At 72.1% G+C, this 54,773-nt stretch carries 59 protein-coding genes and 1 tRNA gene; 29 read left to right on the top strand and 31 right to left on the bottom strand.

Annotated features, from left to right (window positions below):
- Positions 1-837 (bottom strand): DMT family transporter (locus ABT369_RS14395; protein ID WP_350612210.1); only part of this gene is annotated, 837 nt, incomplete at its 3' end.
- Positions 838-919: 82 nt separating this feature from the next.
- On the opposite strand from ABT369_RS14395, the gene ABT369_RS14390 reads away from it, so the two are divergent.
- The 3 genes from ABT369_RS14390 to ABT369_RS14380 all read left to right on the top strand — a co-directional run bounded on the left by ABT369_RS14390 (position 920) and on the right by ABT369_RS14380 (position 3,356).
- On the top strand, positions 920-1,612 hold the full coding sequence (locus ABT369_RS14390; protein ID WP_350612209.1) for an HAD family hydrolase: 693 nt from the start codon (positions 920-922) through the stop codon (positions 1,610-1,612).
- A gap of 46 nt (positions 1,613-1,658) precedes the next feature.
- The gene (gene amrA / locus ABT369_RS14385; protein ID WP_350612208.1) at positions 1,659-2,249 is read left to right on the top strand and encodes an AmmeMemoRadiSam system protein A; all 591 of its coding nucleotides are present in this window, start codon (positions 1,659-1,661) and stop codon (positions 2,247-2,249) included.
- 621 nt (positions 2,250-2,870) lie between these two features.
- Positions 2,871-3,356: a hypothetical protein gene (locus tag ABT369_RS14380; protein WP_350612207.1), complete on the top strand. Its 486-nt coding sequence runs from the start codon at positions 2,871-2,873 to the stop codon at positions 3,354-3,356.
- Between the two features lie 112 nt (positions 3,357-3,468).
- Here the strand turns inward: ABT369_RS14380 and ABT369_RS14375 are convergent, their stop codons facing one another.
- The gene (locus ABT369_RS14375; RefSeq protein WP_350612206.1) at positions 3,469-4,314 is read right to left on the bottom strand and encodes an SDR family NAD(P)-dependent oxidoreductase; all 846 of its coding nucleotides are present in this window, start codon (positions 4,312-4,314) and stop codon (positions 3,469-3,471) included.
- Between the two features lie 52 nt (positions 4,315-4,366).
- Between ABT369_RS14375 and ABT369_RS14370 the strand changes: the two genes are divergently transcribed.
- The 5 genes from ABT369_RS14370 (at position 4,367) to ABT369_RS14350 (ending at position 8,353) form a co-directional block, all read left to right on the top strand.
- Positions 4,367-5,320 carry an HpcH/HpaI aldolase/citrate lyase family protein gene (locus ABT369_RS14370; protein WP_350612205.1) on the top strand — a complete coding sequence of 318 codons (954 nt, stop codon included), beginning with the start codon at positions 4,367-4,369 and terminating at the stop codon, positions 5,318-5,320.
- 53 nt (positions 5,321-5,373) lie between these two features.
- Entirely contained in the window at positions 5,374-6,285 is a 912-nt protein-coding gene (locus tag ABT369_RS14365) for an SDR family NAD(P)-dependent oxidoreductase (protein WP_350612204.1), read from the top strand.
- A 57-nt stretch (positions 6,286-6,342) separates the two neighbouring features.
- Positions 6,343-7,053, top strand: a complete 711-nt coding sequence (locus tag ABT369_RS14360; RefSeq protein ID WP_350612203.1) for a hypothetical protein — start codon at positions 6,343-6,345, stop codon at positions 7,051-7,053.
- A 43-nt stretch (positions 7,054-7,096) separates the two neighbouring features.
- Positions 7,097-7,798: a hypothetical protein gene (locus tag ABT369_RS14355; protein ID WP_350612202.1), complete on the top strand. Its 702-nt coding sequence runs from the start codon at positions 7,097-7,099 to the stop codon at positions 7,796-7,798.
- A gap of 126 nt (positions 7,799-7,924) precedes the next feature.
- A complete protein-coding gene (locus ABT369_RS14350; RefSeq protein WP_350612201.1) occupies positions 7,925-8,353 on the top strand; it encodes a CoA-binding protein in 429 nt (142 codons plus the stop codon).
- On the opposite strand, the gene ABT369_RS14345 is transcribed toward ABT369_RS14350, so the two are convergent.
- The gene (locus ABT369_RS14345; protein ID WP_350612200.1) at positions 8,316-9,521 is read right to left on the bottom strand and encodes an acyl-CoA dehydrogenase family protein; all 1,206 of its coding nucleotides are present in this window, start codon (positions 9,519-9,521) and stop codon (positions 8,316-8,318) included. The two genes, ABT369_RS14350 and ABT369_RS14345, sit on opposite strands and share 38 nt — an antisense overlap.
- A gap of 89 nt (positions 9,522-9,610) precedes the next feature.
- Here ABT369_RS14345 and ABT369_RS14340 point away from each other — a divergent pair, with 89 nt between their 5' ends.
- Positions 9,611-9,811 carry a DUF4190 domain-containing protein gene (locus ABT369_RS14340; RefSeq protein WP_350612199.1) on the top strand — a complete coding sequence of 67 codons (201 nt, stop codon included), beginning with the start codon at positions 9,611-9,613 and terminating at the stop codon, positions 9,809-9,811.
- Here ABT369_RS14340 and ABT369_RS14335 read toward each other — a convergent pair.
- From ABT369_RS14335 to ABT369_RS14325, 3 genes are read right to left on the bottom strand one after another with little or no spacing between them, the layout of a single operon-like run.
- Positions 9,808-10,584: an LLM class flavin-dependent oxidoreductase gene (locus ABT369_RS14335; protein WP_350612198.1), complete on the bottom strand. Its 777-nt coding sequence runs from the start codon at positions 10,582-10,584 to the stop codon at positions 9,808-9,810. The genes ABT369_RS14340 and ABT369_RS14335 overlap by 4 nt on opposite strands.
- 6 nt (positions 10,585-10,590) lie before the next feature.
- Entirely contained in the window at positions 10,591-11,394 is an 804-nt protein-coding gene (locus tag ABT369_RS14330) for a RecB family exonuclease (RefSeq protein ID WP_502891747.1), read from the bottom strand.
- Between the two features lie 26 nt (positions 11,395-11,420).
- On the bottom strand, positions 11,421-12,038 hold the full coding sequence (locus ABT369_RS14325; protein WP_350612196.1) for a MarC family protein: 618 nt from the start codon (positions 12,036-12,038) through the stop codon (positions 11,421-11,423).
- 113 nt (positions 12,039-12,151) lie between these two features.
- Here ABT369_RS14325 and ABT369_RS14320 point away from each other — a divergent pair, with 113 nt between their 5' ends.
- Positions 12,152-13,396 (top strand): glycoside hydrolase family 18 protein, encoded by a 1,245-nt coding sequence (locus tag ABT369_RS14320; protein WP_350612195.1) that lies wholly within the window; start codon positions 12,152-12,154, stop codon positions 13,394-13,396.
- Here ABT369_RS14320 and ABT369_RS14315 read toward each other — a convergent pair whose 3' ends face one another.
- The 11 genes from ABT369_RS14315 to ABT369_RS14265 form a co-directional block, all read right to left on the bottom strand.
- Positions 13,397-14,164, bottom strand: a complete 768-nt coding sequence (locus ABT369_RS14315; protein WP_350612194.1) for a TetR/AcrR family transcriptional regulator — start codon at positions 14,162-14,164, stop codon at positions 13,397-13,399.
- The gene (locus ABT369_RS14310; RefSeq protein WP_350612193.1) at positions 14,161-15,009 is read right to left on the bottom strand and encodes a PHP domain-containing protein; all 849 of its coding nucleotides are present in this window, start codon (positions 15,007-15,009) and stop codon (positions 14,161-14,163) included. Before ABT369_RS14310 ends, ABT369_RS14315 begins: the two co-directional genes overlap by 4 nt.
- A gap of 20 nt (positions 15,010-15,029) precedes the next feature.
- Entirely contained in the window at positions 15,030-16,238 is a 1,209-nt protein-coding gene (locus ABT369_RS14305; protein ID WP_350612192.1) for a hypothetical protein, read from the bottom strand.
- Positions 16,239-16,260: 22 nt separating this feature from the next.
- Positions 16,261-16,923: a SigE family RNA polymerase sigma factor gene (locus ABT369_RS14300; protein WP_350612191.1), complete on the bottom strand. Its 663-nt coding sequence runs from the start codon at positions 16,921-16,923 to the stop codon at positions 16,261-16,263.
- Positions 16,924-17,019: 96 nt separating this feature from the next.
- Positions 17,020-17,985 carry a PH domain-containing protein gene (locus ABT369_RS14295; protein ID WP_350612190.1) on the bottom strand — a complete coding sequence of 322 codons (966 nt, stop codon included), beginning with the start codon at positions 17,983-17,985 and terminating at the stop codon, positions 17,020-17,022.
- 9 nt (positions 17,986-17,994) lie between these two features.
- The gene (locus tag ABT369_RS14290; protein ID WP_203853873.1) at positions 17,995-18,153 is read right to left on the bottom strand and encodes a hypothetical protein; all 159 of its coding nucleotides are present in this window, start codon (positions 18,151-18,153) and stop codon (positions 17,995-17,997) included.
- Between the two features lie 131 nt (positions 18,154-18,284).
- Positions 18,285-18,965, bottom strand: coding sequence for a DUF6758 family protein (locus ABT369_RS14285; RefSeq protein ID WP_350612189.1), 681 nt, complete (start codon positions 18,963-18,965; stop codon positions 18,285-18,287).
- Between the two features lie 19 nt (positions 18,966-18,984).
- A complete protein-coding gene (locus ABT369_RS14280) occupies positions 18,985-19,608 on the bottom strand; it encodes a TrmH family RNA methyltransferase (RefSeq protein ID WP_350612188.1) in 624 nt (207 codons plus the stop codon).
- Between the two features lie 109 nt (positions 19,609-19,717).
- Positions 19,718-20,218 carry a hypothetical protein gene (locus tag ABT369_RS14275; RefSeq protein ID WP_350612187.1) on the bottom strand — a complete coding sequence of 167 codons (501 nt, stop codon included), beginning with the start codon at positions 20,216-20,218 and terminating at the stop codon, positions 19,718-19,720.
- A gap of 138 nt (positions 20,219-20,356) precedes the next feature.
- Complete coding sequence (locus ABT369_RS14270; RefSeq protein WP_350612186.1) at positions 20,357-21,115, bottom strand: DUF695 domain-containing protein; 759 nt, start codon at positions 21,113-21,115, stop codon at positions 20,357-20,359.
- A 37-nt stretch (positions 21,116-21,152) separates the two neighbouring features.
- On the bottom strand, positions 21,153-21,680 hold the full coding sequence (locus ABT369_RS14265; protein WP_350612185.1) for a MaoC family dehydratase: 528 nt from the start codon (positions 21,678-21,680) through the stop codon (positions 21,153-21,155).
- A gap of 254 nt (positions 21,681-21,934) precedes the next feature.
- Between ABT369_RS14265 and ABT369_RS14260 the strand changes: the two genes are divergently transcribed.
- Together ABT369_RS14260 and ABT369_RS14255 are read left to right on the top strand one after the other, a co-directional pair.
- Complete coding sequence (locus ABT369_RS14260; protein ID WP_350612184.1) at positions 21,935-22,369, top strand: hypothetical protein; 435 nt, start codon at positions 21,935-21,937, stop codon at positions 22,367-22,369.
- Positions 22,366-23,223 carry an HTTM domain-containing protein gene (locus tag ABT369_RS14255; protein WP_350612183.1) on the top strand — a complete coding sequence of 286 codons (858 nt, stop codon included), beginning with the start codon at positions 22,366-22,368 and terminating at the stop codon, positions 23,221-23,223. The genes ABT369_RS14260 and ABT369_RS14255 overlap by 4 nt, the downstream gene beginning before the upstream one ends.
- Before the next feature lie 15 nt (positions 23,224-23,238).
- Here the strand turns inward: ABT369_RS14255 and ABT369_RS14250 are convergent, their stop codons facing one another.
- Positions 23,239-25,218, bottom strand: coding sequence for an intein-containing Rv2578c family radical SAM protein (locus ABT369_RS14250; RefSeq protein WP_350612182.1), 1,980 nt, complete (start codon positions 25,216-25,218; stop codon positions 23,239-23,241).
- A gap of 62 nt (positions 25,219-25,280) precedes the next feature.
- Positions 25,281-25,685 carry a thioredoxin gene (trxA, locus tag ABT369_RS14245; protein WP_350612181.1) on the bottom strand — a complete coding sequence of 135 codons (405 nt, stop codon included), beginning with the start codon at positions 25,683-25,685 and terminating at the stop codon, positions 25,281-25,283.
- Between the two features lie 100 nt (positions 25,686-25,785).
- Between trxA and ABT369_RS14240 the strand changes: the two genes are divergently transcribed.
- Complete coding sequence (locus ABT369_RS14240; RefSeq protein ID WP_350612180.1) at positions 25,786-26,184, top strand: thiol-disulfide oxidoreductase DCC family protein; 399 nt, start codon at positions 25,786-25,788, stop codon at positions 26,182-26,184.
- Here the strand turns inward: ABT369_RS14240 and ABT369_RS14235 are convergent.
- Entirely contained in the window at positions 26,181-26,756 is a 576-nt protein-coding gene (locus tag ABT369_RS14235) for a TetR family transcriptional regulator (protein ID WP_350612179.1), read from the bottom strand. The two genes, ABT369_RS14240 and ABT369_RS14235, sit on opposite strands and share 4 nt — an antisense overlap.
- An 84-nt stretch (positions 26,757-26,840) precedes the next feature.
- Between ABT369_RS14235 and ABT369_RS14230 the strand changes: the two genes are divergently transcribed.
- Positions 26,841-27,740, top strand: a complete 900-nt coding sequence (locus ABT369_RS14230) for an oxidoreductase (protein ID WP_350612178.1) — start codon at positions 26,841-26,843, stop codon at positions 27,738-27,740.
- 82 nt (positions 27,741-27,822) lie between these two features.
- Positions 27,823-30,639, top strand: coding sequence for a glycoside hydrolase family 9 protein (locus ABT369_RS14225; RefSeq protein WP_502891746.1), 2,817 nt, complete (start codon positions 27,823-27,825; stop codon positions 30,637-30,639).
- On the opposite strand, the gene ABT369_RS14220 is transcribed toward ABT369_RS14225, so the two are convergent.
- The 3 genes from ABT369_RS14220 to ABT369_RS14210 form a co-directional block, all read right to left on the bottom strand.
- Positions 30,620-32,521, bottom strand: coding sequence for a hypothetical protein (locus ABT369_RS14220; RefSeq protein WP_350612177.1), 1,902 nt, complete (start codon positions 32,519-32,521; stop codon positions 30,620-30,622). The two genes, ABT369_RS14225 and ABT369_RS14220, sit on opposite strands and share 20 nt — an antisense overlap.
- Positions 32,522-32,650: 129 nt before the next feature.
- The gene (locus tag ABT369_RS14215) at positions 32,651-33,466 is read right to left on the bottom strand and encodes an oxygenase MpaB family protein (protein ID WP_350612176.1); all 816 of its coding nucleotides are present in this window, start codon (positions 33,464-33,466) and stop codon (positions 32,651-32,653) included.
- Positions 33,463-33,897: a Fur family transcriptional regulator gene (locus ABT369_RS14210; RefSeq protein ID WP_350612175.1), complete on the bottom strand. Its 435-nt coding sequence runs from the start codon at positions 33,895-33,897 to the stop codon at positions 33,463-33,465. The genes ABT369_RS14215 and ABT369_RS14210 overlap by 4 nt, the downstream gene beginning before the upstream one ends.
- A gap of 114 nt (positions 33,898-34,011) precedes the next feature.
- On the opposite strand from ABT369_RS14210, the gene ABT369_RS14205 reads away from it, so the two are divergent.
- The gene (locus ABT369_RS14205; RefSeq protein ID WP_350612174.1) at positions 34,012-34,494 is read left to right on the top strand and encodes a DUF2231 domain-containing protein; all 483 of its coding nucleotides are present in this window, start codon (positions 34,012-34,014) and stop codon (positions 34,492-34,494) included.
- Between the two features lie 10 nt (positions 34,495-34,504).
- Here ABT369_RS14205 and ABT369_RS14200 read toward each other — a convergent pair whose 3' ends face one another.
- Positions 34,505-34,807, bottom strand: coding sequence for a translation initiation factor 2 (locus tag ABT369_RS14200; RefSeq protein WP_350612173.1), 303 nt, complete (start codon positions 34,805-34,807; stop codon positions 34,505-34,507).
- Positions 34,808-34,869: 62 nt separating this feature from the next.
- Positions 34,870-35,016: a hypothetical protein gene (locus tag ABT369_RS14195; protein WP_350612172.1), complete on the bottom strand. Its 147-nt coding sequence runs from the start codon at positions 35,014-35,016 to the stop codon at positions 34,870-34,872.
- Positions 35,017-35,101: 85 nt separating this feature from the next.
- Here ABT369_RS14195 and ABT369_RS14190 point away from each other — a divergent pair, with 85 nt between their 5' ends.
- The gene (locus tag ABT369_RS14190; protein ID WP_350612476.1) at positions 35,102-35,284 is read left to right on the top strand and encodes a hypothetical protein; all 183 of its coding nucleotides are present in this window, start codon (positions 35,102-35,104) and stop codon (positions 35,282-35,284) included.
- Between the two features lie 55 nt (positions 35,285-35,339).
- Here the strand turns inward: ABT369_RS14190 and ABT369_RS14185 are convergent, their stop codons facing one another.
- Together ABT369_RS14185 and ABT369_RS14180 are read right to left on the bottom strand one after the other, a co-directional pair.
- Positions 35,340-35,678 carry an FmdB family zinc ribbon protein gene (locus tag ABT369_RS14185; protein ID WP_350612171.1) on the bottom strand — a complete coding sequence of 113 codons (339 nt, stop codon included), beginning with the start codon at positions 35,676-35,678 and terminating at the stop codon, positions 35,340-35,342.
- Between the two features lie 3 nt (positions 35,679-35,681).
- Positions 35,682-36,347: a 5-formyltetrahydrofolate cyclo-ligase gene (locus tag ABT369_RS14180; protein ID WP_350612170.1), complete on the bottom strand. Its 666-nt coding sequence runs from the start codon at positions 36,345-36,347 to the stop codon at positions 35,682-35,684.
- 6 nt (positions 36,348-36,353) lie between these two features.
- Here ABT369_RS14180 and ABT369_RS14175 point away from each other — a divergent pair, with 6 nt between their 5' ends.
- From ABT369_RS14175 to ABT369_RS14120, 12 genes are all read left to right on the top strand, one after another.
- Positions 36,354-38,423, top strand: coding sequence for a GGDEF domain-containing protein (locus ABT369_RS14175; protein ID WP_350612169.1), 2,070 nt, complete (start codon positions 36,354-36,356; stop codon positions 38,421-38,423).
- 9 nt (positions 38,424-38,432) lie between these two features.
- A complete protein-coding gene (locus ABT369_RS14170) occupies positions 38,433-39,365 on the top strand; it encodes a UTP--glucose-1-phosphate uridylyltransferase (RefSeq protein ID WP_350612168.1) in 933 nt (310 codons plus the stop codon).
- Positions 39,362-40,648, top strand: coding sequence for a molybdopterin molybdotransferase MoeA (locus tag ABT369_RS14165; RefSeq protein WP_350612167.1), 1,287 nt, complete (start codon positions 39,362-39,364; stop codon positions 40,646-40,648). Before ABT369_RS14170 ends, ABT369_RS14165 begins: the two co-directional genes overlap by 4 nt.
- Positions 40,645-41,262, top strand: coding sequence for a GNAT family N-acetyltransferase (locus tag ABT369_RS14160; protein ID WP_350612166.1), 618 nt, complete (start codon positions 40,645-40,647; stop codon positions 41,260-41,262). The genes ABT369_RS14165 and ABT369_RS14160 overlap by 4 nt, the downstream gene beginning before the upstream one ends.
- A 182-nt stretch (positions 41,263-41,444) precedes the next feature.
- Positions 41,445-42,116 carry a divisome protein SepX/GlpR gene (gene sepX / locus ABT369_RS14155; RefSeq protein WP_350612165.1) on the top strand — a complete coding sequence of 224 codons (672 nt, stop codon included), beginning with the start codon at positions 41,445-41,447 and terminating at the stop codon, positions 42,114-42,116.
- Between the two features lie 66 nt (positions 42,117-42,182).
- Positions 42,183-42,259, top strand: a tRNA-Ala gene (locus ABT369_RS14150).
- Positions 42,260-42,582: 323 nt separating this feature from the next.
- Complete coding sequence (locus ABT369_RS14145; protein ID WP_350612164.1) at positions 42,583-43,161, top strand: SMI1/KNR4 family protein; 579 nt, start codon at positions 42,583-42,585, stop codon at positions 43,159-43,161.
- A 147-nt stretch (positions 43,162-43,308) separates the two neighbouring features.
- Positions 43,309-44,007: a glycosyltransferase family 2 protein gene (locus ABT369_RS14140; RefSeq protein ID WP_350612163.1), complete on the top strand. Its 699-nt coding sequence runs from the start codon at positions 43,309-43,311 to the stop codon at positions 44,005-44,007.
- 213 nt (positions 44,008-44,220) lie between these two features.
- Positions 44,221-46,392: a S8 family serine peptidase gene (locus ABT369_RS14135; RefSeq protein WP_350612162.1), complete on the top strand. Its 2,172-nt coding sequence runs from the start codon at positions 44,221-44,223 to the stop codon at positions 46,390-46,392.
- Between the two features lie 77 nt (positions 46,393-46,469).
- Positions 46,470-47,513, top strand: a complete 1,044-nt coding sequence (locus ABT369_RS14130) for a Clp protease N-terminal domain-containing protein (protein WP_350612161.1) — start codon at positions 46,470-46,472, stop codon at positions 47,511-47,513.
- A gap of 55 nt (positions 47,514-47,568) precedes the next feature.
- Positions 47,569-48,387, top strand: coding sequence for a metallophosphoesterase family protein (locus tag ABT369_RS14125; protein WP_350612160.1), 819 nt, complete (start codon positions 47,569-47,571; stop codon positions 48,385-48,387).
- An 87-nt stretch (positions 48,388-48,474) separates the two neighbouring features.
- Positions 48,475-50,574 carry a carboxypeptidase regulatory-like domain-containing protein gene (locus tag ABT369_RS14120; RefSeq protein WP_350612159.1) on the top strand — a complete coding sequence of 700 codons (2,100 nt, stop codon included), beginning with the start codon at positions 48,475-48,477 and terminating at the stop codon, positions 50,572-50,574.
- A 55-nt stretch (positions 50,575-50,629) separates the two neighbouring features.
- Here the strand turns inward: ABT369_RS14120 and ABT369_RS14115 are convergent, their stop codons facing one another.
- Genes ABT369_RS14115 through ABT369_RS14100 form a run of 4 tightly spaced genes read right to left on the bottom strand, consistent with a single transcriptional unit; the run spans position 50,630 to position 54,519 of the window.
- On the bottom strand, positions 50,630-52,048 hold the full coding sequence (locus ABT369_RS14115) for a S28 family serine protease (RefSeq protein WP_350612158.1): 1,419 nt from the start codon (positions 52,046-52,048) through the stop codon (positions 50,630-50,632).
- A 58-nt stretch (positions 52,049-52,106) separates the two neighbouring features.
- Positions 52,107-53,261, bottom strand: coding sequence for an N-methyl-L-tryptophan oxidase (solA, locus tag ABT369_RS14110; protein ID WP_350612157.1), 1,155 nt, complete (start codon positions 53,259-53,261; stop codon positions 52,107-52,109).
- The gene (locus tag ABT369_RS14105; protein ID WP_350612156.1) at positions 53,261-54,193 is read right to left on the bottom strand and encodes a hypothetical protein; all 933 of its coding nucleotides are present in this window, start codon (positions 54,191-54,193) and stop codon (positions 53,261-53,263) included. Before ABT369_RS14105 ends, solA begins: the two co-directional genes overlap by 1 nt.
- The gene (locus ABT369_RS14100) at positions 54,190-54,519 is read right to left on the bottom strand and encodes a PadR family transcriptional regulator (protein WP_350612433.1); all 330 of its coding nucleotides are present in this window, start codon (positions 54,517-54,519) and stop codon (positions 54,190-54,192) included. Before ABT369_RS14100 ends, ABT369_RS14105 begins: the two co-directional genes overlap by 4 nt.
- Between the last annotated feature and the right edge of the window lie 254 nt (positions 54,520-54,773).

The following is a 54,773-nucleotide window of genomic DNA, read 5'->3' as shown; positions in this document are numbered from 1 at the left end:
CACGGCGACGCCCGCCAGCAGCAGCGCGATGCCCGGCAGCGTTCGTGCGGCCGGCAGTTGCCCGAGCAGCACCCACGCGATGACCAGCGCGCCCGGCACCTCCAGCAGGAGCAGGACCGCGACCGTCGTGGCGCTGACCCGGTGCAGCGCATAGTTGATCAGGGTGTGGCCGAGCAGCTGGGGCCCGATCGTCATGCCGGCGATCGCCAGCCAGGTGCTCCAGGTGTACCCCCACAGCCCTGCCCCCGTCGCAAGGCACACGACGACGATGAGCGCCGCGCAGATGCTGTAGCAGATCGACGCGTACACGCTCATCGTCAGGCTGGCCCGCGCGCGCTCGCCGAGCAGCGTGTACCCGGCCGAGGCCATCCCGCCGGCCAGCGCCAGCGCGTCGCCCAGCAGCGCCCGCCCCGACAGGTCCGGGTCGGCGCCGGTGGCCAGCGCGACGCCCGCGACCGCGATCCCGATGCCGGTCCAGGTGCTGCCCGGCACCCGCACGCCCCGGACCGCCGCGACCAGCGCCGTCCAGACCGGGGTGGTCGAGACCAGCGCGACCGACATCGCCACGCTGGTCAGCTTGGCGCTCGGCACCCAGGTGCCGAAGTGCACGGCCAGGAACACCCCGGACAGCACGGTGACGCCCAGCGCCCGCCGGTCGGGCCGGGCACCCCCGTGCCGCAGGGCCACCGGCGCCAGCGCCGCGGCGCCCAGCGCGTTGCGCCAGAACGCGATGGCGAGCGCGGGAGCGGCCGCGAATGCGATCATGGGCGCCGAGGCCGACACCGCCACGATCGCGACGACGAGAGCGACGACAGTGGAAAGACCGACCTTGCGCATGGTGCGAATTGTCGTTGATCCGACACGACACGCCCGGGGGGACCAGGTACACCGTTCGGAGGATGCAAGGGGGAACCGATCGGTGATTCAGGCTGTCTGTTTCGACTACTACAACACATGCACCAGCGCGGTCCGTCGGGGTGGGGGGCACCGCCGCACCGCCGAGGTGCTCGGCGTCGACCCGGCCGAGTGGCTGTCCGTGCTCGACCGGACCTACGACGAGCGGGCCCGGGGCGGCTACGGCAGCCACCTCGCGGGCCTGCGCCGCCTGTGCACCGAGCTCGGCGTGGAGCCGACGACCGCCCAGTTACGCGAGGCGGCGGAGCTGCGGCTGGCCACCGTGCAGGCCGACGCCCCGCTGCGCCCGGAGACCCTCGGGGTCCTGGACGCACTGCGGGCGGCCGGCGTGCGCATCGCGATCGTGAGCGACTGCTGGTTCGAGCTCCCGCTCGTGCTGCCGCGCACGCCGCTGGCCGACGTGATCGACGCCGCCGTGTACTCCTGCCAGGTCGGGCACACCAAGCCCCACGCCGCGATGTACGCCACCGCCTGCGCCCAGCTCGACGTGGACCCGGCCCGCTGCCTGTACGTCGGCGACGGCGGCAGCCGCGAGCTCACGGGCGCGGCGCGCTTCGGCCTGACCGCGATCCAGCTGCGCGCGCCGGACCTGGGCGCCCACCTGACCTTCCACGCCGAGCCCGACTGGCGCGGCCCGATGGTGACGAGCCTCGAGGCCGTCCCGGAGCTCGTGGGCGCTCGCGAGCTGGTCGCCTGACGCCCTTCGTCCCCCGTTCGGTGGAGGCCGGGCCTATCCTGGGGGCGTGACCGTGACGGCGACGTTGTCGCTGACGGATGGCCGGTACCTCGCCCGCCTGGCGGCGGACGCGGTGCACGCGCGGCTCACGGGCTCGCCGCTGGCCGCGACGATTCCGCTGGACAGCCCCCTCCGGCGCGACGGTGCGTCCTTTGTGACCCTGGAGCGGGCTGGGGCGCTGCGGGGGTGTGTGGGCAGCCTGGAGCCGGTCCAGCCGCTGCACCGAGATGTCGTGCGCAACGCCGTGCAGGCGATGCGCGATCCGCGGCTGCCTCCGGTGACCGCCGAGGACTGGCCTGGGCTGGACGTGAAGGTGTCGGTGCTCGGCCGGCCGGAGCCGATTGCCGCGGAGTCCCGGTCGGGGCTGCTGGCGGTTCTGCGGCCGGGCGAGGACGGGCTGATTCTGCGGGATGGCACGCGGCGGGCGACGTTCTTGCCGGCGGTGTGGGCCAAGCTGCCGGATGTTGAGCAGTTCGTGGATGCGTTGCTGCGCAAGGGCGGGTGGGCGGCGGGGGAGTGGCCGGCGCAGGTCGAGGCCCTGCGCTACACATCGACCGAGTACCGCGACGCGGCGCCACGACCGCAAATTTCCGCATAAATCGCCCTTTTTCCGAATTTCGGCGGTTTCGTCCGACGGGTCCGCCCGCGGCTCGCAGTGCCGGTTCGGCGGCGCGCCACGACCGCCAAGCGGCTCGCAGGGCAGGGCGGGCGTCGCTTTTGTCCGACGATGCGCGGGTTTGTCCGACGATGCGCGGGCGGCTCGCGGCGCAGGGCGGGCGGCGCGCCACGGCTGTCGTGCGGCACGAGGCCCAGCGCGCAGCGCAGGCGGCGCAGGGCGGTCAGTCGCAGGTCAGGCAGCTCGAGCAGTGCGGACGCAAAGTCGGGTGCCACGGGGCGCGGGTCCGGCAGCGCGGCAAGTCGGCACAAAACGGGCGCGGACAGCGGCCCCGGCGGGCACGTGCGGCGACCAAGGCGGGCGCGGCGACTCCAGGCAACGGCGACCAAGGCGGGCGCGGCGACTCCAGGCAACGGCGGCCAAGGCGGGCGCGGAGCGGCGGCCAAGGCGACGAAAGCCCGGCGGCGCAAGATCCCCGCCCCCGACCCGCTCGGCAGCTCCCCGCGACGCGCGAAAGCCAACGCCCCGCCGACAGCCCCAGCAGCCCGGACCGACACCAACGCCAGCGGCCCCATCACCCCCAATCGTGATTGGATGTGAAACATGGACGCACTGGTCGAGGAGGCGGCAAAGAAAGCCGCAGTAGCCTGGATCGCCGTCGCCGGCCGCCCCCCAACCCTCGCCTGGTGCGCCTGGCTGGGTGGCGCCCTGCTCGTAGTAACCGGCGAGGGCGAGCAGGCGATCCCCGGCCTGTCCGAGTCCGCAACCGCCGACGTCAGCCTCCGCGGCGATCACGGCGGCCGAATCGTCACCTTCCCCGCCGACGTCACCCGCATCGCCCCGTCCGACGAGGCGTGGACCGAACTCGTCCCCCAACTCGCCGGCAAGCGCCTCAACAGCTCCGGCGCCGCCGACGACCTCGTCCGAGCGTGGGCCGAGCGCTGCGTCGTCAACCGTCTCGCCCCGGCCGGAGCCTCCGCGGGCATGCCCGACGACTCCCAGGCCGCCCCGCCGCGCCCGACTCCCGCCACCCGCATCCCCCGCCGCCCGTTCCGCCTGCACAAAGTCCGCGGCGCACGGGGCCGTTGAGCTGCGAGAAGGAACCCGGTCGCGCCCTCCTTTTTCAAACCTCAGTTTACCCACCGCCACCTAATCGATCACGCTCCGACAAGATCGAAAACGGCGCTGAGTAACCAATGCATCACCCCAGACCGACGGCCCGCAGGCTCTCCTCCCACAGGCGGGCCGCCAGCGCGGGACTGTCGGTGTCGCGGGAGGGGCGGATCAGCTTGCGATCCATGTAGTACCCGCCCGACGTCAGCTGCGAGGCCGGAGTCGCGGCCAGCCACACCAGCGTGTCCGCCCCGCGCTCCGGGCTGCGCGCGAACGGGGCCAGCCTCGCCGCCATGTTCACGCCGATCGAGGAGCCGAAGCGGCTGCGCACGAAGCCCGGGTGGTACGACGCCGACATGATGTCCGGCCAGCGGCGGGACGCCTCGGCGGCGAAGAGGATGTTCGCCTGCTTCGCGGAGCCGTACTGCCGCCACAACCCCCGCTTCCGGGCGCCGCGCAGGTCGGCGGGGTCGAGGGCGCCCATCGCGTGCGCGCCCGAGGCGGTGTTGATGATCCGGCCCCCGCGGAGCTGTTCTCGCAGGAGACTACTGAGCAGGAACGCCGCGAGGTGGTTGGTCTGCAGGGTCGCCTCGAAGCCGTCGGGGGTGATCTGGTGGCCGCGCACGACGCCGCCCGCGTTGTTGGCCAGCACGTCGATGCGCTGGTAGCGCTGGCGCAGGTGGTCGACGAGCACGTGGACGTCGTCGAGTCTGGCGAAGTCGCTGCGGTACGCGGGGGCCGTCCGGCCTCCGCCCGCCTGGGAGACCGCGGCGGCCGCGGCCTCGAGCCGGGCGGGGTTGCGCCCGACGAGCACGGTGTTCGCGCCGCGCCTGGCCATGTCGATCGCGGCGGCCAGGCCGATGCCGGAGCTGGCCCCGGTGATGACCACCGTACGGCCGGTGAGATCTCCCACAGGGGAGTTCTGTGTACTCACGCATCGAGGTTACCGTTTGGTAGCCGCCTGAACCTTGACTAAGGAGCCGTCGATGGCCGCCCTGGGACGCCCGCGCCGCTCGTGCCTCGCCGTGCCCGGCTCCAGCGTGAAGATGCTGGCCAAGGCCCAAGGGCTGCCGGCCGACCAGGTGTTCCTCGATCTCGAGGACGCCGTCGCGCCGCTGGCCAAGCCCGAGGCGCGCAAGAACATCGTGGCGGCCCTCAACGACGGCGACTGGGCGGGCAAGACGCGCGTCGTGCGGGTCAACGACCTGACGACGCCGTGGACGTACCGCGACGTCATCGAGGTCGTCGAGGGCGCCGGCGAGAATCTCGACGCCATCATGCTGCCCAAGGTGCAGAGCGCCGGTCAGATCGAATGGCTCGACCTGACGCTGACCCAGATCGAGAAGACCCTGGGGCTCGAGCCGAACACGATCGGCATCGAGGCGCAGATCGAGAACGCCGCCGGGCTGGTCAACGTCGACGCCATCGCCGCGGCCAGCACGCGCCTGGAGACCATCATCTTCGGCCCGGCCGACTTCATGGCCTCGATCAACATGAAATCGCTGGTCGTGGGCGGGCTCATCCCCGGCTACCCGGGCGACCCGTACCACTACATCCTCATGCGCATCCTGATGGCCGCCCGCATGCACGACCTGCAGGCCATCGACGGCCCGTTCCTGCAGATCCGCGACGTCGACGCGTTCCGCGAGGTCGCCGGGCGCAGCGCCGCGCTGGGCTTCGACGGCAAGTGGGTCCTGCACCCGGGGCAGATCGAGGCGGCCAACGAGGTGTACTCGCCCGCCCAGGACGACTACGACCACGCCGAGATGATCCTCGACGCGTACGACTACTACACCTCCGAGGAGGGCGGCCGCCTCGGCGCCGTCATGCTCGGCGACGAGATGATCGACGAGGCCTCCCGCAAGATGGCCCTGGTCATCGCGGCCAAGGGGCGCGCCGCAGGGATGAAACGCGGCACCGTCTTCACCCCGCCGAACTGAGAAAACGCGCGTCGCATTGCCCGGTGGCGCGTCCGGCAGGCAGGATTTGCCGTATGGCACCCGACCTACGTTCCAGCGGCCCCGCCGGCAAGAGCGGCCGGCGCGACGCGAGCCGGCCGTCCTCCGCGCGCCGCACCCTGCGAGCCGTACCGTCCAGCGGTCCCGACCTCGCCGGCGACACCGCCGAGGAGGAGACCCCGGCCGCGATCGACCGGCTCGACGGACGGGTCGCCCTGGTCACCGGCGCGGGCAGCCCGGACGGCATCGGCTACGCCACGGCCCGCCGGCTCAAGCAGATGGGCGCCGCCGTCGCGATCGTCTCCACCACCCGGCGCATCCACGACCGGGCCAGCGAGCTCGGCGTGATCGGCTTCGTCGCCGACCTGACCGTCGAGGCCGAGGTCGGCGCGCTCGCCGACGCCGTGCTCGACCAGCTCGGCGCGGTCGACATCCTCGTCAACAACGCCGGCCTGGCCAGCAAGGCCAGCCCCGAGGTGCTGCGCCCGGTCGCCCAGCTGACCTACGAGGAGTGGCGGGCCGAGATCGACCGCAACCTCACCACCGCGTTCCTGGTCAGCCGGGCCTTCGTCGGCGGCATGGCCGAGCACGGCTGGGGCCGCATCGTGAACCTCGCCGCGACCGCCGGGCCGGTGAACGCGCTGCCGGCCGAGGCCGGGTACGCCGCGGCCAAGGCCGGCGTCGTCGGGCTGACCCGCGCCCTGGCCATGGAGCTCGTCGCCGACGGGATCACGGTCAACGCCGTCGCCCCCGGCATCATCCACACCGGCGCGTCCACCCTCGTCGAGCTCAAGCAGGGCTTCGGCACGCCGATGGGGCGCCCCGGCACGCCGGAGGAGGTCGCGGCCACGATCGCCTTCCTGTGCTCGCCCGGCGCGTCGTACATCACCGGCCAGATGCTCGTCATCGACGGCGGCAACAGCGTGCGTGAGGCGCAGTACCGCTGACGCCGACACAGACCCGTCATCAGCGAATGCCCAGGTTCGCTGGCTATGTTTGGCCGTATGGGGGCTCGTCCGGCTGACTACGTGGTGCTGCTGACGCCGCCGGCCACTGTCGGGGCGGCGTGCGAGGTCGTGCTGCTGTCCGGCGAGCCCGAGGCGTTCCTGCCGCTGATCCTCGTGCTCCAGCCGCTGACCGTGCTCGGCATCGTGGTGGGGCTCGTCCAGCTCACCCGCAGCACCCGTGGGCCGTCGACCTTCAAGCTGACGGTGTACCGCGGGGAGCCGGCCTTCGCCGCGCTGCCCGCGTTCCGCCGCCAGTGCCTGTTCAACGGCCTGCTGAGCGCCGCCCTGCTGCTGATGGCGCTCAACGGGATGCGGGTCGCCGGCCGGATCGTGCCCACGATGGCCTGGGCGATCCTGGTCGTCAACGGCTGCACCGTCCTCCTGCTGCTGTTCCGCATGATCCGCAGCGGGCCGCTCCTGCTCACCCGGGGTGGGATCGCGGTCGACGGCGGCCGCAGCTTCGTGCCCTGGGCGGCGCTCGGGCCGGGGCCGGAGCACCAGCTGTGGACGGTCACCCGCCCGGAGCTCATCGAGGGCGCCCGCGTGAAGCGCTTCCAGCCGGGCCAGGACGTGCCGCTCGACGTGTCGCTGTGGTTCCTGTTCCGGGCGATCCACACCTACGTCGAGCATCCGCAGCAGCGCCCCGAGATCGGCACCCCGGAGGAGCTCGTCCGCCTGCGCGGCACCCTCGCCCGCCAGGCCACCTGATCGCCCGACGCGGCCCGCCCCGGCCGTTCCTAGCCTGGAATTCATGCGCTGGGCCTGGGTCGTCGCACCGTCGGTGCTGGTGGGGGCCGCCGGCGCCCTCGTGCACGCGTTCGTGCCCGGCGGGTACGTCGTCTTCGGCCTCATCGCCGTCACGCTCATCGGGCTCGACCAGCTGCTCACCGACGTGCGCCGCCGCGAGGAGCCCGAGGCCCGCCCCGGCTGGGAGTTCTTCGCACCGCGGGGGCTCGTCGCGGCCCGGGCCGGGCGCGCGTTCGCCCTCGCCGTGACGCTCATGATCGCGGCCCTGCTGCTCACCGGCGACCCGCTGGGGTGGGCGGTCGCCGCGGCCCTCGCCGCGCCGCCCGCCCTCGTCGGCGTCCAGCTGTCGGTGCGCCTGGCCGTGGGCGCCTCCGTGCTGCGGCTGAGCCCGGACGGGGTGGAAGTGCGGGGGCGGCGGTACCCCTGGGAGCGCATCGAAGCCGTCGAGCTCAACGGCGACCGCGCCAATCCGCGGCTCGACCTGCTCGTCGCGGGCCGCCGCCACCCGGTCACCCTGCGCCCGTCCGGCGTCGACGCGAGCCTGCTGTTCCTGACCGACCTGCTCGGCTACTACCAGTCCCACGCGCGCGTCCGCGGCGCGATCGGCGACCCGGTCGAGGCCGGACGCGTCCACGGCCTGCTGCTCGGCGCCCGCCTCGCCGCCGGCCTGCACGGCGGCCCCCGCCCGATCCTCGCCGCCGGCTGAGCCGGCGCGGTGCCCGGGACGCACCCGAGGCGCACGGCGCGGGCGCGGGGCGCGGGCCGAGTCGTGCGGTGCGAGTCGAGTCGCGTGGCGCGGGCCGGGGCGGTGGCGGCGCGCTAGGTTGGGGGCATGCGCAGCGCTGAACAGATCCTGCGCGAGGCCCGGACGATCGCGGTCGTGGGCGCCTCCCGGGATCGCTCGAAGACGGCTCACGCGGTGCCCCTGCAGATCCAGCTGCACGGCTGGCGGATCGTGCCCGTGAACCCGTTCGCGGACCAGATCTTCGGGGAGCGCGCCTACCGCCGGCTCGCCGACATCCCGTTCCCGGTCGACCTGGTCAACGTGTTCCGCCCGTCGGCCGACGCGACCCAGGTCGTAAAGGACGCGCTCGCCATCGGCGCACCCGCGATCTGGCTGCAGCAGGACATCTACAGCCCCGCGGGCCGCGCCCTGGCCGAGGCCGCGGGCGTCGACTTCCTCGAGAACACCTGCATCGCGGTCGTCCGCGCGGTGCACGCGCTCAGCGCACCCCGTAGTCCCGCAGCAGACCCCGGCTGATGATGGTCTTCTGAATCTCCGAGGTGCCCTCGCCGATGAGCAGGAAGGGCGCCTCGCGCATGAGGCGTTCGATCTCGTACTCCTTGGAGTACCCGTAGCCGCCGTGGATGCGGAACGCCTCCTGGACGACCTCCGCGCAGTGCTCGCTGGCCAGCAGCTTGGCCATGCCCGCCTCGACGTCGTTGCGCTGCCCGGCGTCCTTGAGCCGGGCGGCCCCGACCATGAGCGCGTGCGACGCCTCGATCTTCGTGGCCATCTCGGCCAGCTTGAACGCGATCGCCTGGTGCTTGACCAGCGGCTGGCCGAACGTGTGCCGCTGTTGGGCGTAGGCGATCGCGAGCTCGAACGCCCGGATGGAGATGCCGCAGGCCCGCGCGGCCACGTTGACCCGTCCGACCTCGATGCCGTCCATCATCTGGTAGAAGCCGCGGCCGGCCTTGTCCGCGCCGCCGAGCACCGCCGAGCCGGGCACCCGGACGCCGTCGAGCACCATCTCGGTGGTCTCGACGCCCTTGTACCCCATCTTCTCGATCTTCCCGGGGATGTTCAGCCCGGGCAGGCGCTCGCTGAGCCCGAACCCGGGCTCCTTCTCCAGCAGGAACGTCGTCATGTTCCCGTAGACGGACTCGGCCCCGAGCTCGGTCTTCACGAGCGTGGCGACGATGGAGGACTGCGCCCCGTTGGTGAGCCACATCTTCTGCCCGTCGAGCACCCAGTCGTCCCCGTCGGCGACGGCCTTGGAGCGGATCGCGGCCACGTCGGACCCGGTGCCCGGCTCGGACATCGAGAACGCCCCGCGCACCTCGCCGGTCGCCATCCTCGGCAGCAGCCGCTGCTTCTGCTCGTCGGAGCCGTGCTGGGCGACGAGGTAGGCCACGATGAAGTGCGTGTTCACGATCCCGGACACGGACATCCACCCGCGGGAGAGCTCCTCGACCACGAGCGCGTAGGTGAGCAGCGACTCGCCGAGGCCGCCGTATTCCTCGGCGATGGTGAGCCCGAACAGCCCCATCTCCCGCATGCCGGCCACGATGTCGTCCGGGTAGACGTCGTCGTGCTCGAGCTGCTGCGCGTGCGGGATGATCTCCTTGTCGACGAACGCCCGCACGGTCTCGAGCATCGACTGCTGCACATCGCTGAGCCCGGGCGTCCGAGCGAGACGAGCCATTGCGGACCTCCGTTGGTGGGCTCCTGCCCATGAAGTTACCGGCGGGTATCCGGCTATCCGTGGCCCGGACCCTGTGAAATGGTTCTCAGGTGCGAGTCAACGGCCTGGCGGTAGCCGCCCTGATCTGCGCCGTCCTGCTACCCCCGTTCGGCATCTTGATGGGCCACATCGCGTGGTCCCAGTGCCGGCGCGAGCAACGCCCGGGCGCCGGCCTGGCCCTGGCGGCGATGATCACCGGCTACGTGGTCCTGCTCATCGTGTGCGGCCTGCCCATCATCTATTTCATCTAGCGGTCCGCCACGCGGCGCATGAGCTCCGGGAGCGACCCCCGCCGCCCGTGGATGTGCTCGAGCCAGACCGTGACCCCCGCGTCGGCATACTCGGCGAGGATCGGATCGGCCGGCCCGGCGGACCGCCCGGTGAGCATCACGTCGAACGGCGACGCCCGCTGGCCCCGGATGTATGCGACGGACTCGGCGATGGCGGCGGGCGAAACGCTCATCCCCGTCTCGTCGTCCCCGGCGGCGAGCCATCCGTCCCACCGGGCGGCCCGCCGCAGCGCCGCCGTGCTGTCCCCGCCGACGAGGATCGGCGGCCGGGGCCGCTGCACCGGCGGCGGCGCGAGGCTGACCCCGGAGACGCTCTGCCCGCCGAGCAGCCCGCCGACGATCGACAGCCCGGAGTCGAGCAGCCGGGCCCGCTCCTTGAGGTCGGCCGACTCGCCGAAGGCCGTGAACTCGGCATCGACGCCCCCGAGGCCCACCCCGAGCACGACCCGCCCGCGGCTGAGCCGATCGAGGGTCGCGACGGAGCTGGCCACTATGGCCGGCCGCCGCCGGGGCAGGGGAGTGACCGCGGTCCCGATCCGGATGGCCGAGGTGGCCTGCGCGACGGCGGCGAGCGTCACCCAGGGATCAGCGGACGGCACGCCCCAGGCGAAGGCGAGGTGGTCCCAGACGAACAGGTATTCCCAGCCGGCGGCCTCGGCGGCAACGGCCACGTCGACCACCAGCGACGGCTCCGCGAAGTCCCCGAGCGTGCAGACGCAGATCCCGAAGCGCATGGGCCGTCACCCCGTCACCGCGGTCCAGGGGTCCTTGGGCGGGGACGAGGATCCCTCCGGGCAGACCTTGCGGTAGTCGCACCACGAGCACTGCGGGCCCGTGCGCGGGGCGAAGTCCGAGTCGGCCAGGATGTCCGCGGCCGTGGCCTCGGCGCGGCGCAGGTGCCGTTCCAGCGACGCATCCGTGTGCTCGAATGCCGCCACCGTCCCGGTCGGCAGGTGGTGCAGCTCGACCCGGCGGCAGGCCTTGCGGAACACCCGGGCGGTCGCGATCGCATACAGCGCCAGCGCCCGGGACCCGCGCGCGTCGTCCTCCGAGACCCCGCCCCGCCCGGTCTTGTAGTCGACGATCACGAGCTCGTCGCCGCGCTGGTCGATCCGGTCCACGCGCCCTGACAGTGCCAGGGTCTCGGTGCGGGCCGCGACCGTCCGCTCCACCCCCACGGGATCCTCGGCCGGGTCGAGCGACTCCACATAGGACTCGAGCCAGCCCAGCGCCCGCCGGTAGACCTCCCGCTCCTGCGCGTCGTCCTGGTAGCCCTCGCGGACCCAGGTCGCCTTCAGCAGGCCCGGCAGCGCCTCCGGCACCCGGCGCCCGGGCTCCAGCGCATACCAGTTCTTGAGGGCCGTGTGCACCGATGCGCCGAGGGAGTTGTGCGCCCACGGCGGCCCCTTCTGCGGGGCGGGGCGGTCGACGTAGGTGAACCGGTAGCGGCGCGGGCAGTCCTCGTAGCTGCCGAGTTTGCTGGGCGTGCAGGTGAACAGGCGCGGCGGCGGTGCGAACAATCCCAACTGCTCCACACCGAGCATCCTGCCATCGGGGTACGACAAAAACGTCAGTGCGGTGCGTGCAGATAGGTGGTCACGAACGCCCCGATGGCGTCGGCCAGCAGCTGCACGGCGATCGCGGCCACCAGCAGACCGGCGATCCGGGTGACGACCTCGATGCCGCTCGGTCGCAGGATGCGCACGAGCACGCCGGAGAAGCGCAGCACGAGGTACACCACCAGCATCACGGCGATGATGCCCACCGCGATGGCCGAGTAGCCCGCGAAGGAGTGGGCCCGCCGCACGAACAGCATCGTGGCGACGATCGCGCCCGGCCCGGCCAGCAGCGGCGTGCCCAGCGGCACGAGGGCCACGTTCGACGTCACCTCGTGCCGCGGGTCGTCGGTCTTGCCGGTGAGCAGCTCCAGCGCCACGAGCAGCAGGAGCAGGCCGCCGGCGCCCTGCAGCGCGGGCAGGTCGATGTGCAGGTAGCCGAGGATCTGCCGGCCCAGCACCGCGAAGGCGACGATGACGCCGAGCGCGAGCAGCACCGCCTGGAGCGCCGCGCGGTGCCGGGCGCGGCGTTCGAGCTGGCCGGTGAGGGCGAGGAAGATCGGCACGGCGCCCGGGGGATCGAGGATCACGAGCAGCGTCACGAACACTTCGCCGAAGAGCTTCACATCCACGACCGGATTGTCGTAGCAGGCCCGTATCGAGCGGATACCAGGGTCTTGACGTCATCGAATGCCGCCCCTACGTTGCCAGAGAACAGCAAACTTTCCTTACAGATGGAGGGTCCATGGGCAAACGCAGGCTCCTGGCGGGGGTCGCGGCCGCGCTGGCGGTGACGTCGCTGGCCCTCGCGCCCGCGACGGCGGCCGACGCCCACGGTGCCGCGCACCAGGACGAGTACAAGCGGGTCGGGTACTTCATCCAGTGGGGCATCTACGGCCGCTCGTACTTCGTCAAGAACCTCGAGACCAGCGGGCAGGCCTCGCGCCTGACCCACATCAACTACGCGTTCGGCGGCGTCAACGCGGCCGGCAAGTGCGAGTCCGTCGACCCGTGGGCCGACTACCAGCGCCCGGTGTCCGCGGCGGAGAGCGTCGACGGCAAGGCCGACGAGGCCGGCCAGCCGCTCGCCGGCAACTTCAACCAGCTCCGCAAGCTCAAGGCCATGCACCCCGGCCTCAAGGTCCTCATGTCGCTGGGCGGCTGGACCCTGTCGGCGAACTTCTCCGACGCCGCGCTGACCGACGCGTCGCGCCAGGCGCTGGTGAAGTCCTGCATCGACACGTTCATGTCGACCGGCGTGTTCGACGGCTTCGACCTCGACTGGGAGTGGCCCGGCTCCGAGGGCAACCCGGGCAACGTGATCCGGCCCGAGGACAAGCAGAACTTCACCAAGCTCGTCGCGGAGTTCCGCAAGCAGCTGGGCAAGAAGGCGACGCTGACGGCGTTCCTGCCGGCCTCCCCGGCGAAGATCGACGCCGGCTTCGAGGCGAACAAGATCTTCAAGTACCTCGACTTCGGCTCGGTCCAGGGCTACGACTACCACGGCACCTGGGAGACCACCACCAACCAGCAGTCCGCGCTCTTCGTGCCGCGCAACGCGCCCACGACGCCGGACTTCAGCGGGTCGACGTCGCTCAAGGCGTGGACCGACCGCGGCGCGCCCAAGAAGCAGCTCGTGCTCGGCGTGCCGTACTACGGCCAGGGCTGGACCGGCGTCACGAACGCCAAGAACGGCCTGTTCCAGACGGCGACCGGACCGGCGCCGGGCACGTGGGCGGCGGGCAACGAGGACTACAAGGTCCTCGCGACGCTGCCGCAGCAGGGCTACAAGGTCTACCACGACCTGCTGTCCGGCCACGCGTGGCTGTTCAACGGCACGACGTTCTGGACCTTCGACGACCCGATCGTCGTGGCCCAGAAGGGTCTGTACGTCCGCCTCGCCGGCTACGGCGGCGCGATGATCTGGTCGCTCGACGGTGACGACGCCAACGGCACGCTCACCAAGGCCATCTACACGACCCTGCGCTGATCAAGGGGTGCTCGGCGGCATGAACCGTGCGATGCCGTCGAGCACCCGCTGCAGGCCGAACGTGAACGCGCGAACGGGGTCGCCGGCGCCGTACTCCTCCCCGGCCGCCTGCCCCACGCGCGCCGCGGTCGGGAAGCGGGCCGGGTCGAGGACCTCGGAGAGCAGCGGCGCCCACGCCTCCCACCACTCCGTGTCGCTGCGGCCGGTGCGCTGCTCGGCCTGATCGGCCAGCACCGCGGCCCGCGCCGCGCCGGTGACGTAGTCGAGCACCAGGCTCAGCAGCTGGTCGGTGTCCACATCGGACACTCCGGTGCCCTCGAAGGCGCGCAGTTCGAAGTCGTACTTCGCGATGCTGTTCGGCCCCAGGACCGGCCGGCTCGTCGCCACCTGCAGCAGCCAGGGATGGCGGCGGTAGAGCTCCCAGTTGGTGCGGGCCACCTCGGTGAGCCGCTCGCGCCAGCCCCCGGCCGCGTGGGCCTCCCGGACCGCCTCGCCGCTGACCGCGTCCACCATCACGTCGAGCAGCTCGGCCTTGCTGGGCACGTACGTGTACAGCGACATCGCGGTCACCCCGAGCCGCTGCGCCACCCGGCGCATCGACACCGCGGCCAGCCCCTCGGCGTCGGCGAGCGCCACGGCGACGGCGACAATCCCCGGCACGGTGAACTTGGGCCGCGGGCCGCGCCGGGCCGCCGCGGCCGGCAGCCGCCCCCACAGCAGGTCGATGCTGCGCCGCGGGTCGCCGGTGCCGCTGTACTCCGTCGTCACCCCACCACGCCGCTTCCCCGCCCGGCCGCGACGATGCGCTCCAGCACCTCGGGCGCCGTGGTGCGGGCGCCGAGCCGGACGGTCTTGTGGGTGCCGTGGTAGTCACTGCTGCCGGTGGTGACCAGGCCCAGCCGCTCGGCGAGCGCGTGCATCTCGGCCTGCTCCAGCGGGCTGTGGTCGGTGTGGTCGGCCTCCAGGCCGAAGAGCCCGGCGGCGGCCAGCTCGACGATGAGCGAGTCGGGCACGATCGGCCCGCGCACGCTGGCCCGCGGGTGCGCGAAGACCGGCACCCCGCCCGCGCCCAGGATCAGCCGCAGGCCCTCGAAGACGTCGATGTCGTCCTTCGGGATGCGGTAGCGGGCCCCGAGCCACTCCGGCTGGAAGGCCTCGGTGACGCTGCCGACCAGGCCGCGGCGCATGAGGGCCTGGGCCAGGTGCGGGCGGCCGACGGTGCCGCCGCCGGCGTAGTCGCGCACCTCGTCCCAGGTGACGTCGATGCCGTCGGCGCGCAGCAGGTGGGTCATCCGCTCGGCGCGGGTCTCGCGGGCGGCCCGCACCCGGGAGAGCTCGGCGGTCAGGGGCGCGTCGGTGGGGTCGAAGAGGTAGGCGAGCATGTGCAGGCCGATCGGCCTCGCGCCGCCGTGCCAGCGCAGCGACAGCTCGGCCCCGGGCACCAGGGTGAGGCCGCCGGGGCGGGCCGCGAAGGCCTCGGCCCAGCCGCCGGTGGTGTCGTGGTCGGTGAGCCCGAGGACGTCCAGCCCCGCCGCGGCCGCCTCCCCGACCAGCTCGGCCGGGGTCGACGTGCCGTCGCTGGCGGTGGAGTGGGCGTGGAGATCGATTCGCACGCCCCCCAGTTTATGAACCTTTACTGCGCCGCGAGCGGTTCGATGAGCACGACCCCGTCGCTCTCCTGGTCCAGCTGGTCGACCTGTTCCGCCTGGCCGGTGGGGTCGAGCTTCAGGAACTTCTTGCTGTTGTCGACCACGAAGGTCTTGGCGTTGAGCCACATGGTCTTGGTGGTGACGGCGAGATTCCACAGCTTGGCCTTGAAGCCGGGGTTGAACACCGCGGTCAGGTCCAGGATCGCGACCTGCTTCAGGCCCACGACCGGATAGGCGAGCCAGCGGCCGTCGGGGGAGATGCGCGCGCCGACCGGTGCCGCGACCGGCAGGCCGCAGGCCTTCTTCATGATCTTGAACGGCTGGTCGAACTGGAGCTGGGCCAGGCACATCGCGGTGTCCGCGGCGCCGGCCGGCTTGAGCTCGGCGTAGACGCCGTTGTTGTCCTGGGTGCCGCCGAAGACCCGCACCACGGTGTTGTCCCAGGTCGGGCTGTACTTGCGCTCGGTGTGCCAGACGTCGAAGCCCTTGTCGTCGTTGCTGACGACCAGGTTGGTGCCGACGAAGGTGACCGGCTCGGTGTTCTGCGGCACGTCGGCGGAGGGGCCCTGGGTGATCGTCTTGGTGTTCTGGTCGCTGCGTGTGCCGACGTTCATCTTGCCCTTGGACGCCCAGGCCACGGTGCTGCCGTCCTTGGCCACCGCGATGTTGGTGGCGTCGTCGACCAGCACCTGCTGCCGCTCGTCGTCGTCCTGCAGGACGAGCTGCTTGTCGCCGTCGGGCTGGGTGTTGACCACCAGGTAGCCGTCCTTGGCCTGGTAGGCCGCGGTGACGGTGCTCTTGGCGGGCAGCTGCAGCCGGACCCGGGTGGCCGCCTCGGCGCTCGGGCCGATGGCGGTGACCTCGCGCATGTCCGACGAGGTGACCGGGGCGGTCGGGGTGCCGGCGGTCGACGGGCGCTGGGTGGGGCTCTCCTGGGCGAGCGGCCCGGGCGGCTGCGGCGAGCCACCGGGCGCGCCGGCGGTCAGCGTGTGCAGCATCGCGACGGAGGCCACGGCGAACGCGACGATCCCGGTCAGCCCGGTCACCGCGGCGCGCCGCCGCCGGCGGACCCGCGCGGCGCCCTGGATGGCGGCGTCGGCGAACCCGTCCAGCGACGCCAGCGACCCCGGCGGGGGGCTGCCCGCCTTGGCCGCGAACGTATCGCGGAGCTCGTCTTCCAGCATGCTCGTCACGTCTCCAAACCCAACCGCATGGTCAGACTTGCACCGGTTCTTCGACCACGGTGTCCGCTGGTAGAAGCGCGTCAGCCTCGGCGAAAGGTTGTGCGGCCTCGCCGACCTCCTCAATTTCCGGCGCGATCGGCGCCGCGGGCGGGGCGGTGGGGGGCCGGGCGGGCTGGCTTCTCGTGGCGGGGCGCACACCCTCCGCGCTGAGCTTCTCGCGCAGCGTGGCCAGGGCGCGGGAGGTCTGGCTCTTGACGGTGCCGACGGAGACGCCGAGCAGGCGGGCGGTCTCGGCCTCGGACTGGTCCTCGTAGTAGCGCAGGACGAGCACGGCCCGCTGCCGGTTGGGCAGGTTGCGCACGTGCCGCCACATGGCGTCGCGCTCGAGGCTCTCCTCGAGCTGGTCGGCCGCGGCGCCCTCGGGCAGGATCTCGGTCGGCCGCTCGCCGTGCCAGCGCCGCCGCCACCAGCTCGTCGCGGTGTTCACGAGGACCCGCCGCGCGTAGGGCTCGACGGCCTCGATGTGCCCGAGGCGCTTCCAGGCGAGGAAGGTCTTGGTCAGCGCGATCTGCAGCAGATCCTCGGCCGTGGCCCAGTCCCCGGCCAGCAGATAGGCCGTGCGCAGCAGCGCCTTGGAACGGAGCCCGACGAAATCACGGAAGTCTTCCTCGCGGAACCCTGCGTCGTCCGGCACCGGCCGCCCCCTCCACCCTCCGCGCCCACGTACGAAGACGCCATGAGGGGGCTCCGGGGTTGCACGAACGCGTAGATTTACAGGAATCTCTCAGGTTCAGGTGCCGTCGTCCTCGCCGGTGACCGCACGGCCCAGGCGGGCCTCGACGGCCTCGGGCTCGTACATTTCCTCGACAATGCGCAGGTAGAGCTCATTCGGGTTGGGCAGGTTGCGGATATTGCGCAGCGCCTGATCCTGACCCGCGGACTCGAGCTCGAAATGTCCGTAGCCGAACATGCGGCCGGTCAATGACTGCACGTATTTCATGTCCGTGACCCGCTGCAGCGGCATCATGGCCACATTGCGCGTGAAAATGCCCGACACGACCATCACTCGCTTGTTCGTGAGGATGAATCGGTCGTACCACCAGTCGGCGACCTTCCACGCGCACCACAGCACCACCAGCGCCCAGATCACCACGACGGCGGTCCGCAGCTGCTCCTGGTTGTGCTTGGTGAGCCAGCCGGCGATGTAGCCCATCGCGATCGTCGCGAAGATCGCGATCAGGCCCTCCTTCGCGAGCTGGATCCAGTGCCGCTTCCATTCCCCGCGGAACTTCTCGGTCGGGAACAGATAGCGGGCCGCGTGCCGGCTGGCCTCGTCCTCCAGGGGCGCCATGCGGCTGCCGGGCGGCACCGACGGCACCGAGTCGCCGCCCTGGAGCCGGGCGAACTCGTCCTGCGAGAACGACGGCGGGGCGCCACTGTACTGCGGGGCCGCCGCGCCGCGCGCGTGCGCGCCGTCGGTCATCGAATCCGCATACGGGTCGGAGCTGAAGTCGTCGCCGTCGGTGGTGTAGTCCCCGTGCACCGGCTCCGCGCCGCCGTGCGCCGCCTCGTAGTCCCGCGCGGCCTCGTAATCGGAGGTCGGCGAGTATTCGATCGGCGGATCGTCGGACGAGGTGTAGTCGGCCCGCGACTCCGGGCGTGAGCCCGGCCGCGCACGGGGGATCGGCTCGGTGTCCCGGTCCTGGAACCGCCGGGAGTTCGGATCGTCCTCGGGAGGCTCAGCGCCGGTCGACATGGCCGGCCTTTAGGCGACGAGACTGGAGAAGAAGTCGCCGAATCCCGTGGCGATGTCCATGATGCCGCCGCCGATGGACTTGAACACCTCGGCAGCCGACTGTGGCCGATATGCCACGAAGAAGATGAGGAAGGCAATGCTTCCCCAGGTGAGGACCTTCTTGACCATCGCCGTCAATCCCTCCCCGCAACGTCGCGCACCGACGCCCCGGCCAAACTCAGCGTATCAGCTGCGCGGCTCAGGGTGCAGATGCGCCGCGCCGAGCGTCGGGCTCGGAGCTTGATCCTAGTCGCGGGTGTCTACGCCTTGCCGTGAAGATAAGGCGACGGCGCGCCGTAAACGAGGTGGGTTGGCACATCGTCGGCGAGATCGTGCAGGTCGAGCTCCTCTTCGAGCAGATAGCCGGCCGCGGCGGGCCAGGTGATGACGTAGATCCACATGCCGGCCGCCTCGCCGACGTACGCGCATCGATCCTCGGGTGCCTTCGCCATCCACAGCGGGGTCGGCCAGCCGGCGGCCCGGACCTTCGCGTGTGCGGTGGTGGTGGCGATGTCCCCGTCGAAGAACGGGCCCGGATCGGTGCCCGGGATGCCGGCGAAACGGGTGCCGAGCCCGATGCCCGGCTCCTCGGCGATGATCACGCAGTCGGCCGGCCCGTGCTCGACCGGCCCCGGGCCGCTGCAGGCCAGCGCGGTCGCCCGGACCCCCGAGCGCTCGTCGCCGACCCACCCGAGCCCGGTGACCGTCCAGCCGGTCGGCAGCGGCCACGGGCACCACAGCGGGGTCGGCCGCTTGTCCCCGGCCCGCGCCGCGGCGGCGATCAGTTTCGCCTTGGCCGCGTCCGCGATCTCGGGGCCGATGTGGTGCGCGACGTGCAACGGCAGCACAGCGCCGTCGGTGTCGCAGCGCCACTCGGAGTGCATGAGATCCGGCGGTCGCACCGGACCACCACAGCGGGGACAGCTGACTGCGACGCCCATATACCCACCGTAAGGCCGTTCAGGGGTTTGTGGCCCCGTACTGGCGGATCCAGGTATGCATGGCGATACCGCTGGCGACTCCGGCGTTGATGGAGCGCGTCGAACCGTACTGCGCGATCGAGTACACCGCGCCGCATGCCTCACGGGCAGGTTCCGACAGGCCAGGGCCCTCCTGGCCGAAGAGCAGCACGCACCGCTCGGGCAGCTCGGCCCGCTCCAGCGGCCGGGCGCCGGGCAGGTTGTCGATCCCGATCAGGGGCAGATGCTCACCCTGGGCCCAGGCTAGGAACGTCTCGACGTCGGGGTGGTGGCGCACGTGCTGGTAGCGGTCGGTGACCATCGCGCCGCGCCGGTTCCACCGCCGCCGCCCGACGATGTGCACCTCGGCGGCCAGGAACGCGTTGGCGTTGCGCACCACCGTGCCGATGTTGAGGTCGTGCTGCCAGTTCTCGACCGCGACGTGGAACGGGTGGCGGTGGGTGTCGAGGTCGGCGACGATCGCGTCGAGGCGCCAGTAGCGGTAGCGGTCCACGACGTTGCGCCGGTCGCCCTCCGCCAGCAGCTCGGGGTCGTAGTGGGGCTCGGCCGGCCACGGCCCGCTCCAGGGGCCCACGCCGACCGCGAGCTCGATCTCGGGTTCCATGGTGCGGCGACGGTACCTTGCGGCGCCCGCCCGGTGGAGGCCGGTCGGGTGAGAAGGGTTGACCAGCCCACCCGACCGGCGTTCGCGGCGCGCCGGGGTGCTGCCCGCCTCAGCGGTGCAGGGCGCGCGCCAGCTCGCGGGCGATCCCGTTGACGAAGCGGCGCTCCGCCAGCTGGATCTCCACCCCGCCGATCCGGATCCGCCCGGCCTGCCAGGCGGTCCGCCCGACGCTGGCGGCGATGTCCATGAGCCACTCGCCGTAGGCGAGGGCGATGTCGGGCCCGAGGCGCTCGGCCAGCAGCCGCATCGCGAACCCGCAGTCGGCGAGAACGGCGGCGGTGCCCAGCGAGGGGCCGTCGATGTCGTTGTCGGTGAGCTGCTCGGCGAAGATGGCGGCCACCACCCCGCGCACGAGCAGCGCGCGGGACCGCTGCCCCGCGGCGATGGCCTCGACCCCGGCGACGGCGTCCACCTGCTCGTCGCCGGCGCAGGCCGCGACGAGCACGGTGCGGGGCAGCCGGACGAGCAGGTCCCACTCCTGCCGCCGCAGCGGCAGGTCGACCCCGGCGGCAGGACGACCGGACGGGCCGGGTGCGGGCTTGCTCGGCATGGCAACCTCCCTCGCCGAGCGTATGCCGAAAGATCCGCTGATTGCGGCGATTTGCCCGGGCGGATCGGTCGCGTCCGGCCGGAACCGCACCTCACGCCGAGACGGGAACGTCGCGATGGGAGGACTGCGACGGCAGGATCAGGCCTGCACCATGCAGCCCCAGCCGTCGTAGATGCCGTCGTGGCTCTCGACGATGCCGCGGACCTTCCACGTCACCTCGTGCAGGGCCGGGGGCTCGACGGAGTCGCGGCGGATCGCCTGCAGGACGAAGTCGCCCTCGTCGCCGCGCTCCACCGTGACCGCGAAGCCGTCCTCGCGCAGCTCCTGGGCCGAGGCCTCGGCGCGGTCCGGGTCGGGGAAGTAGGCCAGGAACTCCACCGCCCGCGGGGCGCTGAGCCGGTCGCCGTGCGCCTCGAGCTCCTGCACCACCTGGTTGTCGTCCATGATGTTGCGCTGCCACGCGTCCGGGGTCAGCTCCTCGCGGACCCGGGTCCAGCCGGGGTCGGACGCGATCGTGATCTCGGGGGCGACGCCGGCGATCGCGGGCAGCGGCGGCGGGGAGCCGTCCGCGGGCAGATATCCGGTGATGCGCCCGTGGTTGTCCGACAGCACACGGCCCACGAGGGCGCCGCCGGCGGAGCGCAGGACCTGGCGCACGGCGCCGTCGAGCTCGTGGATGGCGGCCAGCTCCTCGGCGGCCGGCATGCCGCTGGCGCCGTCACCGGTGTAGACGAAGTCGACGTCGAAGCGCCGCGGGTACCGGGCGACCGGGGCGGCCTCGACCGCGCCGAGATCGATGTTGTACATCGCGAGCCGGCCGCCCACCTCGCCTGGGTAGACCGCCCAGCGCTCCTCCCATGCCGGTTCCCGCCCCAGCAGCCTGCGGAGCAACCCCACGCCGTCCTCCTTGACGCTTGCCTGGTCCGACTTGCCGTTACGACTTCGGCTCCGGGAAGCTGGGCGCCTCCGGCCCCGCGTGCGACCGCTTCGGCACCATCACCCGGCGCCGGAAGACGCAGACGAGCGTGCCGTCCTGCTTGTATCCCCGGGTCTCCACGGTTACGACGCCGCGGTCGTCCTTCGACTCCGACTCGCGCTTGTCCAGCACGACCGTCTCGCCGTAGATCGTGTCGCCGTGGAAGGTCGGCGCGGTGTGCCGCAGCGACTCGACCTCCAGGTTGGCGATGGCCTTGCCGGACACGTCGGGGACGGACATGCCCAGCAGGATGGAGTAGACGTAGTTGCCGACCACCACGTTGCGCCCGAACTGCGTCGAGGTCTCCGCGTAGTGGGCGTCGAGGTGCAGCGGGTGGTGGTTCATCGTCAGCAGGCAGAACAGGTGGTCGTCGGACTCCGTGACCGTCTTGCCCGGCCAGTGCCGGTAGACCGCGCCGACGTCGAACTCCTCGAAGTACCGGCCGAACTGCATCGTCGCCCCCTCTGTCAGGTGTCTGGGCAGCATGCCGGGCCGGATCGGGCACTCGATAGAGGGAAGCAGGCAACTGTGACAAAACGCAGCAAGCGGCGGGGCTCTGCCTGGCGCCCGCCGCCCACGCTTCGTGGTGAGTATCTTGGTCTGCCATCGACCCCGATCGCAACGCTCCGTATAGAGACGCGCGTCACAGTCTCGCGGAATCGTACGAGTTCACTACGCGTTGTGACCGCCGTTGCGCTACGCAGCGTGATGTGTTCACCGTGCGGTAAAGTCCCGAGCCGATGGAACGGTTGAACGCGCGGGGGCGCGTGCTGCGGATCGTGGCGACGCTGTTCTTCGGCGCCCTGACCCTGGCGGGCACGTTCTGGGGCGACGACACGGCGTTCCCGTTCGCGCCGTTCCAGATGTTCGCCATCGCCGACAAGCCCAACGAGCCGGTGCTCGTGCTGCGCACCGACGGCATCGACGTCACCGGCCGCAGGCTCGAGCTCGACGAGCGCAACGCCGGGGTGCGCCGGGCCGAGATCGAGGCGCAGATCGAGCGTTTCAAGGCCGATCCGTCCCTGCTGTCCTCGATCCGGGAGTCGTACTCCGCGCGCAACCCCGGCAAGCCCCCGCTCGCCGAGGTCGACATCGTCGAGGTGCAGCATCATTTGCACAACGCCCAGCCGACGGGGGAGATCACCGAGGTCGTGCTGGCGAGGTACCGGCCGTGACGCGCTGGCTGTTCGCACCCGTGCCCAAGGCGCGGATCGCCGCCTTCCGCACCCTGGTGTACCTGTTCATCCCGCTGGACGTGGTGTTCTTCAGCGCCTGGATCAAGTCGCACGGCAACCTGCCCGGCAATCTCTACCAGCCGCTGATCGTCGGCCGGCTGCTGCACCTGCCCGCGCCGACCCACCTGCTCGTCGACGCGGTCTACTACGCGCTCATCCCGCTCTCGCTGCTCGCGGCGACCGGGCGCGCCCCCCGCCTGCTCGGCTGGGCGGTGTTCGCGCTCTACCTCGAGTGGATGTTCATCGCGATGAGCTACGGCAAGATCGACCACGATCGGTACTCGATCCTGGTCGCCCTCGCCGCGCTGCCCACCGCCGGCAAGGCCCGCCACGGCGACCGGACCCCGTCCGAGGCGGGCGGCTTCGCGCTGCGGGTCACCCAGATCGCGGTCGTCGCCACGTACTTCCTCTCCTCGATCGCCAAGCTGCGCTTCGGCGGCCTGGAGTGGCTGACCGGCGCGACGCTGACCCGGGCGTTCATCCGGCGCGGCACGCTGCTGGCCCAGTGGCTGCTGAAGATTCCCGGCTTCACCACGGTGTCGCAGTTCGGGATCGTGGGCTTCGAGCTGCTCAGCCCGATCGTGTTCTTCGTGAAGCCGAAGTGGCGCTACGCGATCGTGGCCGGCTTCTACCTGTTCCACCTGATGACGGTCAGCCTGATCACGATCTCGTTCATCCCGCACCAGATCGCCATGGCGGGCTTCCTGCCGCTGGAGAAGGTCACCCCGATCGCGTGGTGGCGGCGATGGCGCAACCGCACCGAGGAGCCTTCGGAGCCGGTCGTCGCGGCCTAGCGCGTCCGGAGAGCCCTACAGCAGCGTCAGCTGCTCGGGCTTGTGATCGGGGTCTGGCACGGGCGTCGGGCCGGTCGAGTCCGTCCGGGTCGTGCCGATCCCGCCCGTGCGCATCCCGTGCCGGCGGGCCGCGAGCCGGACCCGGGCCGCCACCTCGCGCTGGTACGACTGCGGCGCATACGACCCGTCCCCGAACAGCTCCCGATATCGCGGCCCCAGCTCCGGGTGCTCGCGCAGCAGCCAGGCGCGATACCACTCGCGCGCGCCGGGGCGCAGGTGCAGGGCCAGCGGGACGATGCTCGCCGCGCCCGCCGCGGACAGGGCTGCCACCGTCGCGTCGATCGACTCCTGGGTGTCGGTCAGGCCGGGCAGGATCGGGGCCATGAGGACGCCCACCTCGAAGCCGCTGTCGGACAGCCGCCGGATGGCGTCCAGCCGGCGGCGCGGGCTCGGGGTGCCCGGCTCGACCGCGCGCCAGTGAGCCTCGTCGACGAAGCCGACCGACATGGACAGGCTGACCGAGGTGACCGTGGCCGCCTCGCGCAGCAGGTCGAGGTCGCGGGTGATCAGGGTGCCCTTGGTGAGGATCGAGAACGGGTTCGCGTGGTCGCGCAGGGCGGCCAGGATGTCGCGCATGAGGCGGTAGCGCCCCTCGGCGCGCTGGTAGACGTCGACGTTGGTGCCCATCGCGACGGGGGCGCGCGACCAGGAACGGGCCGACAGCTCGCGGCGCAACACCTCGCCCGCGTTGACCTTGACCACGATCTGCGAGTCGAAGTCGTGGCCGGCGTCGAGGTCGAGATAGGTGTGCGTGTGCCGGGCGAAGCAGTTGTGGCTCACGACCCCGTTGGCGATGAAGTCGCCGGTGCCGGTCGTGATGTCGAACATCGGCACGTCCACGCCCAGCGCCTCGACCGTGGCCACGCGCAGGGAGTCGTCGCCGCGCACCTGCTCGCCGGCCGGGGCGCCGACCGCCCGGGCCGGGCCGAAGCGCAGGCCGAAGCGGACCCGCTCGCGGGGCCCGCCGAGCACGCGGACGCCCTCGAACGGATCGTCGGCGGCGACGGCGAACCCGGCCCGCTCCAGGCACTCGGCGAGCCAGTCGACGACGACCTTGTCGACCACGTCGAAGCGGGGCAGGCCGCCGGCGAGGGAGCCGGTCGCGTCGAACAGTCCGGCGACGAACCCGAGGCGCCACGCGGGCTCGGGCTCGTCCGGCCAGCCCAGCACGGCGCTGGCGTCGCGCACGCTCGCCCCCGCGAACTCCCGCGAGTCGTTGGTCAGCGCGTGCAGCCCCCCGCAGGCCGCCGCGTAGTCGTGCGCGCGCCGCAGCACCCCGGGCGGCACCGGCGAGGCGTGGCCGTCGCCGTTGACGAAGCCGCAGAGGTAGCCGCGCCGGTAGGCGGGCTCGTCCACCGGCGGGGCGGGCGGCAGCGCGCCGAACCCGGCGAGCCGGTTGGCGGTGGTCAGGTGGGGCCGGCGGCTGCGCCCGTGGCGGGCCCCGGTCACGTGCTTCCAGCCGCGGTCGGTGAGGAAGCGGTGCTCGCCCGAGGCCACCAGCGCGGTGCCGTCGGCGAGGGTGACCCGGTGCGCCGGCTTGACGGTCTGCCAGTGCGCGAGGACGCGGGTCGTCGTGTAGCGCCGCAGCCGCCCGTCGCGCACCGTGCCGACGATCTCGTCGCCGACCTTCAGCTGCGCCAGCGGCCGGCTGGTGCCGTCGGCCATGAGGATCGCGGTGTCGCCGGTCAGGCAGTAGACGCAGGCGTGCGAGCACCCGCGATAGGGGTTGATGGTCCACTGGAACGGCACCCGGGACGCGCCCGGCACCTTGTTGATCAGGGACTTGGCCTGGACCTCGTAGAACGTGATGCCGCGGAACTCCGGTGTGTCGAAGGTCCGGGCGACGGCCCCGGGCAGCGCGAGCGGTAGTGCTCGCGGCCGCCCGGGGTCTCCGGTGCCAGGACCGCCAGTCGCCTTGAGGTTGTCCCATCGCACGAGTTCATTCGAACACGCGTTCTAACGGGATGCAAGGCGATTGGACGGCCTACTACTGGGCGTCACGCCTTGGTGACGGAGTCGCTCTCCTCGGCGGACTGCTGGGCCGCCTGAGCCTCGGCGACCTTGGCCTTGACCTCGGTCATGTCGAGGTCGCGAGCCTGCTGGATCAGCGACTCGAGGGCCTGCTGGGGCAGGGCACCGGGCTCGGAGTACAGCGCCACGCCGTCCCGCACGATCATCAGTGTGGGAATCGAGCGGATGTTGAACTCCGCGGCGAGCACCTGCTCGGCCTCGGTGTCCACCTTGCCGAAGGTGATGTCGGGGTTGAGCTCGGACACGCGCTCGTACACCGGCGCGAAATTGCGACACGGCCCGCACCAGGAAGCCCAGAAGTCGACGAGCGTGATGCCCTCTGCGCCGATCTTCTCGGCGAAGTTCTCCGCGGTCAGCTCTACGGTTGCCATGCTGCTTCAGCTCCGATCCCTCAGGGCGTCTCGGGTATGCACCGTCATAACCAGCTACCCCTTACCGGCATTCCCAACCGATCCGAGGGATGATGGTCACGTGGCTGCGACCGACCGCCCGGTCTTCGTGTTCGACGGTGACTGTGCCTTTTGTTCATCATGCGCCCGCTTCATCGAGCGGCGCATCAGGCCCGCCGCGGACGTGCTCGCCTGGCAGTTCGCGGACCTCGCCGAGCTGGGCCTGACCGAGGAGCAGGTGAGTTCGGCCGTCTGCTATGTGGCCCCCGGACGGGTGACCGCGGGCCCGGTCGCCATCGCCGACCTGCTGCGCCGGGCCGGGTTCGGCTGGCGTGCGGCGGGGGCGGTGCTGGGGCTGCGCCCGATCACGGCGCTGGCCTGGCCGGTCTACCGCTGGGTCGCCCGCAACCGCCACCGCATGCCCGGCGGCACCGCCGCCTGCGCCCTCCCGCCGGACCACCCCGCGCGAGCGAAAGCCTAGGAGCCCGGGAAGGCGAGGGCGAAGCACTCCTCGACCAGGGCGTTCAAGTCCTCACCGGGGTTGAGGGCCCAGCGCGTCAGCGCCGTGTCGAAGGCCGCGAACGCCACCGCGACCAGGACCGACGGGCGGAGGTCGGCCGACGGGTCGACGGCCATGCGGCGGGCCAGCTCGGCGGTCAGGGTCTGCTTCCAGGCGGTCTGGCGCTCCAGGTAGCGGCCCAGCAGCGCCGGCGTCTCCACCGTCACGCGGGCCAGGCGGCTCGACTTCTCCGGGTGCTCCCAGAACTTGTCGGTGAAGACGCGCAACGCCTGGCGGACCGCCTCGGCCGGCGGCTCCGACGCCGGGCGGGAATGCAGGGCCTCGCTCAGCTTGCGGCCCAGGTCGCTCAGGAACTCGATGATGACGTCTTCCTTGGACTGGAAGTAGCGGAAGAACGTCCGGCGCGACACGCCCGCGGCCGCGGCCATCTGGTCGATCGTCGTCTCCTCGAAGCCGTGGAAGGCCACCAGCTTCAGGGCGGCCTCGGCCAGCTCGTCCCGGACGAGCTGGCGCTTGCGTTCCACGAGGCTCACCCGATCATCGTACGACCCCGTGGGCAACTTTGGCATCCAGAGGCCTAGTTGACACTGAGTGCCGCCGGTGGCATCTTGGGACTCATGCGGTGGACCGAAGAGCAGGTGCCGGCGCTGGCCGGTAAGACGTTTCTGGTGACCGGGGCCAACAGTGGGCTGGGATTCGAGACCACCAAGGTGCTGGCGCGCAAGGGTGCGCACGTGATCATGGCCGTCCGCGACCTCGGCAAGGGGGAGGCGGCGCGGCGGCGGATTCAGGGGAGCACCGAGCTCAGGCGCCTCGACCTCGCCGACCTCGACAGCGTGCGGGCCCTGTCGAAGGCGCTGCACGACGAGCGGGGCACGATCGACGTGCTCGTCAACAACGCCGGGGTGATGATGCCGCCGCGGCGGCTCAGCGCGCAGGGCCACGAGCTGCAGTTCGCGGCCAACCACCTCGGGCACTTCGCGCTCACGCTGCTCGTGCTCGACCTGGTCACCGAGCGGGTGGTGACGGTGAGCTCCGGGCTGCATCGGGGCGGGCGCATCCACTACGAGGACCTCGACGGCGCCCGGGAGTACAACCGGCAGGCTTTCTACAGCCAGTCCAAGTTCGCCAACGTGCTCTTCGCGCTGGAGCTCGACCGGCGGCTGCGGTCGGCCGGCGACGCGCGGCGCAGCCTGCTGGCCCACCCCGGATACTCGGCGACGAACCTCCAGCTCAGCGGGCCGACCGGGGCGCTGCGCGGGTTCATGCGCATGGGCAACGCGATGTTCGCCATGCCGGCGGCGCAGGGCGCGCTGAACATCCTGTACGCGGCGACCGAGCCCGCGGCCGAGAGCGGGCAGTTCATCGGGCCGGACCGGTGGCGCGAGATGCGCGGCTGGCCCAGCGTCGTGCGGCCCGACCCGAAGGCCACCGACGCGGCCGACGCGCGGCGGCTGTGGGAGCTGTCGCAGCAGCTCACGGACGTGCAACTTTCAGGTGCTGACCTGCGCCGATAGCGCGAATACGCAGGTTTCCTTTCCGGATGGCGGGCGCCGCTGGGTTCAATCCCAGCACGCCAGTCGCCAGGGAGGAAGATCGATGCGACAGAGGAAGAAGTGGCTGAGCGCGCTCGCGGCCGTGGGCATGGCCGCGGCCGCCGCGCTCGGGGTCGCCATACAGCAGCCGTCCGCACACGCCGCCGGGTCGTACAACTACGCCGAGGCGCTGCAGAAGTCGATCTGGTTCTACGAGGCCCAGCAGTCCGGGCCGAAGCCGTCGTGGAACCGCGTGAACTGGCGCGGCAACTCCGCGATGAACGACGGCTCCGACGTCGGGCTCAACCTCACCGGCGGCTGGTTCGACGCCGGCGACCACGTGAAGTTCGGCTTCCCGATGGCGTTCTCGACCACGATGCTGGCCTGGGGCGCGGTCGAGTACCGCGACGCCTACGCCCGCTCGGGCCAGCTGACGAACCTGGTCAACAACCTGAAGTTCGTCAACGACTACTTCATCAAGGCGCACCCGAGCGCCAACGTCCTCTATGGACAGATCGGCAGCGGCAACCCCGACCACGCCTGGTGGGGGCCGGCCGAGGTGATGCCGATGGCGCGCCCGGCGTACAAGATCGACGCGACCTGCGGCGGCTCCGACCTGGCCGGTGAGACCGCCGCCGCGATGGCCGCCTCCTCGATCGTGATCCGCCCGACCGACCCCACCTACGCGGACACCCTGGTCACGCACGCGAAGCAGCTGTACACCTTCGCCGACACGGTCCGCAAGAAGTACTCGGACTGCATCACCGACGCCGCGAGCTACTACAACTCGTGGAGCGGCTACAACGACGAGCTCGTGTGGGGCGCGATCTGGCTGTACCGCGCCACGAACGACGCGAGCTACCTCGCCAAGGCCGAGAGCGGCTACGACAACCTGAGCAACGAGAACCAGACCACCACGAAGTCGTACCGCTGGACGATCGCCTGGGACGACAAGTCGTACGGCTGCTACGTCCTGCTGGCGAAGCTCACCGGCAAGCAGAAGTACATCGACGACGCCAACCGCTGGCTGGACTACTGGACCGTGGGCGTCAACGGCGCCAAGGTGCCGACGTCCCCCGGCGGCGAGGCGGTCCTCGACAGCTGGGGGTCGCTGCGGTACGCCGCCAACACCTCCTTCGTCGCGTTCGTCTACAGCGACTACCTCACGGACGCGACCCGCAAGGCGCGCTACCACGACTTCGGCGCCCGCCAGATCAACTACATCCTCGGCGACAACCCGCGCAGCTCTAGCTACATGATCGGCTTCGGGGCCAACCCGCCGAAGAACCCGCACCACCGCACCGCGCACGGCTCCTGGAGCGACAACATCAACGAGCCCGCGCAGTCCCGCCACACGCTCTACGGCGCGCTGGTCGGCGGCCCGACGTCGCCGAACGACGCCTACACCGACAGCCGCAACGACTACACGATGAACGAGGTCGCCACCGACTACAACGCCGGGTTCACCAGCGCCCTGGCCCGCATGTACAGCGAGTACGGCGGCACCGCGCTCGCGAACTTCCCGGTCGCGGAGACCCCGGACGGGCCCGAGATGTACATCGAGTCCTCCATCAACACCCCGGGCACGAACTTCACCGAGGTCAAGGCGCTGGTCTACAACAAGTCGGCGTGGCCGGCCCGGGCCCTGACCCAGGGCTCCTTCCGCTACTACTTCACCCTCGACGGCGCCACCACGCCGAGCCAGATCTCGCTGACGAGCGCCTACAATCAGTGCTCGGCGCCGACCGGCCCGACGCTGGTCAGCGGCAGCACGTACTACGTGACCGTGAGCTGCACCGGGCAGAACATCGCCCCGGCCGGGCAGTCCGCGTGGCGGCGTGAGGTGCAGTTCCGCATCACGAGCGCCGGCTCCTGGGACCCGTCGAACGACTGGTCGCTGCCGGCCGGCAGCACCCAGGCCGCGAACAGCCGCATGACGCTGTTCGACGGCACCACGAAGGTCTGGGGCGACGCGCCCGGCTCGGGCCCCGCCGACACCACGCCGCCGAGCGCGCCGGGCAAGCCGTCGTTCACGAACGTCACCGCGACCGGGGCCACCGCGACCTGGGCCGCGTCCACGGACAACGTGGGGGTGGCGAGCTACGGCGTGTACAACGGCAGCACCCTCGTGGGGACCAGCGCCACGACGTCGCTGGCGATCACCGGGCTGACCCCGTCGACCGCGTACTCGTTCACCGTCGTCGCGCTCGACGCGGCCGGCAACGCCTCGAGCGCCTCGCCGGCCGGGACGGTCACGACCTCGGCCCAGACCGGGGACGTCACCCCGCCGACCAAGCCCGGCACGCCGGTGGCCTCGGGCATCACCGCCTCAGGGGTGACGCTCACCTGGGCGGCGTCCACGGACGCGGTCGGCGTCACCGGGTACGACGTGCTGCGTCTCGGCGGCACGGCCGGCCCGGTGGTCGTGGCCACCACGACCGGTACGACCGCCAACGTCACCGGACTCAGCGCGAGCACCGCGTATCAGTTCGCGGTGCGGGCCAAGGACGCGGCCGGGAACCTCTCCACCACGTCCGACCCGGTGTCGGTGACCACGACCGGCGGCTCGACGGGCAAGTCCTGCTCGGCCACGTACAAGGTCACCAACCAGTGGGGCGACGGCTTCAACGGCGAGGTGACGGTGACGAACACCGGCTCCACGGCGCTGGCGGGCTGGACGGTCTCGTTCACGTTCCCGGGCAACCAGAAGATCAGCAACGGCTGGTCGGGCGTGTGGACCCAGTCGGGCACGGCGGTCACCGTGGCCAACGCCGACTGGAACGGCGCCCTCGCCCCCGCGGCCTCGGTCGCGCCGGGCTTCGGGGCGAGCTACTCGGGGACGAACTCGGCCCCGGCCACGCTCACCTGCACGGCGCGCTGAGCCGATAGATCACGATGTCGCCGGCGGACCAGGCGTAGGAGGCCTGGTCCGCCAGGCGCGGCGACTCCCGGCCCTGCGCGCGGTCGACGAGGATCCAGCCGACCCGCTGGTCGCGCAGCCAGCGCAGCCGGGCCGGGGTCGGCTCGTAGATGGCCAGGTCGTTCGCCCGCAGGCGGGCCGGGTCCCAGTAGTCCAGGGCCGGGCCGACGCCGTGGCGGGCGGCCTGGATGGCGTTCGACTCGGGGGAGTAGCCCCAGCTGCCCAGCAGGACCCGGCGCTCGGAGTAGGCCGAGATCCAGTAGGCCAGGCTCTGGCGGCCCTGCTCGCCGGAGCCGACGCGATGCACGTTCGTGGCGATGTACTCGTCCGGTGCGCTGTGCGCGCGCAGCCAGCGGGCGCCGGCGGCCTGGTCGGGGGTGACGCGCACGTGATAGGCGGTGCCGAGGTTGGCGTGGTGCACGGCGTCGTAGGGCAGCCCGGCGGCGCCCGCGAAGAGCACGACGACCAGCGCGGCGGGCTTCGAGCGCGTGGCCGCCGCGACGAGGAGCGTCAGCGCGGCGAACGCGTAGACGGGGACCACCGGGTCGGCGGGCGGCATCGTCGCGGTCCAGGCCGCGGCCGCCACCCCGGCGGCCCCGAGCAGGCCGGCGAGCGGGACCCGGCGCACTCCGGCCGCGGACAGGATCGCGCCGAACGGGAAGCCGGCGATCGCGAAGAAGTGCTGGCCCCAGGAGTTGTGCCAGATCAGCACGGTCGCGGCGAAGCCCGCCAGCGCGGCGCCGGCCAGGAAGCGCTCGACGGGGCCCCACGGGCGCGGCACGAACAGCGCCCCGGCCAGGCGGAATCCCATCGCGATGGCGTAGGCGCCCAGGCCGGCCGCGATCACCACCGGGCGGCCGCGCGCGAAGTCGGCCATGATGCCGAAGGGGGCCCAGGTCAGGCCGCCGCCCTCGGATCCGTACAAGAGCAGCACGGCGAGCCCGGTCACCCCCGCGAGGACCAGGAACGGCCGCCACGCCCGGCGCGGGCCCGCGCAGACGAGCCCGGCCAGCGCGACGGGCAGCACCGTCGACTTCGCGCCCGCGACGCCGGCCGCCAGCACGGTGAGCAGCAGCCAGGTGCGCGTCGTGTGCTCGCGCCGCAGGATCCGCACGAGCACGGCGATCAAGGGCATGGACAGCGCCGAGGCGTACAGCACGGAGCGGCTCGACCAGGAGTAGTACGCGGTGATCGTGCCGAAGAACGCGGGCGCCCGGGCGGGCAGGACAGCCTCGCCCACGGTGTACATCAGGGCCGCCGCGATCGGACCGGCCCACGCGCGCCCGGTGACCCGCCAGGCGGCCACGGCGAGCAGGACGACCGCGAGCACGGCCAGCGCCGGCAGGTCGAGCCGGAACCACAGCACCGGCAGGTCGACGCCGGTCAGGCGGCCCGCGGCGGCGAGGTGCGCGTAGGCGAACCAGTGGTACGGCAGGGGCTCGGCGCCGAGCTCGGGGACGGCGAGCGGGAAGTGGTGGCGCAGGTCGGCGGCGACCGCGAGCAGGTTGAGCTGGTCGATCATGTAGTCGGCCGGGCGGCCGGTCGGCACCGGGGGGTTCACGCGCAGGAAGGCCCAGGTGAGGTACGCCACGAAGCCCATCGCCACCGCGGCGACCGACCAGGACCAGCCCCTCGTCGGCCGGTGCGGGTATTCGGGGGTGCGCAGGTGGCGGCGCAGGAGGATGACCGTCAGGATCGGCCAGGCCCACCAGATCGGGCGGGCGGCCGTCTCGGCGATGAGCCCGACGGCCGTGCCGAACGACAGGTCCTCGACCAGGCTGTGCGCGTCGCGGCGCAGTACCCGGTAGATCAGCGTGCCGGGGAGGACCACGGCGGCGCCCACGTAAGCGAAATACCATGCGATATCGTAAATGTCGGTTTTGAGGGCTATCAGGACCGCGGTCACGGCGGCGGCTACGGTGAGCGCCGGGAGCCAGCGGGTCACGCCCGGTTGAACGGTGCGGACCCGGGTTCAGTTGCGCGCTTTGAGCCGCTCCATCGCGCGCTTGCGAGCCGGGGACTCGATCCACTCGATCGGCACCGCGCGCAGCAGGCGGCCCGCGATCCGGGCGTTGACCGAGGTCACCAGGTCGGTCGCGGGCAGGCCCGGCAGCCCGTAGAGCCGGCGCGCCCAGGCCGGCAGCAGGCCGATCGCCAGCGCCGACACGCTGAACGCCGCCCCGCGCACCGGGGTCAGGCCGAGCCCCCACGGCAGCGGCGGCACGGTGAGGAAGATGCCGGTCGCGGCCGAGTCCGCGGTCAGCTCCAGCTCGGGCCGCATCGAGGCGTAGTAGGCCTCGACGGCCGCCACCGAGTCGGGGACCGTCGCCGGGTCGAGGCCGACCAGCGCCGCGGTGCGGGTCTGCTCGCGGAAGTACTCGTCGGACTCCTCCGGGGAGAGCCGCAGCCCGCCGCGCAGGACCGCGCTCAGGAACGACTCGACCTCGGTGACGTGCACCCATCGCAGCAGCTCGGGCTCGTCGACGCGGAAGCGCTCGCCGGTGCGCCGGTCGACAGCGGTCATCCGGGCGTGCAGCGCGCGGACGCGGCGGCCGGCGCGCTCGGCCTCCTCGGTGGTGCCGTAGATCACGGTGGTCACGTAGGTCGAGGTGCGGGCCAGGCGGCCCCAGGGGTCCTGGCGGTACCGGCTGTTCTGCTCGACCCCGGCGACCGCGCGCGGGTGCAGGGCCTGCAGGTAGAGGCTGCGCAGCCCGCCCACGGTGACCATCGGCTCCCGGTGCACACGCCACGTGACCGAGTCGGGACCGAAGAGGCCGTGGTCGGTCACTGCGCCATTTCTTCGGCCCGCTTGAGCTGGCACGCCGGGCACAGCCCCCAGAATGTGACCTCGGCCTCATCCAGCACGAAGCCGTGGGCCTGCGACGGGGTCAGGCAGGGCGCCTCGCCGACCGCGCAGTCCACGTCGGCGATCTCGCCGCAGCCGCGGCACACCACGTGGTGGTGGTTGTCGCCGACCCGCGACTCGTATCGCGCCGGGCTCCCGGCCGGCTCGATCCGGCGGGCCAGCCCGGCCCGGGACAGCGCGCTGAGCACGTCATACACCGCCTGGGTCGAGACCGTGTCCAGGCGCGAGCGCACCCGGGCCGCGATCTGCTCGACGTCGAGATGGCCGCGGGACTGCTCGAGGACCTCCAGCACGGCCAGCCGGGGTCGCGTCACTCGCAGACCCCGGGCGCGCAGCAGATCTTCACCCGACACACTTCCATGAGACCACGCAGCCTGGAACCGTTCAAATGTTTCCGGACTCTTGAACCCCGGAACTCGCCCGCGGGTACGCCCCCGCGGGGAGGATCCGTATCTGAAGGAGGCTTCGTGTTCGATCGTGTAGCCGGTATTCCGGCCCACCCGCTGTTCATCCACGCGGCGGTCGTGCTGGTGCCGCTGCTGGCGCTGGTCGCGGTCCTCTACGGGGTGTGGCCCGCGAGTCGCCGGCACATCCGCTGGCCGCTCGTGGCGTTCGCGATCCTGGCTCCGGGCTCGGTGTTCTTCGCCAAGGAGTCCGGGGAGTCGTTCAGCGCCAACAAGGCGTTCCAGTCGCCGCAGATGCGGGCGGCGATCGAGAGCCACGAGGAGTACGCGGACACGCTGTTCTGGGTGATCCTCGGGCTGGCGGTGGTGGCCTTGGTCATGGCGTTCATGATCCCGGCGACCCGGGACGGCTCGGCGAGGATCAAGGCCCCGGCCGCGGCGCACTACGCCGCCGCCGGCCTGTCGGTGGTGCTGGCCGTCGCCGCGGCGTTCTACGTGTACAAGACCGGCGACTCCGGCGCCAAGATGGTCTGGGACGGCTTCTAGAACAGCGCTTCTAGAACAGGGCGCGGCCGCAGAGGATCAGGAGCACGACCACCAGCACGGCCCCGGCGAAGATGCCCATGCCCTTCGTCAGGATCGTGGCCGCCTGCTCCTCGCGGTCGAGGTGCTCGCCGTCCTGGGACGGCAGCGTGCGCGGCGGGGCGGGCGGCTCGACCACGGGCGGGCGCCAGCCGTGCGGCGGCGGGGTGGTGCGCGGGGCGCCGGTGTAGGGGACGCTCTGGGGCCCGGGCGGCGCGGGAGGGGGCGCGGCCTCGGTGCCCTCGGCGGGGCGTCGCCAGTACGCGTCGTCGCTCACGCGTCGACAGTACCCATCACCGGGGTGAGCCGGTCGGTTCACCCCGGTGACGGGCGCCGGGGTCAGTCGTTGCCGAGTTCGCGCAGTTCGGCCAGGGACATCGGGCGGGTCGCGTCCGGGTCCGGCTGGTCCGTGTGCTGCTGCAGGCGAAGCGTGTCCTGCTCGTCGGCGGGGAGGTCGGCGACGGGCTCGGGGGTGGGTTGTGTCATGCCGCGAGTGTGACCTGTGCACCCCGAAGGCGACTGTCGTCATTCGGCCACTTTCCGGCAAACTCGCGGGAGTAGTCTCGCTGCCGTGGCTGGTACGAACGGGTGGGCGCCCACCGATGAGCAGCGCGAAGTGAGCTTCGAGGACTTCGCCGACGAACTGGTCGTGCTCCCGGATCACACGACCGACGACACCGACTCGGGCTGGGGCGAGCGCGCGGCGACGAACGACGACCGCCTGCTCTCCGACCGCCCGCCGCACTGGGACTAAGGACACGCGAGAACGCCCGGCCCGCTCGCGGACCGGGCGTTTCTGCCGCCGGAGATCAGGACGAAGCGGACGAGCTGCCGGAAGAAGACGACGACGTCGTGCTGCCGGCCGGCTTCGACTCGGTCTTGGTCTCCGTCTTCGTGGTCGTCGACTCGCTCTTCGTCTCGCTCTTGGAAGACTCGGTCTTCGTGGACGACGAGGACGAGGACTTGCCCGAGTTGCGGGAGTCGGTGCGGTAGAAGCCCGAGCCCTTGAACACCACGCCCACCGCCGAGAACTGCTTGCGCAACCGGCCCTGGCACTGCGGGCACTCGGTCAGCGGCTCGTCGGTGAACGACTGCACAGCTTCGAGCTGGTGGCCGCACACCGTGCAGGCGTACTGGTAGGTAGGCACCGCTCAGCCTCCATCATTGGCACTCTGATACTTCGAGTGCCAATGATGCGGTATCGCACACCCCTTCGTCCAATGGACGTGCGCGGGGTCATAACCCAGCAACGCTCCGCAGACGTGCTGGTCATGCGGTTCGGCCGGGAGCCGCGGCCGCCATTCGCCGGGGTAGAGCAGCACGAGCGCGGGCGCCCCGGCCCGGTGCAGGGCCCGATCGTAGGAGCCGCCGCCCTGGCCGAGCCGGATGCCGTCCTCGGCCACGGCCAGCCCCGGCAGCAGCAGCAGGTCCGCCCGGCCGATCCCGTCCGGGCCCAGCCGCGGGCCGGTCGGCTCGCGCATGCCGCGGCGGCCCTCGATCAGGGTTCCGTCGTACGGCGCCCAGTCCAGGTCGCCGTCGTCGAGCAGGACGGGCAGCAGGAGTCGCTCGGCCACCCGGGCCAGGGCGGCAACCAGCTCCGGGCCACCCGGCTCGAACGCCATCGGCACGTAGGCGGCCACGGTCCGGGCGCCTGCCTCCGGTACCAGATCAAGCACGGCGGCCACCAGGGAGCGGTCCGCGTTCGCCCGATCGGCGGCCGGCATGGCCCGGCGGACGGACCGGATGTGCGCTCTGAGCTCGGTTTTGGGGGACACCCCAGGCAGCACCACTCGATTCCTCCCGATCTGTGACAGCATCGCATCATGACGCTGCGGGCGCGCCTCACCGCCGCCTTTCTCGCGGTCGTCCTGGGCCCGGTGCTCCTCGGCGCCGTGTTCGTCGGCATCGCCGTGGCCACCGTCAGCGACCAGCGTGCCTCCGAGCGGCTCGGCGCCGGCGCCGACAACCTGCGGGCCGCCCTCGCCGTCACCTGCCAGCGGCTGCGGCTCGCGGCCGAGACCGCGGCGCTGCTCGGCGACCGCCCGGACGCGGCCCAGACCGCCGTCGGACGCGGCCTGGCCCGCACGGTCGAGGTGACCGGCCCCGACGGCGGCGTGCTCGCGAGCGCGGGCGACCTGCCGCCCCGGCCCTGGGCCGACTGCGCGGCGCCGACCGGCAACGCGTTCGCCGCGCTCGCCGCCTCCGTCGACGTGCTCGACGTGAACGGCCGGCGGGCCGGGCGGGCGTACGCCGTCGAGCCCGTCGACTCCACCCTGCTGGGCTGGCTCGCCTCGGCCAGCGGGGTGCGCGTCAGCTCGCTGGCCCCCGGGCCGGCCCCCACCGCCGAGGACGCCGCCATCGCCGAGCTCGCGCGCGGGCTGGTGCCGGGCGCGACCGGCACCACCGACGGCGGCCGGCTCGTGCGCCGGCTCGACCCGCAGCCGGGCCAGCCGCTCACCCTGGCCGTGAGCGTCCCCGCCCCGGACGTGCAGGGCCTCTACGCGGTGCTCGTCGCCGTCGTCGTCTGCGCGGGCCTGGTCGCGATCAGCGTCGCCTGGTGGCTGGCCCGCTCGACCACGCAGCCGCTCACCGAGCTCGCCCAGGCCGTCGAGCGGGTCGCGGACGGCGACCTCGGCGCCCGGGTGCCCGTGCGCAGCCAGGACGAGGTGGGGCGGCTCGGGCAGACGTTCAACCGCATGACGCGGGAGATGCAGGGATACGTCCAGGCCCTCACCGCCAGCCGCGACCAGCTCCGCGGCCAGCTCGGCGTGCTCGGCGACACCCTCGCCGGCACGCACGACCTCGAGCGCATCCTCCAGGTGATCCTGCAGACCGCGACGGCCGCGACCGGCGCGCAGGCCGGGGTCGTGCTCATGGCCGACCCGGCCGGCGTCGAGCTGCGGGGCCAGGTCGCCGAGGGCCTGACCGCGATCCCGGGCGGCATCGACGTGACCGAGCTGCGGCTCTCGCCGGGGGAGGGGCTGCTCGGCACGGTCGCCGCGTCCGGAGAGCCGCGGCGGGGGCGGGTCGACCGCGACGGGCCCGCGCTCTCGGCGAACGAGCCGCGGTGCGTGACGTACGTCGCGGTGCCCATCGCCGCCCCCGCGGCCGGCCCGACCACCGGGCTGGAGCCGTCGACCGAGCGCCCGCCGGCCGCCCGCGGCGTGCTCGCCCTCTACGACCGGCACGGCTTCGACGAGTTCGACGACGCCGACCTGGTGACCTTGCGCACCTTCGCCGGGCAGGCGGCCGTCGCCGTCGACAACGTCCGGGTGCACGAGGAGGCCCAGCGGCTCTCCCTCACCGACCCGCTGACCGGCCTGTCCAACTACCGCTACCTGCGCGAGTCGCTGCGCCGGGAGGTCGAGCGGGCCAGCCGCTTCGGCCGCGACCTGGCCGTGCTCGCCCTCGACCTGGACCACTTCAAGGAGGTCAACGACGGCTACGGCCACGCCGCGGGCGACGCGGTGCTGGCCGAGTTCGCGCGGCGGCTGCGCGCCGAGATCCGCGAGGTCGACTTCGCCTTCCGCCAGGGCGGCGAGGAGTTCGTGGTGCTGCTGCCGGAGACCGACGCGGCCGGCGCGGCCACGCTCGCCGAGCGGCTCGGCGCGGCCGTGCGGCGCAGCCCGGTGCTCGTCGTGTCGGCCTCGGGCGCCCCGGCGCCGCGTCGGATTCCCGTCACCGTATCGATTGGCATCGCGGTGTTTCCGCACCACGGCGCGACCGGGGCGGCGGTGCTCGAGGCGGCCGACGACGCCCTGTACGCGGCCAAGGCCGGCGGGCGCGACACGTATCGGCTGGCCGCGGGTGGCGGTGGCGCGAAGGCGAGCGCCGAGGTGACGCCCGGCGCGCCAAAGGCGTCGCAACCACCGCGACAGAGCCGCGGCGGCTAGCCTGCTTACATGCCTGACACGACTCCTCACCAGTCCGCGACGCGTCAGCGGGCTGTCAAAGCCGTGATCCCGGCGGCGGGGCTAGCCACCCGCTTCCTCCCGGCAACCAAGGCCGTCCCCAAGGAGCTACTGCCGGTGGTCGACCGGCCCGTGCTCCAGTACATCGTCGAGGAGGCGGCCGCCGCCGGCATCAGGGACATCCTCCTGGTGACCGGCCGGGGCAAGACCTCGATGGTCGACCACTTCGACCGCCGCCCCGACCTGGAGGCCCGCCTCATCGAGAAGGGCGACACCAAGCGCCTGGAGGCGATCAAGCGCCCGGCCGAGCTCGCCGAGATCTACACCTGCCGCCAGGCCGAACCCCTCGGGCTGGGGCACGCGGTGTCCTACGGCGAGTCCCACATCGGCCCCGAGCCCTTCGCGGTGCTGCTGGGCGATGAGTTCTGCGACGAGGCGGAACCCCTCCTGCCGGCCATGCTCGACCTGCAGGCCCAGACCGGCGGCATCGTGCTCGCCTTCATCGAGGTCGACCCCGAGGAGACCAACCGCTACGGCATCGCCGCCGTGGAGCCCTGCGACCTCAAGGTCGACGCCGGCGAGACGGTGAAGGTGACCGCGCTGGTCGAGAAGCCCAAGCCGGAAGAGGCCCCGAGCAACCTCGCCATCGTCGGGCGGTACGTGCTGCCCGCCGAGATCTTCGACGCGATCCGCCGCATCGGCCCCGGGGCCGGCGGCGAGATCCAGCTCACCGACGCCATGGCGCTGCTGCTGGCGGAGGGCACCCCGGTGCACGGGATCGTCTACCGGGGCACCCGGTACGACACCGGCATGCCCCTGGGGTACTTGCAGACGGTCGTCCAGCTCGCGGTGCAGCGCGACGACCTCGGTAACGCGTTCAGCCAGTGGCTGACCCAGTTCGTGGAGAAGGATCTGCGCGGGTGACAGCGGTTCCAGCGACGGGCTCCCACCACGACGCGGCGCGCGACGCCGGCGTCGGGCCGAACGCGCGCGTCCCCCTCGCCGACTATCTCGCCGGCGTGCTCCGTGGGCTGCGCCCGTTGCCCCCGCTGGACCTCGAGATCACCGCGGCGCACGGCAACGTGCTCGCCGAGGACGTGGTCGGGCCGGGCCCCGTGCCCGCGTTCGACCACGCCGCCATCGACGGCTACGCCGCGCGCTTCGACGACATCAGCGACGCTCAGCCGGGCCGGCCGGTCCGGCTCAGCGTCGTCGGCGACCTGGTGGCCTCGAGCTGGCGCCCGGTCCGCCTCACCCCCGGCACCTGCTTCTCGGTCGCGGCCGGCGCGCTCATGCCGGTCTCCGCCGACGTGGTGGTCCCGCCCGGGATGACCGACCAGGGGATGGCCGCGGTCGAGGTGTACCACCCCACGAAGCGCGGCCACGGGGTGCGCCGCGCCGGCGACGAGCTGCCGGCCGGGGCGATGCTGGCCCGGGCCGGCGCCTACGTGACCCCGCCGCTGGTCTCGGTGCTGGCCGCGAGCGGCATCGGGCACGTCGTGGTCCGCCCCAGCCCGCGGGTCGTGGTCATCGCGACCGGGGACGAGCTCGTCGACGTCGGCCGGGCCAGCCAGCCGGGCCAGGTCGTCGACGCCAACTCGCACGCGCTGACCGCGGCCGCCGCGGAGGCGGGCGCGCACGCGTACCGCGTCGGCATCTGCGACGACGACCCCGAGGGCCTGCGCGGCCTGCTCGACGACCAGATGCTGCGGGCCGACCTCATCATCACCACCGGTGGCACGGGCACCGGCCCCGGCGACATGGTGCGCCGGATCCTCTCGCGCACCGTCGTCTTCTCCGATCTTTCCGTGTACCCGTGCAGCTCCCTCGGCTACGGAACGGTCGGCGGCCCCAACGGGGTGCCGATCGTCTGCCTGCCCGGCGACCCGGGCGCGGCCCTCATCGGCTTCGAGGTGCTCGCCCGCCCGGTCATCCAGCTGCTGGCCGGGGCCGATCCCGTGTTCCGTCCGAGCGTGCGCGCCCACCTGCTGGAGACGGTCAGCTCGCCCTCCGGGATGCGCGAGTTCCGGCCCGCGTACATCACCGAGCGCCGCGGCGGCGGGTACACTGTCGCTCCGCTCGCCGGTGGTCCGTACACCCTCTCCGGCCTGGCCGACGCCAACGGCCTCATGGTGCTGGGGGAGAAGGTCATCAGCGCGGCCGCAGGCTCCACGGTGGACGTCATACTCTTGGATAGGCGGCGATGAGTCAGCCCGGTTGGCCCGCAGTCCTCAAGGACGGTCCGGTCACGTTGCGTCCGTACCGGCGATCCGACGCGCGCACGTGGTCCGAGGTGCGCAGGGCCAACGAGCAGTGGCTGGGCAAGTGGGAGCCGACGCCGTACGGCACCTGGCACGACCTGAACTCCGTGGCCGCCTTCCGGGCCGTCCACGCCGACCTGCGCCGGGCCGCGCGCCACGGCACCGCGATGCCGTTCGCGGTCTGCTACGAGGACCGGCTCGTCGGGCAGCTGACGCTCGGCAACATCGTGCGGCGGGCGTTCTGCTCGGGCTACGCCGGCTACTGGGTCGACTCCCGCGTCGCCGGCAAGGGCATCATCCCCACCGCGCTCGCCCTGGTCGTCGACCACGCCTTCGCCGTCGGCGGGCTGCACCGCATCGAGGTCAACATCCGCCCGGACAACGCCGCGAGCCGGCGGGTCGTGGAGAAGCTGGGCTTCCGGCAGGAGGCCTACCACCACCGGTACCTGCACATCGACGGCGACTGGCGCGACCACCTCGGCTACGCGATGACCACCGAGGATCTCGCCGGCGAGGGCGGCCTGCTCGCCCGCTGGCACAAGACCCTCGCCTCGACCTAGACATTTCGGTCTTTTCGGACAAATCCGATTTGCCCTTTCGGGCGTTTCCTCCTGCGTGTTGACGTGGTACCGGCCCCGGCGCGTCGTAAGGTCATGAAACGGAGTTACCGCGTTGTAACTTCCACAGACTTGGATGACTCGCGCGCCTGGGGGGACCGGCGCACGAGGCTGGAACAGGAGGGGTGAGGGTGCCGACCTCGGTGCTCCTCGCCGTCCTCGCCGCTGCTGGGCTCCTCGCCCTGGCGCCCGCACTGGTGCGCCGATACGACGCAACAGAGCGGCTGGTGGCGGAGCGGGCGTTGTCGACCGCGCGGGTGCTGTCCCGCGCCGATCGACGCCGCCGTACCGTGCCCGGCCGCCGCCCGGTCAACCCGCCGCGGCTGCTCGTCCCGCGGGTCTCCTCGGCCGCCGGCCCGCTGCCCGCCCCGCGCCTGACGACCGTGTCGCCCGCCGCCCGCCGCCGGGTCCAGCGCGCCCCGCGCGCGATCTACCGCCGCCGCCGGGTGCTGCTCGCGCTCGTGCTGCTGAACCTCGCCGAGGTGTGCGGGATCACGCTCGTGAGCCCCGGCTTCTGGGTCAGCTTCGCCGTGACCGGCGGGCTCCTCGTCTACTACCTCGCGCACCTGCGCACCCGGGCCCTGCGCGACCGCCGGCGGCGGCGCGAGGAGGCGCGGTACGCGGCCTGGATCGCCCGCCGTCAGGCCCAAGTCCGCCGCGAGCAGTCGCGCCGCGCCGCCGCCCGCCGCGAGGCCCTGGCCCGTCAGCTGGCCGAACGGGACCGCGCGCGGCGGGAGGCGGCCCGCCTGAACGCCCTGCGTGGGCGCCCCTACGACACGCGGGCCTCGGGACAGTGAACCCGTTCGCAATCCCTCTCCACGACCTGTTAGTCTTAGCGCCGGTCCGCTTCACCGGGACCGATTGGGGTTGTGGCGCAGTCTGGTAGCGCACCTCGTTCGCATCGAGGGGGTCAGGGGTTCGAGTCCCCTCAACTCCACCAATAGGCCCAGCCTGTTCACAGGCTGGGCCTGTTCGCGTTTGTGGTGGAGTTGGTTCCTCGCGCTCGCTTCGCTCGCTCCCCAGTGGGGGCTTCGCCACCCACACCCCCATTGACCGGCTCGCGGTCCGTTGTTTGCTCGCGGTTGTCTTTGCTTTGCTTCGCTCGCTCCCCAGTGGGGGCTTCGCCACCCACATCCCCATTGACCGGCTCGCGGTCCGTTGTTTGCTCGCGGGCTCCTTGCTCGCTTCGCTTCGCTCGGTGGCGCGGGTCACGTAGCGTCCGGTTTGCTGAGTGGAGCTGGGCGAGCGAAACGGGAGCGGAGCATGGCTGGGGAGCCGATTGAGCGCTTGGTGGTGCGGGTGCGGGATGCCTTGGCTTCGTGTGGGGAGCTTGAGCTTCGGCCGCCGGCTACCGAGGAAGCGGTGGCTGGGTTTGAGCGGCGGGTTGGGGTTCGGCTGCCCTTGCCGTTCCGTGCGTTCGTGCTGGGGGTGGCTGACGGGATCTGGGTCGACGACGAGCCCTGGCTGTATGGGCTTGATGACGTGGCGCTCGAGGTCGGCAACGGTCTTGGCGATCCCGGTCGGGCGTTCTCGTATGGGGAGGCTGAGGCTTCTGCGATGCTTTTGGCCATTGCTGGGCTTTCCGACGGCGTTGGCGTCCTCGATGACTCGCGGGTGGCTGGGCTGCAGAAGAGTGGGGACCTTGATGGGTGCCTGACCATTGCCAACCATGGTGGCAATGACTTCTCGGTTCTTGTGGTCACCGGGGAGCAGGCCGGGTGGGTTTGGCGTACCGGGGAGATCGATGTGCCGGAGACTCGGGAGCTCTACTCGGGGGGTCCGGGGGCTACGCCGCTGGACTTTCTGGGGTGGCTTGAGGTTTGGGCGGAGGAGTTCGGCTGATCCCGCCGCTACGAGTTGCAGGCCGTTGATCGTGGGGGTGTGTGTGGTTACTCAGGGTGATTGGGTTGTTTGGAAGAGGGCTGGGTGACCTGGCGGCTCGGGCAGCGTACTGTGAGCCAGTCTCGTAACCGATTGCTGGAGTCCTCCGTGAAGCTCTCCATCCTGATGCCGGTGTACAACGAAGAGGCCCGGCTGCCTGACGCATTGAAGCAGGCCCTCGCCGTTGACTACCCGTGCGAGATCGAGCTCGTGGTCGTCGACGACGGCAGCAAGGACGGAACGGCGCAGATCCTGGCCGCGGCGGACGACAGCCGGCTCCGGCCGATCACGCACCCGCGCAACCAGGGCAAGGGCGCGGCGATCAAGACCGCCGTGGCCGAGGCGACCGGTGACTACATGGTCATCCTCGACGCCGACCTTGAGTACGACCCCAACGACATTCCGCGGCTGCTCGACCCCGTGCTCGACGGGCGCGCCGAGGTCGTCTACGGCAACCGGACGTTCGGGTCGCACAGCTCGTTCTCGTTCTGGTACGTGATGGGCAACAAGGCCGTCACGACCGCCGCGAACATGCTCTACAACTGCTACCTGTCGGACCTGGAGACGTGCTTCAAGCTGATGCCGCTGGCGATGTACCGCTCGCTGGCCGTCAAGTCGAAGGGCTTCGGCATGGAGGCCGAGGTCACCGGCAAGCTGCTGCGCCGCAAGGTGCGCCCGTTCGAGGTGCCGATCAGCTACGCCGCCCGCTCGCGGGAAGAGGGCAAGAAGATCACCGCGATGGACGGGGTCGAGGCGCTCTGGATTCTGCTCAAGGAGCGGATCCGTAAACCCCCGAAGAACATCTGACGGCGGTGTCCGGCGGTCGGGTGCGCCGACCGCCGTCGATCCGCAGCTCAGCACGGGTCGATGTTCGGTATTCAGCCGCGTGATTCGCTATTCGTACGACAAAGTCTGACCGATCGATGGAGCCGGGAGCCCCGGCCTCTGAGGATCATGAGCCCGTTGTGACCCATCCCTCGTCCTATCGGATAAGGGTCCACTCAACGGGGAGTTCAGCCAGTGACTGAATCGCGCCTTCCCAGGCGCACCTCGATGACCCGGATCGCGGTCATCGGTGCGGTCGCCTCGGCCCTCGTCGCCGCCGGAACCACGGCGGCGTTCGCGGCGCCTGAGAAGCAAGGCACGGCCGGCCCCGCCGGCAAGAAGCAACCATCCCACACGCTCGACTACCAGGCGGACGGCGCCGAGCTCAAGGCCCAGTCGCCCAAGGTCTCGGGCAAGTTCCGCTCCGGCGGCCGCGGCGCGGTCGCCAACGACTACATCGTCGTGCTCAAGAACGGCAAGGCGACCCAGGACCAGGTCACCGCCAGCGCCGGGGCGCTCACCAAGGCCCACAACGGCAAGGTCGGCAAGGTCTGGTCGAAGTCGCTGCGCGGCTTCACCACCACGATGTCCGAGGCCGACGCCCGCAAGCTGTCCGCCGACCCGGACGTCGCCTACGTCGAACAGAACGCCCTGTTCAAGAAGTCCGACGTGCAGAACACCCTGCCGGACCCCAACAACTGGAACCTCTGGGGTCTCGACCGGATCGACCAGGCGTTCCAGCCGCTCGACCACAAGTACACCTACCCCGCCGCGGGCAGCGGCGTCACGGTGTACGTGCTCGACACCGGCGTCAACGCGGCGCACCAGGAGTTCGCCGGCAACGCCGGATTCCAGCACTCCTGGTCGGCCAAGTGGAAGGACGACCAGGTCGCCGATTGCGGCACCCCCGCGCCCGGCGCGGACGACGACGGCCACGGCACCTTCGTGGCCGCCGAGATCGCCGGGGCGAAGTACGGCGTGGCCAAGCGCGTGCCGATCGAGTCCGTCAAGGTGCTCGACTGCACGGGTGGTGGCTACACGGACCAGATCGTCGACGGCATCAACCACGTCACCGAGACCGCGGTCAAGCCGGCCGTGGCGAACATGAGCCTCGGCGGCGAGATCAGCCCGGCCATCGACGACGCCGTCCGGGCGTCGATCGCCAGCGGCATCACCTACACGATCGCCGCGAACAACCACAACAAGGACGCCTGCACCGAGTCGCCGTCCCGGGTGCAGGAGGCGATCGTCGTCGGAGCCACCGACGAGGCCGACTTCCGGGCATCCTTCTCGAACTACGGCCCGTGCGTCGACCTGTTCGCCCCCGGCGTGCGGATCGAGTCGGCGTGGTACCAGAGCACGAACGACTACGCGTGGGCCGACGGAACCTCGATGGCGGCGCCGCTCGTCGCGGGTGACGCGGCCCTGCTGCTGCAGGCCCACCCGGACTGGACCCCGGCCCAGGTGCAGGCCGCGATCCTCAAGGCGGGCGTCAGCGGGACGGTCCACGCGGCCGGCCCCGGATCGCCCACCAAGCTGCTGCGCATCGGCGAGCCCGCCTCGGTGACCAGCCAGCAGTTCGGCCTGCGGGCCCGCGCCAACGGGCTCGTCGTGACGGCGGAGAGCGGCGGCAACCAGCCGATGACCGCGAACCGCTTCAACAAGGGCGCCTGGGAGGGCATCACCGTCGTGGACGCCGGTGGCGGCCTCGTCGGCCTGCAGTCCAGCGCCAACAACAAGTACATCACCGCCGAGTCCGGCGGTGCGGCCCCGCTGATCGCCAACCGGGCGAGCATCGGGGCGTGGGAGAAGTTCACGCTGGTCAACAACGCCGACGGCAGCGTCAGCTTCAAGGCGGCGGTCAACGGCAAGTACGTCACCGCCGACCTCAACAACGGCGGCAAGCTCATCGCCAACCGCGACGCCATCGGCGCGTGGGAGACGTTCGACTTCGCCGGGGCGGCCACCACGATCGCCCTGTACGCGCCGGTCAACGGGCGCTTCGTCACGGCGGACAACGGCGGCAACTCGCCGCTGATCGCCAACCGCGGGACGATCGGGCAGTGGGAGCAGTTCGACGTCGTGGACGCGGGCGGCTACCTCGCCCTCGTCGCGCACGCGAACAACAAGCTCGTCACCGCCGACCTCAACAACGGCGGCAAGCTCATCGCGAGCCGCACGGCGATCGGCGCCTGGGAGAAGTTCACGGTGGTCCACTCCGCGAACTTCACGGTGGGCTACTACGCGAACGCGAACAGCCGGTACGTCACCGCCGAGAGTGGTGGTGCCGCGCCGCTGACCGCGAACCGCACCGCCATCGGTGCCTGGGAAGTGTTCCAGTTCGTGAACGTCGGCGAACTGCTGTAACCGCTGTACCGAACTCCCCCTGCCGGTCGGCCGACCGGCAGGGGGAGTTTCGTTTGGGCACGGCGTACGGTGGCGCGGTGAGCTTCGGTCAACCCGTCGCGTCCCTGGAGATCCAGGTCGCGTTGTCCTGGGCCGTCCGCCGGGCGCTGGAGTTCCGCGAGCCGAGCGTCAGCGCCGAGCGGGCCGCCGACGCGATGCTGCGCATGCTCGGCGCGGACGAGGTGCGCTGGCAGATGCTGCCGGGCTGGGGCGCCTCCGGCGAGGGCGTGCCGGTCGCGCAGGAGGACGAGGTCGAGGCCACGCTCCGGCTCGCGCACTGGCGGGCCCGCCGGGACCTGCGCCGCTCGGCCGCCGACCCGCTGCCGGAGTGGGATCCGCGGGTGCGGGTCGGGCTCGGCCGGGCCCTCGCGGCCGCCGCCGAGGCGCCCTCGATCCGCTGCCTGGGCTTCCGGCTGTTCCTGCGCGCGCTGCTGGTGGAGTGCGCCTCGCCGGGGGAGTGGAGCGAGTTCATCCGCCGCTTCCACCTGCGCCCCGACGAGGAGTTCCTGCTCGACGGCACGCCCCCGGTCAGCTCGGCCTCGGCGTTTCTCAAGCCGGTCCGCAAGGGCGACCCGGTGCTCTCCGCGCTGGCCGCCCCCGCGGTGCTGCGCGGCGAGGCCGTGCAGCAGGCCGTGCGGGGCGGCTGCGCCCTGGTCGGGCAGGCGCACGCGGTGATGGCCGTGTGCGCGCTGGACTACCTGATGGCGATCACCCGGATCCGGCTCGCCGACGACGCCGTCGCGACGAACGGGGGCGCCCGGGCGCTGGCCGAGCTGGGCGTGACGTATCCGGATGTCAAGAACTTCGCGATGGACCTCTCGCCCGGCCCGGCCGAGATCCCGCGCGAGGACAAGGCGTGGCGGGCCGGGCGGGGCGACCCGCCGTTCGGGGCCGACCTCTACCACGCCGCGGGCGAGGCCGCGCGGCTGGCGAGCGAGCTCGGGCACCGGTACGCCGGCTCGTCCCACCTGCTCTTCGCGATCGCCTCGGACGCGACCGGCCCCGGGGCGCAGATGCTGCGGGCGCACGGCGTCGACCCGTCCGTCCTGGCGATGCGCCTGGGCCGGGAGCTTGCGCCCTGACCGGATCGCGGCGCCGGGCCGGGCCGATCGACGGCCAGGTCGGTAGGCTGCGACGGTGACCGGGCGACTGCTGGCCATCAGCGACCTCCACGTCGGCTACGCCGAGAACCGCGCGCTCGTCGAGCAGATGCGGCCCACGCACCCCGACGACTGGCTCATCGTGGCCGGCGACGTGGCCGAGCGGTTCGCGGACGTCATGTGGGCGCTGCGCACGCTCAGCGAGCGGTTCGCGAAGGTCATCTGGGCGCCGGGCAACCACGAGCTGTGGACGCCGCAGAACGACCCCGAGCAGTCGCGCGGGGCGGCGCGGTACGACAAGCTCGTCGACGCGTGCCGCGAGCTCGGCGTGCTCACCCCCGAGGACCCGTACGCGCTGTGGGAGGACCGCCTCGCGATCGCCCCGCTCTTCGTGCTGTACGACTACTCGTTCTGGCCCAAGGGCGCGACCTCGACCGAAGAGGCCCTGCGGATGGCGCACGCGGCCGGGATCGTGGGCACCGACGAGGCCCTCCTGCACCCCGACCCCTACCCCGGGCGGGCCGAGTGGTGCGCGGCCCGGCTCGGGCACACCGAGGCCCGGCTGGCCGCGATCGACGGCCCCACCGTGCTGGTCAACCACTTCCCGATCGTGCGCGAGCCGACGGATGTGCTGTGGTACCCCGAGTTCGCGCTCTGGTGCGGCACGACCCGCACGCGTGACTGGCCCACCCGCTTCAACGCCGAGGTCGTGGTCTACGGCCACCTGCACATCCCGCGCACCACGTGGCACGACGGCGTCCGGCACGAGGAGGTCTCGGTCGGGTACCCCCGCGAATGGAGCAAACGGGCGACCCCGCCGGCGCAACTCCGCCCGGTTTTGACCCCTGCAACCTAGAACGGCGTAGAACGTCGCCCGGGCCCCACAGCCGGCCCGGATTCGGCAATGATCGATGCGCAACCCCAACCATCCCGGGAGCGCAGATTGCGTCAGCATGCCCTGCGCCGTTCGCTGCTGTCCGCCGCAGCCACGGCCACGATCATCGGCGCCATGGCGGTGCCGTCCGGGCCGGCCTTCGCCGCCGGCACGGCCACCATCACCGGCCACCTCACCGACTCCTCCGGCCAGCCCCTCGCCAACGCCGCCGTCCAGGTCTCCAACTCCCAGGAGACGTTCCAGGTCACCACGGACGCGAGCGGCGCCTACAGCGCGCCGGGCCTCGACGCCGGCACCTACACGATGTCCTTCGTCCCGGCCGGCGCGCAGTTCCGGCAGTACGCCCACCAGAAGCGCACGTGGGAGACCGCCGATCAGATCGCGGTCGCCGCGGGGGCCACGGTCGTCGTCGACGACCAGGCGCTGCCGTCCGGCCGGATCACCGGGTCGCTGCACAAGCGCGACGGCTCGCCGGTCGCGGGCGCCTACCTCACCGCCTACACCGCCGACGAACAGGTCATGGCCGGCGTCACGAACACCGCGGCGGACGGCACGTTCTCCTTCGAGCTGCTGACCGGCGCATACAAGATCCAGTTCTACCAGTATCCGCTGGTGTACCAGTGGAACGGCGGCACCTTCACCTTCGAGTCGGCCGCCGCGATCACGGTCGTGGCCGGCCAGGCGACGCCGCTGGCGGAGACCGTCATCGGGACCGGCTCGATCGCCGGGCGGCTGCTCAAGGCCGACGGCACCCCGGCCGCCGGCGTCAGCGTCTCCGCCAACGTGCTCGACGGCCCCGGCCGCTACGCGACGACCGGCGCGGACGGCCGCTACCGCATGGACGACGTGCCGGTCCGCGCCGACTGGTACGTCGCGTTCAGCGGGCCGGGCGGGCGGACGCAGTACGCCCACGGCAAGCTCACCCAGGAGTCGGCCGACCGCGTCGCGGTGACCGAGGACCAGGTGACCACCGTGGACGACCAGCTGTTGCCGACCGGGTCCGTGCGGCTCGTCGCCCACGACGCCACCACCGGCGCGCCGCTGACCGGCTTCTGCGCGTGGGAGGCCTACTCGGGCGTCGGCGGCTGCGCCGAGACCACCGAGCTCGTGGTGGCGGACATGTTCGTGGGCACCTGGCACTTCTCGGTCAACCTCGGCGACCACCGGCACTTCGACGTCATCGACCAGCCGGCCGTCGTCACCGCGGGTCAGACCACCACGGTGGACGTGGCGATGCGCCTCGGGGCCTCCCTCACGGTGCCGATGACCGCGCGGGCGAGCGGGGCCGCCGCCGACGGCTGTGCGCAGGTCGCCCGGTCCGGGGGCGAGTTCCCGGTCCCCTACGGCTCCGGCTGCACCGACTGGCAGTGGCCGCCCACCCCGGGCTCGGTGCTCATCGGGCCGCTGGAGCCGGGCACGTACCAGGTCTTCGCCGACCCCAGCGACAGCGCGCTCGGGTCGCAGTGGGTGGGCGCGACCGGCGGCACCGGCGACCGCGACGCGGCGGCGTCCGTGACCCTCGCCGCCGGCGACCAGGCCACCCTGGCGCCGGTGCGCTTCGACGGGGCCGGCTCGATCCGGGGCACCGTGACCGACGTGAGCACCGGCGCCCCGGTGCCCTACGCCTGCGTCTCGGTCGTCGCGCGGACGCCGGGCTTCAGCGGCGACGGCTGCAACCAGGCGACCGCCGCCGACGGCACCTACACGATCGGCGGGCTCGGGCCCTACGCGTGGCCGGTGCAGTTCTCGCACCAGGCCTACCAGTGGCGCTGGTCCGGCAACAAGGTCACGCGGCCCGAGGCGACCAAGGTGACCGTGCGCGTGGGCAAGAGCGTGGCGGCGAACATCAAGCTGCGCACCGGGGGCGGCACCGTCTCCGGCACCATCAAGGACGCCGCCGGGCACACGATCGACGGCACGGTGATCGCCTACAACGCGGTCACGGGCGAGGCGGTCTCGCTCGGGGCGCAGGCCTACGGCGGCGGGCCCTACGCGCTGTCGCTGCTCGCGGCGCCGCAGCCGGTGAAGCTGTTCTACTACGCCGGATTCGGGCACAACGGCTGGGCCGGCGGCACCGACTTCGCGTCGGCCACGACCTACCAGGTCAAGAACAACAGGACGACGACGGCGAACATCGTCGTCCCGTGACACGGCGGTGGCCGGGACCCGCACGGGGTCCCGGCCACCGGTTCGGATCGGCGCGCTACAGGCCGTACCTGCGGTCGAGCGCGAGGTTGTGGTCGTCCAGCCCGGGGATGTACGACGACGTCCCCGACGCCCCGAAGGACGCCGCCGCCGGGGTCACGCCTGCCCAGCGCTGCAGGGCGGAGGTGGCCTTCGCGGTCTCGTCGGGCTTGAGCGCCGCGATGTTCGCGCCGTGGTTGGCGCCCGCCGCCATGTACCACTGCGAGTCGCGGGTGAACGGCCCGAGGCGGAACGGTTCCGAGCCCCAGGGGTCGTTCGCGCCGTAGACGAACAGCAGGCGGCTGCCCGCGAACTTCACCCAGATGTCGATGTCGAGCATCGTGAACGGCTGGAACCGGGGCACGAGCTCGCGCGGGATGTAGGACTGGGCCCGGTCCTGGCCGCGGTAGTGCTGCAGGCCCTTGAGGTGCGGCTGGGAGGTGTCCGGGTAGCCCAGCTGGTACGAGGCCTGGAAGTAGTACGTGATGTAGGGCGTGATGCCCTGGTCGGTGTTGGAGTCCAGACCGTAGATCAGGTCGATCCAGTTCCAGATGTCGTCGCTGGATGCCGTGGCCGGGGGCACGTCGGCGCAGTCGCTCTCCAGGCTGTACTGCCAGAAGGCCCACGTCGTGCCGTTGACCATGAACTCGAAGGCCCGGTCGACGCCGCCGACGATGTCGAAGGTGCGCTGGTTCTCGGTGGCCCAGGCCTGGTACCGCGCGACGAGCTCCGCCCACCGCTGGAAGGCCGCGATCTGCACGCCGTCCAGCGCGGCCCGGCACTGCGCGGTGCCGACCTTGGTGAAGAACTTGTCGTACGCGGAGTCCTCGTCGTTGACGACGTCCTGCGGCGCGACGTACGCGACCGTGCCGTCCACGTCGTCCGGGTAGAAGCGGCGGTGGTACACCGAGGTCATGCCGCCCTTGCTGGCGCCGGTGGAGACCCACTTCTGCGCGTAGATCGGCTTGAGCGCCTGCACGATCCGGTGGTGGTCGGTGGCCGCCTGCCAGATCGTCATCTGCTGCTGCCAGTTCGGGTTCGCCGGGCGCGACGGGGTGAAGAAGCGCTGCTCGACGGAGATCTGGTTGCCGTCGATCAGCCGCGTCGGCTCGGAGCGGAACGCGTACTCGGGCACGTTGTAGCCGGTGGTGTGCAGCACCATCGGCCGGTCGGTGCCGCGGTGCAGCAGGGTGAAGCGCTGCTGGAACGTGCCGGCCCGCGGGTTGGTGTGGTCGACCGGCTGGGTGATGCTGAGGATGAAGAAGCGGTACGGCGCGGCGACCGGCTGCTCCGAGAGCACGGTGAGCCCGGGCACGGCCGCCAGGCGGTCCTTGATGTCGGTCTCCGTCGCGGCCGACGCGGGCGCGGCCACGGCGACGGTGCCGAGCATCCCGAGCATCAGCGCCACGCTGAGCAGCGCCCGTCGGAATCGGGTCATGCGGTACCTCCACATCGAGACTTTCCGCTGTCTCGATGGAAGCTACCGGCGATCCGGACTATTCGGCCCCGCTCGTCCACCCTCGCAGTGGATCGAAGAGGGCGATCGGATGCGCGGTCGCGCCGGTGAGGCACAGGTCGGCGAGGATCTCCCCGACGACGGGGACGAACTTGAACCCGTGCCCGGAGAACCCGCAGGCCACGGTCACCCGCTCCCGGCCCGGGTGCCGGGCGATCACGAAGTGCTCGTCGGGCGTGTTGGTGTACATGCAGGTCTTGCCCCGCAGGAAGCGCCCGGGCGCGGCCGGCACCCGCTCGGCCAGGTGCCGCGCGAGGAACGCGATCTCCTCGTCGCGGATGGCGCGGTCGATGGTCTGCGGCGTGGTCGTCTCGCCCCGCCGGAAGAACGCGAACTTGACCCCGCCGCCGGGGCCGTCGAGGGCCGGGAAGCCGTACACCTGCGTCCCCGGCGGGTCCTCCCAGATGAAGATCGGGTGCCGGTCGGGCCCGAAGCTCGCGATGTCGCCGCTCGGCTCGAACCAGAACTGCACCTGCCGCTCCACCACGAGCGGCACGCCGAGCTCGGGCAGCAGCTGCGGCGCCCACGCGCCCGGGCAGATCACGAGCGCGTCCGCGCGGTAGGTCCCCGCCGCGGTGCGCACGGTGACCCCGCCGCCGTCCTCCGCCCACGCCTCCACCGGCTCGTGGAAGCGCAGCTCGGCGCCGAGCCGCGCGGCGAGGTCGAGGTTCGCCTGGACCGCCGCCTCGGGCCGCAGCACGCCGGCGTTGCGCTCGAACAGCGCCACCTCGCCGTCGCGCGGCGTGAACTGGGGCCACCGCCGGCGGATCCCGGCCGCGTCGAGCATCTCGTGCGGCAGGCCCCACTGCTCGGCCGCGCGCCGGCTCCCCTCGACGGTGAGCGATGCCGGCGGGCCCATGAAGAGCCCGCCGGTCAGCGTGAGCAGGTCGCGGCCGGAGTCGCGCTGCAGGCGCTCCCAGAGCTCGTAGGAGCGCAGGATCAGCGGGACGTAGGCCGGGTCCTCGAAGTAGGCCTGCCGCGTGATCCGCGAGCCGCCGTGGCTGGAGCCCTGGTCGTGGGCGGGGCCGAAGCGCTCGAGCCCGAGCACCCGCTGCCCGCGGGCGGCTAGGTGATAGGCGGCCGAGCTGCCCATGCCCCCGAGGCCGGCCACGATCACGTCGTACTGCTGCGCCATCAGGGCAGCGTAGCCACCCTTGCTTGCTTTCTGATCACGGTCGCCAGCGCGACGGCGGCGAGCGCCAGGCCCAGGCCGGCCGCCGGAATCAGGCGCTGGGTCTCGTAGGCCGCATAGGCGTTCGTCAGCGCCGGGCCGGGCCAGACCAGGTATCCCCAGGCCACGATCGTGGGCCACGCCATGAGCAGCACCGCGAGCGCCGCGAGTTCGCCGACGGCCACGCGCTGCCAGAGCGGGGCGCGGCGCAGGCGATAGCCGATCCGGGCGGCGAGCAGCCAGCCCGCGGCCAGCCCGAGGACCGCGCCGGCCACGGTGAGCGGGGCGGTGAAGGCGGGCAGGGCGGGGGCCATGTCGACGAGGAGCATGGTGTTTGAGCCGATCGCGGCGACCTGTACGTAGGCCTCGACGCCGCCGCGGGTCGCGCGCAGGGTCCCGTCGAACTCGGTGGGCTCGACCTGCCAGCCCGCCGCCGCCAGCCGCGCGCCGGCCTCGTCCGGCGTGACGTGCGGCGGGCGCACGGCCTGCGCGATCACCCGGCTGCGCAGGCCGAAGGCCTCCGGCCGGCGCTCGGCGCGGTGCCCCGTCGCGGTGCCCGCGACCACGCCGAGCAGCTCGCCGGCGACCGCGTCGTCCGGGCGGCCCGCGACGGCCCAGCCGGACACGCTGCCGAGCCCGGCCCCGAGCCCGCCGGCGATCAGCGCGCTGAGCACCGCGGCGAGCACCATGACCCGGCCGGTCGGGAGCCGGAACCGCTGCCGCAGCCCGCCCGCGACGATGTCGCGCACCTCGGCCGCGGTGGGCCGCTCCCGCCCGGGCTCGGCGGCGTCCATGAGCGTCGTGAGGATCTCGGCGCCGTGCCGGCGCCGATAGCGCGCCGGATAGGCCAGCAGCAGGCGACGGTACCGCCGGGGCAGGGCATCCGGAACGCTCACGCGGTCACCGGGCCCGGGCTGGCCCGGCGCCGCAGCCGCTCGGTCGCGGCCGCCGCGTGCCGCCGGAGCCGCTCCGCCTCGGCGGCCAGCGCGCTCGCCCCGCCGTCGGTGAGCGTGTAGTAGCGGCGCAGCCGGCCGTCGACCGCCTCCTCCCGCTCCACGACGATGAGGCCCTGCTCGACCAGCCGGTCCAGCGCCCCGTAGAGCGTGCCCGCGCCGAGCACGACCTCCCCGCCCGACAGCGCGCTGACCTCCTGGATCAGCCCGTAGCCGTGCCGGGGCCGCTCGGCCAGCGCGGTGAGGATGAGGAACGTCGGTTCCCGCATGGCAGCCATGCCCGATACGTTACGTCTGGCGAGGCATATCGGAAACCGTACTGACATTCGGTAGCCGAATGCCGTCCCGTCGTGGTGGCACGTTTCCGGGATTCGTCGGTCTCGGCGCGCCCCTAACGTATTGCTCAACAACGACTTCTCAGGGGGATGCGATGAGCGACTACGACATGGGCGACACGGGTCACGGCGACGTCGACTACGGCCACTACGAGGCCGGTCAGGAGCACGGCCAGATGGACCAGCTG

The organism is Dactylosporangium sp. NPDC000244 (genome assembly GCF_040300725.1).
Taxonomy (GTDB): Bacteria; Actinomycetota; Actinomycetes; order Mycobacteriales; family Micromonosporaceae; genus Dactylosporangium.
Note: the sequence above shows the minus strand (reverse complement) of the source record. Positions and strands in the feature narration are given on the sequence as shown.

Bases quoted from the DNA above. Each gene is read 5' to 3' on its own strand.
- ABT369_RS14380 (WP_350612207.1), top strand. From the start codon at position 2,871: ATGGACGCACTGGTCGAGGAGGCGGCAAAGAAAGCCGCAGTAGCCTGG.
- ABT369_RS14370 (WP_350612205.1), top strand. From the start codon at position 4,367: ATGGCCGCCCTGGGACGCCCGCGCCGCTCGTGCCTCGCCGTGCCCGGC.
- ABT369_RS14365 (WP_350612204.1), top strand. From the start codon at position 5,374: ATGGCACCCGACCTACGTTCCAGCGGCCCCGCCGGCAAGAGCGGCCGG.
- ABT369_RS14360 (WP_350612203.1), top strand. From the start codon at position 6,343: ATGGGGGCTCGTCCGGCTGACTACGTGGTGCTGCTGACGCCGCCGGCC.
- ABT369_RS14355 (WP_350612202.1), top strand. From the start codon at position 7,097: ATGCGCTGGGCCTGGGTCGTCGCACCGTCGGTGCTGGTGGGGGCCGCC.
- ABT369_RS14350 (WP_350612201.1), top strand. From the start codon at position 7,925: ATGCGCAGCGCTGAACAGATCCTGCGCGAGGCCCGGACGATCGCGGTC.
- ABT369_RS14345 (WP_350612200.1), bottom strand. From the start codon at position 9,521: ATGGCTCGTCTCGCTCGGACGCCCGGGCTCAGCGATGTGCAGCAGTCG.
- ABT369_RS14335 (WP_350612198.1), bottom strand. From the start codon at position 10,584: ATGCGCTTCGGGATCTGCGTCTGCACGCTCGGGGACTTCGCGGAGCCG.
- ABT369_RS14330 (WP_502891747.1), bottom strand. From the start codon at position 11,394: ATGCTCGGTGTGGAGCAGTTGGGATTGTTCGCACCGCCGCCGCGCCTG.
- ABT369_RS14320 (WP_350612195.1), top strand. From the start codon at position 12,152: ATGGGCAAACGCAGGCTCCTGGCGGGGGTCGCGGCCGCGCTGGCGGTG.
- ABT369_RS14295 (WP_350612190.1), bottom strand. From the start codon at position 17,985: ATGTCGACCGGCGCTGAGCCTCCCGAGGACGATCCGAACTCCCGGCGG.
- ABT369_RS14290 (WP_203853873.1), bottom strand. From the start codon at position 18,153: ATGGTCAAGAAGGTCCTCACCTGGGGAAGCATTGCCTTCCTCATCTTC.
- ABT369_RS14285 (WP_350612189.1), bottom strand. From the start codon at position 18,965: ATGGGCGTCGCAGTCAGCTGTCCCCGCTGTGGTGGTCCGGTGCGACCG.
- ABT369_RS14280 (WP_350612188.1), bottom strand. From the start codon at position 19,608: ATGGAACCCGAGATCGAGCTCGCGGTCGGCGTGGGCCCCTGGAGCGGG.
- ABT369_RS14275 (WP_350612187.1), bottom strand. From the start codon at position 20,218: ATGCCGAGCAAGCCCGCACCCGGCCCGTCCGGTCGTCCTGCCGCCGGG.
- ABT369_RS14265 (WP_350612185.1), bottom strand. From the start codon at position 21,680: ATGCTGCCCAGACACCTGACAGAGGGGGCGACGATGCAGTTCGGCCGG.
- ABT369_RS14260 (WP_350612184.1), top strand. From the start codon at position 21,935: ATGGAACGGTTGAACGCGCGGGGGCGCGTGCTGCGGATCGTGGCGACG.
- trxA (WP_350612181.1), bottom strand. From the start codon at position 25,685: ATGGCAACCGTAGAGCTGACCGCGGAGAACTTCGCCGAGAAGATCGGC.
- ABT369_RS14230 (WP_350612178.1), top strand. From the start codon at position 26,841: ATGCGGTGGACCGAAGAGCAGGTGCCGGCGCTGGCCGGTAAGACGTTT.
- ABT369_RS14225 (WP_502891746.1), top strand. From the start codon at position 27,823: ATGCGACAGAGGAAGAAGTGGCTGAGCGCGCTCGCGGCCGTGGGCATG.
- ABT369_RS14195 (WP_350612172.1), bottom strand. From the start codon at position 35,016: ATGACACAACCCACCCCCGAGCCCGTCGCCGACCTCCCCGCCGACGAG.
- ABT369_RS14180 (WP_350612170.1), bottom strand. From the start codon at position 36,347: ATGCTGTCACAGATCGGGAGGAATCGAGTGGTGCTGCCTGGGGTGTCC.
- ABT369_RS14175 (WP_350612169.1), top strand. From the start codon at position 36,354: ATGACGCTGCGGGCGCGCCTCACCGCCGCCTTTCTCGCGGTCGTCCTG.
- ABT369_RS14170 (WP_350612168.1), top strand. From the start codon at position 38,433: ATGCCTGACACGACTCCTCACCAGTCCGCGACGCGTCAGCGGGCTGTC.
- ABT369_RS14160 (WP_350612166.1), top strand. From the start codon at position 40,645: ATGAGTCAGCCCGGTTGGCCCGCAGTCCTCAAGGACGGTCCGGTCACG.
- ABT369_RS14145 (WP_350612164.1), top strand. From the start codon at position 42,583: ATGGCTGGGGAGCCGATTGAGCGCTTGGTGGTGCGGGTGCGGGATGCC.
- ABT369_RS14115 (WP_350612158.1), bottom strand. From the start codon at position 52,048: ATGACCCGATTCCGACGGGCGCTGCTCAGCGTGGCGCTGATGCTCGGG.
- solA (WP_350612157.1), bottom strand. From the start codon at position 53,261: ATGGCGCAGCAGTACGACGTGATCGTGGCCGGCCTCGGGGGCATGGGC.
- ABT369_RS14100 (WP_350612433.1), bottom strand. From the start codon at position 54,519: ATGCGGGAACCGACGTTCCTCATCCTCACCGCGCTGGCCGAGCGGCCC.